The organism is Cryptosporangium minutisporangium, assembly GCF_039536245.1.
Taxonomy (GTDB): Bacteria; Actinomycetota; Actinomycetes; order Mycobacteriales; family Cryptosporangiaceae; genus Cryptosporangium; species Cryptosporangium minutisporangium.
The window spans coordinates 1-57,082 of sequence record NZ_BAAAYN010000057.1 but is presented as its reverse complement, the minus strand read 5'-3'; the positions used below and the strand labels follow the sequence as shown (position 1 = coordinate 57,082).

53 protein-coding genes and 1 pseudogene (1 of these 54 cut by a window edge) are annotated in these 57,082 nt (G+C 70.8%); 14 read left to right on the top strand and 40 right to left on the bottom strand.

Features of this window, described 5'->3' with window-relative positions; translation table 11 throughout:
* Positions 1-33: the end of a YybH family protein gene (locus tag ABEB28_RS37020; protein ID WP_345732956.1), read on the top strand. It extends 786 nt beyond the left edge of the window; only the last 33 of its 819 coding nucleotides appear in the window; its start codon lies beyond the left edge, outside the window; the stop codon is at positions 31-33.
* A gap of 23 nt (positions 34-56) precedes the next feature.
* Here the strand turns inward: ABEB28_RS37020 and ABEB28_RS37015 are convergent, their stop codons facing one another.
* A complete protein-coding gene (locus ABEB28_RS37015) occupies positions 57-632 on the bottom strand; it encodes a dihydrofolate reductase family protein (RefSeq protein ID WP_345732955.1) in 576 nt (191 codons plus the stop codon).
* 119 nt (positions 633-751) lie between these two features.
* Here ABEB28_RS37015 and ABEB28_RS37010 point away from each other — a divergent pair, with 119 nt between their 5' ends.
* Complete coding sequence (locus ABEB28_RS37010; RefSeq protein ID WP_345732954.1) at positions 752-1,711, top strand: RNA polymerase subunit sigma-70; 960 nt, start codon at positions 752-754, stop codon at positions 1,709-1,711.
* An 8-nt stretch (positions 1,712-1,719) separates the two neighbouring features.
* Here ABEB28_RS37010 and ABEB28_RS37005 read toward each other — a convergent pair whose 3' ends face one another.
* The gene (locus tag ABEB28_RS37005) at positions 1,720-2,202 is read right to left on the bottom strand and encodes a DUF6069 family protein (protein WP_345732953.1); all 483 of its coding nucleotides are present in this window, start codon (positions 2,200-2,202) and stop codon (positions 1,720-1,722) included.
* A 107-nt stretch (positions 2,203-2,309) separates the two neighbouring features.
* Between ABEB28_RS37005 and ABEB28_RS37000 the strand changes: the two genes are divergently transcribed.
* Positions 2,310-2,762 carry a MarR family winged helix-turn-helix transcriptional regulator gene (locus ABEB28_RS37000; protein WP_345732952.1) on the top strand — a complete coding sequence of 151 codons (453 nt, stop codon included), beginning with the start codon at positions 2,310-2,312 and terminating at the stop codon, positions 2,760-2,762.
* A gap of 18 nt (positions 2,763-2,780) precedes the next feature.
* Here the strand turns inward: ABEB28_RS37000 and ABEB28_RS36995 are convergent, their stop codons facing one another.
* From ABEB28_RS36995 to ABEB28_RS36975, 5 genes are all read right to left on the bottom strand, one after another.
* Positions 2,781-4,427: a methyl-accepting chemotaxis protein gene (locus tag ABEB28_RS36995; protein ID WP_345732951.1), complete on the bottom strand. Its 1,647-nt coding sequence runs from the start codon at positions 4,425-4,427 to the stop codon at positions 2,781-2,783.
* 150 nt (positions 4,428-4,577) lie between these two features.
* A complete protein-coding gene (locus ABEB28_RS36990) occupies positions 4,578-6,002 on the bottom strand; it encodes an MFS transporter (RefSeq protein WP_345732950.1) in 1,425 nt (474 codons plus the stop codon).
* Between the two features lie 80 nt (positions 6,003-6,082).
* Positions 6,083-6,562 (bottom strand): MarR family winged helix-turn-helix transcriptional regulator, encoded by a 480-nt coding sequence (locus ABEB28_RS36985; RefSeq protein WP_345732949.1) that lies wholly within the window; start codon positions 6,560-6,562, stop codon positions 6,083-6,085.
* A gap of 42 nt (positions 6,563-6,604) precedes the next feature.
* Positions 6,605-7,039 carry a hypothetical protein gene (locus tag ABEB28_RS36980; RefSeq protein ID WP_345732948.1) on the bottom strand — a complete coding sequence of 145 codons (435 nt, stop codon included), beginning with the start codon at positions 7,037-7,039 and terminating at the stop codon, positions 6,605-6,607.
* 194 nt (positions 7,040-7,233) lie between these two features.
* Positions 7,234-8,724: an NlpC/P60 family protein gene (locus ABEB28_RS36975; protein WP_345732947.1), complete on the bottom strand. Its 1,491-nt coding sequence runs from the start codon at positions 8,722-8,724 to the stop codon at positions 7,234-7,236.
* A gap of 474 nt (positions 8,725-9,198) precedes the next feature.
* Between ABEB28_RS36975 and ABEB28_RS36970 the strand changes: the two genes are divergently transcribed.
* Positions 9,199-10,725: a DedA family protein gene (locus tag ABEB28_RS36970; protein ID WP_345732946.1), complete on the top strand. Its 1,527-nt coding sequence runs from the start codon at positions 9,199-9,201 to the stop codon at positions 10,723-10,725.
* A 69-nt stretch (positions 10,726-10,794) separates the two neighbouring features.
* Here the strand turns inward: ABEB28_RS36970 and ABEB28_RS36965 are convergent, their stop codons facing one another.
* The 7 genes from ABEB28_RS36965 to ABEB28_RS36935 form a co-directional block, all read right to left on the bottom strand.
* Positions 10,795-11,442, bottom strand: coding sequence for a response regulator (locus ABEB28_RS36965; protein WP_345732945.1), 648 nt, complete (start codon positions 11,440-11,442; stop codon positions 10,795-10,797).
* Between the two features lie 38 nt (positions 11,443-11,480).
* Entirely contained in the window at positions 11,481-14,753 is a 3,273-nt protein-coding gene (locus tag ABEB28_RS36960) for a M12 family metallopeptidase (protein ID WP_345732944.1), read from the bottom strand.
* A gap of 24 nt (positions 14,754-14,777) precedes the next feature.
* Positions 14,778-15,269: a hypothetical protein gene (locus ABEB28_RS36955; RefSeq protein ID WP_345732943.1), complete on the bottom strand. Its 492-nt coding sequence runs from the start codon at positions 15,267-15,269 to the stop codon at positions 14,778-14,780.
* 545 nt (positions 15,270-15,814) lie between these two features.
* Positions 15,815-16,819 carry a chymotrypsin family serine protease gene (locus ABEB28_RS36950; protein WP_345732942.1) on the bottom strand — a complete coding sequence of 335 codons (1,005 nt, stop codon included), beginning with the start codon at positions 16,817-16,819 and terminating at the stop codon, positions 15,815-15,817.
* 203 nt (positions 16,820-17,022) lie between these two features.
* Complete coding sequence (locus ABEB28_RS36945) at positions 17,023-17,877, bottom strand: SMP-30/gluconolactonase/LRE family protein (RefSeq protein WP_345732941.1); 855 nt, start codon at positions 17,875-17,877, stop codon at positions 17,023-17,025.
* A gap of 342 nt (positions 17,878-18,219) precedes the next feature.
* Positions 18,220-19,485 carry an MFS transporter gene (locus ABEB28_RS36940; protein ID WP_345732940.1) on the bottom strand — a complete coding sequence of 422 codons (1,266 nt, stop codon included), beginning with the start codon at positions 19,483-19,485 and terminating at the stop codon, positions 18,220-18,222.
* A complete protein-coding gene (locus ABEB28_RS36935; RefSeq protein WP_345732939.1) occupies positions 19,482-20,729 on the bottom strand; it encodes an MFS transporter in 1,248 nt (415 codons plus the stop codon). Before ABEB28_RS36935 ends, ABEB28_RS36940 begins: the two co-directional genes overlap by 4 nt.
* Before the next feature lie 146 nt (positions 20,730-20,875).
* Here ABEB28_RS36935 and ABEB28_RS36930 point away from each other — a divergent pair, with 146 nt between their 5' ends.
* Positions 20,876-21,454, top strand: coding sequence for a CGNR zinc finger domain-containing protein (locus ABEB28_RS36930; protein ID WP_345732938.1), 579 nt, complete (start codon positions 20,876-20,878; stop codon positions 21,452-21,454).
* Between the two features lie 153 nt (positions 21,455-21,607).
* On the opposite strand, the gene htpX is transcribed toward ABEB28_RS36930, so the two are convergent.
* The 11 genes and pseudogenes from htpX to ABEB28_RS36875 all read right to left on the bottom strand — a co-directional run bounded on the left by htpX (position 21,608) and on the right by ABEB28_RS36875 (position 32,843).
* Positions 21,608-22,504 carry a zinc metalloprotease HtpX gene (gene htpX / locus ABEB28_RS36925; RefSeq protein WP_345732937.1) on the bottom strand — a complete coding sequence of 299 codons (897 nt, stop codon included), beginning with the start codon at positions 22,502-22,504 and terminating at the stop codon, positions 21,608-21,610.
* 108 nt (positions 22,505-22,612) lie between these two features.
* Complete coding sequence (locus ABEB28_RS36920; RefSeq protein ID WP_345732936.1) at positions 22,613-24,262, bottom strand: NADH-quinone oxidoreductase subunit N; 1,650 nt, start codon at positions 24,260-24,262, stop codon at positions 22,613-22,615.
* Positions 24,259-25,737 carry a complex I subunit 4 family protein gene (locus ABEB28_RS36915; protein ID WP_345732935.1) on the bottom strand — a complete coding sequence of 493 codons (1,479 nt, stop codon included), beginning with the start codon at positions 25,735-25,737 and terminating at the stop codon, positions 24,259-24,261. Before ABEB28_RS36915 ends, ABEB28_RS36920 begins: the two co-directional genes overlap by 4 nt.
* Positions 25,734-27,662 carry an NADH-quinone oxidoreductase subunit 5 family protein gene (locus ABEB28_RS36910; RefSeq protein ID WP_345732934.1) on the bottom strand — a complete coding sequence of 643 codons (1,929 nt, stop codon included), beginning with the start codon at positions 27,660-27,662 and terminating at the stop codon, positions 25,734-25,736. Before ABEB28_RS36910 ends, ABEB28_RS36915 begins: the two co-directional genes overlap by 4 nt.
* The gene (gene nuoK, locus ABEB28_RS36905) at positions 27,659-28,033 is read right to left on the bottom strand and encodes an NADH-quinone oxidoreductase subunit NuoK (protein ID WP_345732933.1); all 375 of its coding nucleotides are present in this window, start codon (positions 28,031-28,033) and stop codon (positions 27,659-27,661) included. Before nuoK ends, ABEB28_RS36910 begins: the two co-directional genes overlap by 4 nt.
* Positions 28,011-28,548: pseudogene (locus tag ABEB28_RS36900) on the bottom strand (NADH-quinone oxidoreductase subunit J family protein); the annotation flags it as partial. The pseudogene ABEB28_RS36900 and the gene nuoK, both read right to left, overlap by 23 nt.
* A 147-nt stretch (positions 28,549-28,695) precedes the next feature.
* Positions 28,696-29,277, bottom strand: coding sequence for a NuoI/complex I 23 kDa subunit family protein (locus tag ABEB28_RS36895; protein ID WP_345732931.1), 582 nt, complete (start codon positions 29,275-29,277; stop codon positions 28,696-28,698).
* 122 nt (positions 29,278-29,399) lie between these two features.
* Positions 29,400-29,870, bottom strand: coding sequence for a hypothetical protein (locus ABEB28_RS36890; RefSeq protein ID WP_345732930.1), 471 nt, complete (start codon positions 29,868-29,870; stop codon positions 29,400-29,402).
* Between the two features lie 27 nt (positions 29,871-29,897).
* A complete protein-coding gene (locus ABEB28_RS36885) occupies positions 29,898-30,860 on the bottom strand; it encodes a complex I subunit 1/NuoH family protein (RefSeq protein WP_345732929.1) in 963 nt (320 codons plus the stop codon).
* 33 nt (positions 30,861-30,893) lie between these two features.
* Positions 30,894-31,820, bottom strand: a complete 927-nt coding sequence (locus tag ABEB28_RS36880) for an NADH-quinone oxidoreductase subunit C (RefSeq protein ID WP_345732928.1) — start codon at positions 31,818-31,820, stop codon at positions 30,894-30,896.
* Positions 31,821-31,889: 69 nt separating this feature from the next.
* Entirely contained in the window at positions 31,890-32,843 is a 954-nt protein-coding gene (locus ABEB28_RS36875) for an FAD-dependent oxidoreductase (protein WP_345732927.1), read from the bottom strand.
* A gap of 82 nt (positions 32,844-32,925) precedes the next feature.
* Between ABEB28_RS36875 and ABEB28_RS36870 the strand changes: the two genes are divergently transcribed.
* Entirely contained in the window at positions 32,926-33,507 is a 582-nt protein-coding gene (locus ABEB28_RS36870; protein ID WP_345732926.1) for a TetR/AcrR family transcriptional regulator, read from the top strand.
* 74 nt (positions 33,508-33,581) lie between these two features.
* Entirely contained in the window at positions 33,582-34,775 is a 1,194-nt protein-coding gene (locus ABEB28_RS36865; RefSeq protein ID WP_345732925.1) for a Cmx/CmrA family chloramphenicol efflux MFS transporter, read from the top strand.
* A gap of 31 nt (positions 34,776-34,806) precedes the next feature.
* Here the strand turns inward: ABEB28_RS36865 and ABEB28_RS36860 are convergent, their stop codons facing one another.
* Entirely contained in the window at positions 34,807-35,367 is a 561-nt protein-coding gene (locus ABEB28_RS36860; RefSeq protein WP_376981935.1) for an NADH-quinone oxidoreductase subunit B, read from the bottom strand.
* Between the two features lie 86 nt (positions 35,368-35,453).
* Positions 35,454-36,443 carry an aldo/keto reductase gene (locus tag ABEB28_RS36855; protein WP_345732924.1) on the bottom strand — a complete coding sequence of 330 codons (990 nt, stop codon included), beginning with the start codon at positions 36,441-36,443 and terminating at the stop codon, positions 35,454-35,456.
* Between the two features lie 142 nt (positions 36,444-36,585).
* Here ABEB28_RS36855 and ABEB28_RS36850 point away from each other — a divergent pair, with 142 nt between their 5' ends.
* The 3 genes from ABEB28_RS36850 to ABEB28_RS36840 all read left to right on the top strand — a co-directional run bounded on the left by ABEB28_RS36850 (position 36,586) and on the right by ABEB28_RS36840 (position 39,333).
* Positions 36,586-37,464, top strand: coding sequence for an ABC transporter permease (locus ABEB28_RS36850; protein ID WP_345732923.1), 879 nt, complete (start codon positions 36,586-36,588; stop codon positions 37,462-37,464).
* A gap of 77 nt (positions 37,465-37,541) precedes the next feature.
* Entirely contained in the window at positions 37,542-38,567 is a 1,026-nt protein-coding gene (locus ABEB28_RS36845; protein ID WP_345732922.1) for a taurine ABC transporter substrate-binding protein, read from the top strand.
* Between the two features lies 1 nt (position 38,568).
* Positions 38,569-39,333 carry an ABC transporter ATP-binding protein gene (locus ABEB28_RS36840; protein ID WP_345732921.1) on the top strand — a complete coding sequence of 255 codons (765 nt, stop codon included), beginning with the start codon at positions 38,569-38,571 and terminating at the stop codon, positions 39,331-39,333.
* Here ABEB28_RS36840 and ABEB28_RS36835 read toward each other — a convergent pair.
* The 4 genes from ABEB28_RS36835 to ABEB28_RS36820 all read right to left on the bottom strand — a co-directional run bounded on the left by ABEB28_RS36835 (position 39,330) and on the right by ABEB28_RS36820 (position 41,768).
* Positions 39,330-39,701: an NADH-quinone oxidoreductase subunit A gene (locus ABEB28_RS36835; RefSeq protein WP_345732920.1), complete on the bottom strand. Its 372-nt coding sequence runs from the start codon at positions 39,699-39,701 to the stop codon at positions 39,330-39,332. The two genes, ABEB28_RS36840 and ABEB28_RS36835, sit on opposite strands and share 4 nt — an antisense overlap.
* A gap of 85 nt (positions 39,702-39,786) precedes the next feature.
* A complete protein-coding gene (locus ABEB28_RS36830; protein ID WP_345732919.1) occupies positions 39,787-40,248 on the bottom strand; it encodes a DUF350 domain-containing protein in 462 nt (153 codons plus the stop codon).
* 8 nt (positions 40,249-40,256) lie between these two features.
* Positions 40,257-41,423 (bottom strand): glutathionylspermidine synthase family protein, encoded by a 1,167-nt coding sequence (locus ABEB28_RS36825; protein WP_345732918.1) that lies wholly within the window; start codon positions 41,421-41,423, stop codon positions 40,257-40,259.
* 6 nt (positions 41,424-41,429) lie between these two features.
* Positions 41,430-41,768, bottom strand: a complete 339-nt coding sequence (locus ABEB28_RS36820; RefSeq protein WP_345732917.1) for a hypothetical protein — start codon at positions 41,766-41,768, stop codon at positions 41,430-41,432.
* Positions 41,769-42,096: 328 nt separating this feature from the next.
* Between ABEB28_RS36820 and ABEB28_RS36815 the strand changes: the two genes are divergently transcribed.
* The 4 genes from ABEB28_RS36815 (at position 42,097) to ABEB28_RS36800 (ending at position 47,159) form a co-directional block, all read left to right on the top strand.
* Positions 42,097-44,574 (top strand): TIR domain-containing protein, encoded by a 2,478-nt coding sequence (locus ABEB28_RS36815; protein WP_345732971.1) that lies wholly within the window; start codon positions 42,097-42,099, stop codon positions 44,572-44,574.
* A gap of 109 nt (positions 44,575-44,683) precedes the next feature.
* Positions 44,684-45,568, top strand: a complete 885-nt coding sequence (locus ABEB28_RS36810) for an ABC transporter substrate-binding protein (protein WP_345732916.1) — start codon at positions 44,684-44,686, stop codon at positions 45,566-45,568.
* The gene (locus tag ABEB28_RS36805; protein ID WP_376981931.1) at positions 45,529-46,413 is read left to right on the top strand and encodes an amino acid ABC transporter permease; all 885 of its coding nucleotides are present in this window, start codon (positions 45,529-45,531) and stop codon (positions 46,411-46,413) included. Before ABEB28_RS36810 ends, ABEB28_RS36805 begins: the two co-directional genes overlap by 40 nt.
* Positions 46,410-47,159 carry an amino acid ABC transporter ATP-binding protein gene (locus tag ABEB28_RS36800; RefSeq protein ID WP_345732914.1) on the top strand — a complete coding sequence of 250 codons (750 nt, stop codon included), beginning with the start codon at positions 46,410-46,412 and terminating at the stop codon, positions 47,157-47,159. The genes ABEB28_RS36805 and ABEB28_RS36800 overlap by 4 nt, the downstream gene beginning before the upstream one ends.
* A gap of 34 nt (positions 47,160-47,193) precedes the next feature.
* Here ABEB28_RS36800 and ABEB28_RS36795 read toward each other — a convergent pair whose 3' ends face one another.
* From ABEB28_RS36795 to ABEB28_RS36755, 9 genes are all read right to left on the bottom strand, one after another.
* The gene (locus ABEB28_RS36795) at positions 47,194-48,462 is read right to left on the bottom strand and encodes an MFS transporter (RefSeq protein WP_345732913.1); all 1,269 of its coding nucleotides are present in this window, start codon (positions 48,460-48,462) and stop codon (positions 47,194-47,196) included.
* A gap of 171 nt (positions 48,463-48,633) precedes the next feature.
* Complete coding sequence (locus tag ABEB28_RS36790) at positions 48,634-50,082, bottom strand: FGGY-family carbohydrate kinase (RefSeq protein ID WP_345732912.1); 1,449 nt, start codon at positions 50,080-50,082, stop codon at positions 48,634-48,636.
* A gap of 15 nt (positions 50,083-50,097) precedes the next feature.
* Positions 50,098-51,087 (bottom strand): zinc-dependent alcohol dehydrogenase family protein, encoded by a 990-nt coding sequence (locus tag ABEB28_RS36785; protein ID WP_345732911.1) that lies wholly within the window; start codon positions 51,085-51,087, stop codon positions 50,098-50,100.
* Between the two features lie 23 nt (positions 51,088-51,110).
* Entirely contained in the window at positions 51,111-52,007 is an 897-nt protein-coding gene (locus ABEB28_RS36780) for a carbohydrate ABC transporter permease (RefSeq protein WP_345732910.1), read from the bottom strand.
* The gene (locus ABEB28_RS36775) at positions 52,004-52,954 is read right to left on the bottom strand and encodes a carbohydrate ABC transporter permease (RefSeq protein ID WP_345732909.1); all 951 of its coding nucleotides are present in this window, start codon (positions 52,952-52,954) and stop codon (positions 52,004-52,006) included. Before ABEB28_RS36775 ends, ABEB28_RS36780 begins: the two co-directional genes overlap by 4 nt.
* A 74-nt stretch (positions 52,955-53,028) precedes the next feature.
* Positions 53,029-54,378 carry an ABC transporter substrate-binding protein gene (locus tag ABEB28_RS36770; protein WP_345732908.1) on the bottom strand — a complete coding sequence of 450 codons (1,350 nt, stop codon included), beginning with the start codon at positions 54,376-54,378 and terminating at the stop codon, positions 53,029-53,031.
* 82 nt (positions 54,379-54,460) lie between these two features.
* Complete coding sequence (locus ABEB28_RS36765) at positions 54,461-55,405, bottom strand: 1-phosphofructokinase family hexose kinase (protein WP_345732907.1); 945 nt, start codon at positions 55,403-55,405, stop codon at positions 54,461-54,463.
* The gene (locus tag ABEB28_RS36760) at positions 55,402-56,163 is read right to left on the bottom strand and encodes a DeoR/GlpR family DNA-binding transcription regulator (protein WP_345732906.1); all 762 of its coding nucleotides are present in this window, start codon (positions 56,161-56,163) and stop codon (positions 55,402-55,404) included. The genes ABEB28_RS36765 and ABEB28_RS36760 overlap by 4 nt, the downstream gene beginning before the upstream one ends.
* Positions 56,164-56,430: 267 nt before the next feature.
* Positions 56,431-56,622, bottom strand: coding sequence for a hypothetical protein (locus ABEB28_RS36755; protein ID WP_345732905.1), 192 nt, complete (start codon positions 56,620-56,622; stop codon positions 56,431-56,433).
* Positions 56,623-57,082: the final 460 nt, after the last annotated feature.

The window sequence follows — 57,082 nt, the reverse complement described above, 5'->3', positions numbered from 1 at the left end:
ACCGGAGCAGCGAGAACCGATCTGCGTCCGTAGCACGCAGCGGACGACGGGCCCGCTCACCGGGGCTCCGCCGCCGGTTGGCGGCGGAGCACGGTCAGCGTCGCCATGTCGGCGGGCTCCACCAGCGTGAACCGGAAGTCGGCGGGCGCGTCCGCGGCGAACAGCTGGTCGCCTGCCCCGACGACAGTCGGGAACGTGAGCAACCGGTACTCGTCGACCAGATCGGCCGCCGCCAGCGTGTGCACCAAGCTCAGGCTGCCGATCACGACGACGTCGCGCCGGGTGCGCTCGTCGGCGGCCCAGACCACCGGGTCGCCGTCGATCGCCGCCGAGTTCGACCACGCAGCCGGGTCGACGCCGGTGCGGGTGGCGACGCGTTTGGGCACGGCGTTCATCAGCTGGGCGTAGCTGCCGTCGCGACTCGGCCAGAGCCGGGCGAAGTGCTCCCACGTCCGCCGCCCGTAGAGCTGGACGCCGTGCTCCATCCGCGCTCCGAGGCGGAACTTGTCGTCGCTGACCGGCCCCGGCCCGTACCGGAACGCCCAGCCGCCGTGGCCAGTCCCCCAGCGCCCGTCGGGGTCGGAGACCACACCGTCCAACGTGGTGAATTGAATGACGATGACGTCGCCCATCGCTCTTCCCTCCTGCCGCGGCGGCTCAGGTCCGGCCGCCCTCATCCAGCACGTACCGAGGCCGGGCGACGAACTCATCGGTCTCGGGCAGCGAGATTTGCGGGCGTAGGCTCGCGCGGGTGGCGGCGCCGACGCAGGAGGAGCACGAGGCCTACCGCGGTGACCTGCTGGCGCACTGCTATCGGATGCTCGGATCGTTCGACGAGGCCGAGGACCTGGTCCAGGAGACGCTGGTGCGGGCCTGGCGGGCGGCCGACCGGTACGACCCGCAGCGGGCGTCGCTGCGCACCTGGCTGCACCGGATCGCCACCAACGCCTGCCTCAGCGCGTTGCAGGGCCGGGTCCGCCGTCCGTTGCCGAGCGGGTTGGGCCCGCCCGGCGACGACCCGCAGGCGGCGCTGACACCGAGCCTCGACGTCCCGTGGTTGCAACCGTTCCCGGACGCCCGGCTGGGCGACCCGGCCTGGGGCGACCCCGCGGACGTCACCGAGCAGCGCGCGGGGCTGCGGCTGGCCCTGGTCGCCGCCTTGCAACTCCTGCCCCCGCGGCAGCGCGCGGCGCTGGTGCTGCGCGATGTGCTGCAGCTACCGGCCAGCGAGGTGGCGCACGTCTTGGACAGCAGCGTGGCGTCGGTGAACAGCAGTCTGCAGCGCGCCAGGGCCACGCTGCGGGCCGCCGGCCCGGCGTTGGACGAGTGGCGCGAGCCCGCCGACCCCGACGAACGTGCCGTGGTCGAGCGGTATCTGGCCGCGTTCGAGGCCGCCGACGTGCCCGGACTGACTCGGCTGCTCGCCGACGACGTCGTGCTGGAGATGCCGCCGGTAGCGCTCTGGCTCACCGGCCGGGCGCACTACCGCGAGTTCATGGAGCGGGTGTTCGATCTGCGCGGGTCCGGCTGGCGCCTGCTGCCCGTACGCGCCAACGGGAGCCCGGCCCTGGCCGCCTACGCACCGGATCCGGCCACCGGAGGGGTCAGGGCTCACTCGCTCCAGGTGTTCACGGTGGCCGGCGGCCTGATCCAGCGCTGCGTGACGTTCGCCGACCCGTCGCTGCTCCGCCTGTTCGGAGTGCCGGCCTGAGCCGTCGGTCAGTGAACCGGGGTAGCCGGCGCGTCGGGGCGCGACGGTGCGACGGATTCTGGCGTCGCGCGGCGGGTGGACGTCCGCCAGAAGACGGGGATGAGGACGAGGCCGACGGCGAGGTGGGTGAGCGCGAGGACGGTCTTCGTCCCTGCGGACGCTTCGACCTGCAGAACCGGCATGAACGACGCCGCCAGCACCAGCACCGCGACGACGGTCCAGACGACGCGGGCGCGTCGGGTCACCCGCTCCAGCACCGCGAGCGAAGCCCAGCCCAGCAACGCGACGATCAGCGAGACGACCGCGATCGCGCCGAAGCCCAAGTCGAGCGCCTCCTCCCCCGGTTGGGTCACGACCAGATCGTGGCCGAGCAGCGGCTCCCCGATCACCCAGAGAGCGACGTTCGCCGCCACCGCACCGCCCACCGCGAGAGCGCGCGCCCGGAGCCGGGTCCGGCCGTCCGACTGACTCGCAACGGTCTCCGAAGCCATGAGATCTCCTTCAGTAGCTTGATAGTTCAGGTGCTGAACAATCGCCACCCTAACGGATTACTTCAGCACCTGAACAGTCCATGGACTGAACGACGTATTCTGGGTTCGTGAGCGCGGATCCGATCGTCGACGAGCTGACCGACTTGGCCTTTCGGATCACCGGACAGCTCAGGGCGGAGTTCAACGCGGCCGCGGCGCAGCTGGACCTTCCCCCGGCTCAGGCGCTCGTGCTGGTGAACCTGTCGGGGCCGACGCCGATGCGGCAGCTGGCGGAGTGGCTGTCCTGTGAGCCGTCGAACGTGACCGGCATCGTGGACGGCCTGGAGCGCCGAGGGCTCGTCACCCGGCAGCCTGGTGCCGCGGATCGGCGGGTCAAGCAGGTGGTGCTGACCGACGAAGGCGAACGGCGGCGCACCGAGCTGCACTCCCGGAGCCGCATGCAGGCCGAGGCTCTGTTCGCCCTGCCCGACGCCGAGCGACGACAGCTACGCGACCTGCTCGATCGAGTCGCCCAGCACTCGTCGCCCAGCTGCCCCGGTCCGTGCTCCCCACCCGACTGACCACGCGCCACCCACGCTTCAGGAGCGGAAGCGGGCGACCAGGCTCTGCAGCTGCGTCGACATCCCGGCCAGGTGTTCGGCGGAGCGCCGGGTCTCGCCGACCGTGGCACTGGTCGTCCGGGCCGCCGCCGCAACGCTCGCGATGTTGTCGGCGATGCTGGCCGAACCGGTCGAAGCCTCGGCGATCGAGCGGCTCATCTCGTTCGTCGTCGCGGTCTGCTCCTCCACCGCGCTGGCGATCGTCATCTGGTAGTCGTTGATCTTGGCGATGATCTCGGAGATCTCCTCGATGGCCACGACGGCACTGTCGGTGTCGGCCTGGATCGCCTCCACCCGATGAGAGATGTCCTCGGTCGCCTTCGCCGTCTCCTGCGCGAGGTCTTTCACCTCGTTCGCGACGACCGCGAACCCCTTACCCGCCTCGCCGGCCCTGGCCGCCTCGATCGTGGCGTTGGGCGCGAGCAGGTTGGTCTGCTCCGCGATCGACGTGATGACCTTGACGACGTTCCCGATCTCCGCCGACGATGCGCCCAGTTTCGCCACCGTCGCGTTCGTCGTCGCCGCGGCCGTCACCGCGTGGGAGGCGACACCGGCGGCGTCGTTGGCCGACTGCGAGATCTCCCGGATCGCCGCCCCCATCTCCTCGGTGCCCGCAGCGGCGGTCTGCACGTTCCGCGAGACGTCCTCGGAGGCCGTGGCGAGCACGTTCGCTTGGCTCGACGTCTCGTCGGCGGTGCTGGCGATGGCCTCGGCGGAGCTGGAGAGCTGCCGTGACGATTCCGCCAGCGTGCGGGCCGAGTCGGAGAGCGCGGCGACGGTCTGGCGGATCGAGGCGGTCGCCTCGTCGACCGCCCTGGCGGCGAGTCCGACCTCGTCGCGCCCGACCACGTCGGCCGCTTTGGTGAGGTCGCCCGCGGCGACGGCCTGCAGGACGGTGGTGACCCGTCGAAGACGGCCGACGACGGCGCTGGCCATCAGCCAGGCGACGCCGACGCCGAGCAACAGCGCAGCGATCCCGGCGACGATCAACGCGGTGCTGACCTTGTTTTTGGTGCTGTGTACCGCGTCGACGGCCTCGTCGAACCGGGCCGTGTGGGCGTCGTTGAGCGTGGCGAAGTCGGCGTCCATCTGTTTGGCGAGTTGAGTGCCCTTGTTCCAGCCGGCCCAGAACGCCGACAGATTTCCGGCGTTGGAAGCCGGGAGCATCTGCTCCTTGCGGATCGTGTGGTACTCCTCCAGCTGACTCTGCAGGCGCGTGGCCGCCGTCGCGTCGACCGCCTTCGCCGCCGGGAAGTACGCGTTGGCCAGAGTCGTCATCGACGCTTCGGTCGTCTGGAGCGAAGCCAGTTGGGTGCGGCGGAACGTCACGCTGGACATGTAGTAGTTGAGCGAGAGCAGCCGTTCGTTCAGTGCGAGCGCCCGCAGCTGCTGGAGTTGCGCCCCGAGCGATGCCGCAGCCCGCATCTCGTCGGACTTGTTCTCGACCCGCTGCAGGCCGGTGGCCGCATAGGCGACCATCGCGACCAGGCAGATCGCCATGGTCGCCACCGCCGCCAGGAACTTCACCTTGACCGAGAGGTTGGCGAGCGCCCCGCCGCCGGACCGCCCACTCTCGGAGCCGACCGGCGTGTGCACGTCACCGTGCAGCGTGTCGTTCACCGTCATCGTCGCCCTCGCTCACCGTCTTGATGCGCAGATCCGCTATGCGCATTTTGCCCAAGTTACGAGCGTTCAGAACGTCGCCCTCCCGGCGGTGCACCGGCGGAACGGTAAGCGAACCGCCGGTGCACCGCTGTGGAGGCCCCCCGTATCGGTTCAGCCGACCGGCGTCGGCGCCACCTCTGCGGACTCCGGAAGCACGCGGATCCGCGACGGCTGGCGGAGCAGGACGAACGCGGCGACGAACGCCGTGACGAGCAGCCCCGCCCCGATCGCGTACGCCAGTTGGTAGCCGTCGGTGAGCGCCTCGGGCCGGCTCCGCCCCGCGTCCAGCAGAGCCTCGGTGCGGGAGGCCGCCAACGTCGACAGCAGCGCGACGCCGAGCGCCATCCCGATCTGCTGCGTGGTGTTGAACACGCCGGACGCCAGCCCGGCGTCGTCCTGCTTCGCTCCCGACATACCGAGCGTGGTCAGCGCAGGCAGCGCGAGTCCGAACCCGGCGGCCAGCAACATCACCGGCAGCAGGTCGACGACGTAGTTCGCCTGCACCGGGACGCGGACCAGCAGTAACAGCATCGCGATCAGCAGGGTCAGGCCGCTCAGCAGGACGGCTCGCTCCCCGAAGCGGGCGTTGAGCCGGGTAGCGACACCCAAGGACACCGCACCGATCATCAACGCGGCAGGCAGCATCGCCAGGCCGGTCTCGGTGGCGCCGTACCCGAGCACCTTCTGCAGGTAGAGGGCGGTGAGGACCTGGAACGAGAACAGCGCGGCCACCATCAGGACCTGGACCAGGTTGGCCGCCGAGACGCTCCGCGACCGGAAGATGCGCAGCGGCATCAGCGGGTTGCGTGCGGCCATCTGGCGCACGACGAAGCCGACCAGCAGCACGACGGCCAGGGCGCCGAACAGCAGCGAGTTCCCGCCGTCGTTCTCGAGCGTGACGACCGCGTAGATGCCCGACATCAGGCCGGCGGTCACCAGGAACGCGCCGAGGACGTCCGCGCCGGCCCCGAGGCCGAGCCCGCGGTCGGCGGGCAGTGCCGGCACCGCGAGAGCGATCGCGGCGATGCCGATCGGGATGTTGATGAGGAAGATCCAGTGCCAGTTCAGCGCATCGGTCAGGACGCCGCCGAGCACCTGGCCGATCGAGGCGCCCGCCGCTCCGGTGAAGCTGAAGACCGCGATCGCCTTGGCGCGCTCCTTCGGCTCGGTGAAGAGCGTCACCAGGATGCCGAGGCTCACCGCCGCCCCCATCGCGCTGCCGATCCCCTGCAGGAAGCGCGCGACGATCAGCATGGTCGGCGACGTCGCGGCGCCGGCCAGCAGCGAGGCCAGCGTGAACACCGCCGAGCCGGCCAAGAACATCCGCTTGCGGCCGATCAGGTCACCGAGTCGCCCGGCCAGGAGCAGCAAGCTGCCGAACGCGATCAGGTACGCGTTCACCACCCAACTCAGCCCGGCGGGGGAGAGATCGAGGTCGTCCTGGATGGCGGGCATCGCCACGGTGACGATGCTTCCGTCCAAGACGCTCATCAGTAGTCCGGTGGCGATGACGCCGAGTGCAATCCAACGGGACATGGGGTCCTCCTGCCGCAGTGCCGACACGAAGGACCGTAACGGATAGTTCCGTTACAGACAATCTCTGAGGGACCTATTGATCATTGACGGGCTCGACGAGCCGGCCGAGCCGCCTCGACCGGCTCCGCCAGGTGCCCCTCCACCAGGTGCTGCAAGGCACGGAGCAGCACCGTTCGCTCGTCGTCGGGGAGGCTGGCCAGCGTTTCGGCGTGCACCCGGTCGACGATCTCCTGGCTCCGCTGGGCCACGCGGGCACCCTCCTCGGTGACCGCGATGATCCGTGCACGCCGGTCGGTGCTGGACGGACGACGCTCGGCGAGGCCCGCCTTCTGCAGCGCGTCGACGGTGACGACCATCGTGGTCTTGTCCATGTCGCCGAGTTCGGCCAGTTGGATCTGGGTCCGCTCCTCCTCCAACGCGTGGACGAGGACGCAGTGCATCCGTGCGGTGAGCCCGATCTCGCCCAGGCCGGCCGCCATCCGGGTTCGCAGGACGTGGCTGGTGTGGTCGAGCAGGAAAGACAGATCAGGGCTGGTGCGGTTCGGCGCCATCGCAGTCATGTCCCCAGCGTACGACTGGTTCCGTTGCAGATGATCCGCTTTCTACTTCCGGCGGTCGACGCCGCACGTGGCGGCGACCGCCTCGACGAGGAGGCCGGCGGTGCGCAGCGCCGCTTCCAGGTCGATCACCGACCGGCCGAGGCACGCCAGGACGCCGTGCGCGGCCTCGGCGAAGTCCAGCGGCGCACCGGACAGCGCCGCAGCGGCGTCCACCGCGCCTTTCTCGTTGATCAGCCAGGCACCCGCGTGGGCGTGGACCGCGTGCGCGCAGAGACCGACCACCCGGAACAGGCAGCCGGCGACGCACGTCGTGTCCCCCCGGCCGGCTCCCTCCCGCGCTACCGCCAGCGCGAAGTCGGCCTCCCACAAGCTCGTGGTGACCACCCGGTCCCGCAGCGCGGGCGGGTAGTCGCGAGCGGCTTCGCGGAGGCGGGTCAGCGCGCCGGTCGGGTCGGCCAACATCCGGCCGAGCGCCACCTCGCCGACGTAGGCGAAGTCCGGGACACCGAACGGGTGCCCGTGCCGCGGGCGCGGCCGCCGCCCAGCATCACCCCGACGACGCCGGGCACTCGCACCAACCGCGCGGCCATCTCGCGTAGTTCCCCGTCGTTCAGCACACGCTCTTTTCATCCCGGGTCGGCCGCCGCCCGCGAAGTGGACACCGCACGGGGTCAGTCGCGGCAGGGCGTCGGGCTCGGGGACGGGCTTCCCGACGGGCTCGGGCTCGGGCTCGGCGACGCGGACGCCGACGGGGTGGGTGATCCGCTGGGCGACGCATCGGGGTCGCACGGAGGCTCGCTCGGCCGCGCGGATCCCGACGGCTCGGATGCCGGCGGCTGAGTGCTCGCCGGTGGGGAGCCCGCCGACGGGGAGCCTGCACTCGGCGACGGCGAGCCGGTACCGCTCGGCCCTGGCGCCGGCGACGGCGTCCCGCTCGGCGACGTCGACGGCGAACCCGACGGCGAACCGGAGCCCGAGGGCGAGGCCGACCCCGACGGGGAATCCGACGGCGACGGGGAGCCCGGCGCGGAACGCGACGGCGACGGCGCGGGCTTCACCGGCGGCGCAACGGGCTTCTCCGGCGACGGCGCAGGCGACGGCTTCGGCGTCTTCCGGCCGGGCACGACGCGAGTCGCCGCGTAGAACTCCTCCCACCACACCGGCGCCACCCGGACGACGTCGCCGGTCGTCGGCGCGTGCAGCATCTTGCCGTTGCCGAGGTAGATCGCCACGTGGTGAATGGTGTTCCAGTCCGACTTGTTCGTCGCGAAGAACAGCAGGTCACCGGGGAGCAGCGCGGTCGTCTCGACGACCGGCGTGGCCCGGTACTGCGGACGCGCGGTCCTCGGCAGCGAGACCCCGGCCGCCGCGTAGGCGGTCTGCACCAACCCGGAGCAGTCGTAGGTGTCGGGCCCCTCTGCTCCCCACACGTACGGCTTGCCGCGCTGCGCCAGCGCGAACTCGAGCGCCTTCGTCGCCGCGTCACCGGCGGAGCCTTGCGCGTCCCGGATGTACTCGGAGGAGCGCGCCGCGTCCACCGCCTCCTGGTCGGACTGCGCGGCCGCGAGCACGTCCTCCCGCCCGGTCCGGAGTTCCCGGATCGTGGTCGCGCGGCGGGACAGGTCGGCGCCGAGCCGCTGCACGCGAGCCTGCGCCGTCTCCGCCAGCGCGGTAGCCACGGCCAGGTCGCTCGCCGCCGACCGGTCCTGGGCCTCGGCGGTGGCCAGGGTCGCTTCGGCGGTGTCCGTTTGCGGGTCGGGGTGACCGAACATCCGGCGACGCGGGTCGACCGGCAGTCCGGAGGGTTGTTCGGCCTGCGCGATGTACGAGTCGCGCGCCCAGCTGTTGACCTCCGCCCGGGCCGCGATCACCCGCTGCGCCGCGACCGTGCTGCGGGCCTCCGCGCGAGCCCGGTCGTCGCGGGCGGTGGCCAGCTCGGCCTTCGCCTCTTCCAGCCGCTCGGCGACCGCCTCCGCCGCGATCTGCTGCTGCTTCACCCGCTCCGCGACGGTCCGCGGCTTGGCCGTGGTCCCCGTCGTCGGCCGCTCGGGCGTTCCCGAATCGGGGGACGCCGATGGGCCGGCCGGTTTCTGCGCGGAGCTGCTCGGGGTCGGCGTCGGCTCGGCCTGGGCGGCACCCGCCGAACCCAGGAGCAGCCCCACCGTCAACAGACCGGCGGCCGCAGCCGAGCAGCGGCGGCTCGAGGTCGGGTCACCGAATGCCCGGGCAGGCGACCACCCGGATAACTGGGACGCGACAGATCGAGACAAACGCACATCCTCACCGGATAGACGCCTGGACCTTGTCTCACCGCTACCGACGACTCCATCGTTGCCTCAATTGACGGCCGTCGCATCTTTGAACGGCGAAAAATCCCAAAGTTTGGTCTTCGCCCGCTCTTCACCGCCACCCACTCCCGACTCGGCAGCGCTCCTCCGTCCGTCCGAACCTTGGCCCGCGTATGGCCGTGTACCAGGGACGACAGACGACGACACGGGGGGAAGGCGGTCCGCCATGCAGCACGGCTGAGCTATCTCAGGGTTGGCGCCAGGGTGCTCCCGGATGTCAGAAACGACGCGCGACGGAAGGCTGACCATCACCCGGCCGTCGGAGCCGGATCTGCCGGAGGTCGCCACGTGGAGAGCCTGCTGGACGGCGTACTCGGCCTTCCCGGCCCGCTCGTCGTGGCGCTCGCCGCGGTGATCCTCGCGGCCGAACCCGCGGTACTCGCCGGGGTCGTGCTCCCGAGCGTCTCGACCGCGCTCGGCCTGGGCTTCCTCGCCTACAGCGGGACGCTCAACCTTCCGATCGCCCTGGCCACTGCCATGGTCGCGGTGATCGCGGGCGACGGGGCCGGTTACGTCGTCGGACGACGCACGGCGGGGCGCCCGGCCGCAGGCAGCGCGCGGCGCGGCGGGTTCCTGCAGCGCCGACTGGACGGAGCCCTGACCCGCGCAGCAGCCCTCCTGGGGCGGCACGGTGGCCGGGCGGTGTTCGTCGCGCGCTGGGCGGTCGGCGCCCGGACGCTCGTGCCGCGCCTGGCCGGTGCCGGTGGGATGTCGCCCGGGGCGTTCCTGCGCTACAGCGTCCCGGCCGGGCTGCTGTGGTCGGGCCTCTACGTCGGCGCCGGGTACCTGGCGGGCAGCTCGTACCAGCAGGTGTCCGCGGTCGCGGGGCAAGCGTCGCTGGGGCTGGTCATGGTGGCGGTGGCAGTCGTCGCCGGGATCGCGGCCGGACGGTGGCTGGGGCGCCACCCGGACCTACCTGCCCGCCTGTTCGCCCGGGTCGTGGGCGTCCGCCCGTGGAGCAGCGCTGCGCTGATCGTGGCGTTGACGCTCGTGGGCGGGGTGCTCACCGCACTGGTGGCGGTCGCGGTGTGGGCCGGTGGGCTGCCGCAGCTCGACGAGCCGGTCGCGGCGGCGTTGACCTCGCAGTACGACAGCGGCCTCGCCCTCGTCGCGAAGGCACTGCTGCTCTCCACCCCGTCGTACGCCGTCGTTGCGGCCGCGGCCGTCGTGGTGCTGCTCCGGCCGGTGCACTCACCCCGACACCAGGGACCGCTCGGCGTTCTCGTCTCCGGTGGTGCGGTACTTCCGCTGGTCATCCTCGGTCTCGTGCTGAACGCCGCCGAGGGCATCGCCGGCACCGACCACCTGTTCGCGATCCAGCACGCGATCTCCACGACCGCGATCGCGCTCGCCACCTGGACGGTGGCTCGGAAGCGTCGCAGCCGGATCGCCCGCGGATCGACGTGGACGCTCGGTGCCGCGATCGTGATCCTGCTCGCCGCGGACCGGGTCTACCTGGGCTGGGGAACTGTCAGCAGTACGACCGCGGCACTGCTGATCGGCCTGATCTGGGCCGGGGTATTCGTCGCCGCCTGGGCTGCTACACCGGCGCGCAGCGGTAGCCCGATCGGTTCACGCGGCAGCGCTGCGGGGACGCCCGAAGCGTCGGCGACGGAGTTTGGCGACCGGGCTGCCACGGTGCACCAGGCTGTTGTGCAGATCGGTCAGCGTCTGGACCTCGGCCCGGTTGTCGCTCGAGGCTCCCGGGTGGGCGCAGGCTCCACAGTGCAGTTCGAACATCGCGATGACCTCCTGGCCCGACTTCCAGCGCCGACCCTCGTGCGGGATGGCCGACTCCACTTTCGCGTCGGCTGATGCCGGCCCCTGGGGCATCCCCCGTGGAACCGGAGCGGAAACGCGTGATGGCAACGTCACACCATGTCGCTAACGGACGATCCCCGCGTCGCGGGCCAATAACGCCGCCTGCACGCGGTCGCTGACGTTCAGCTTGTTGAACACGGCCGACATCTGGTTACGGATCGTCTTCTCGCTGACGTTGAGGTGGCGGGCGATCTGCGCGTTGGTGTCGCCGCACGCCAGCCGGTTGACGATGTCGAGCTCCCGCGTCGTGAGCTGGTCGAACGGAGGCGGGAGCACCGCCGGGGCCCGGCGCAGCGCGGTGAGGACGGTCGGTCCGACGCGCGGCCCGAGGACCACTCCCCCGCTGGCAACCGTTCGCAGCGCATCGATCACCATGTCCGGATCGGTGTCCTTGAGCAGGAACCCCCGGGCGCCGGCGTTGAGGGCCTTGGCCACGATGTCGTCGTCGTCGGCCATCGTGAGCATCAGGACCGCCGCGTCGGGACACGCCTCGAGGATCCGGCGGGTGGCGTCGATCCCGTCGCCGTCGGGCAGGACGACGTCCATCGCGATGACGTCGGAGTGGCAGGTGATCGCCTCGCGGACGGCCTCTTCGACGCTGGCCGCCTCGGCGACCTCGCTCACCCAGGCCTCGCCCTCCAGCATCACTTTCAGGCCGCGGCGGACCACGGGGTGGTCGTCGACGATGAGGACCCGCTTCGGCTCGTCCACCGGTGTGCCTCCCTGGAACGCCCACGCGCTCACCGGAATCACACCACGCTCGTCATCGGAACGGCGAGCTCGGTCGGCGCGCCGCCGGTCAGCACCGCGCACGCCCGGGCGGTGACCAGGTCTCCGGTCGCGATCGCGCCGTCACCTTGAACGTCCACATGCGCCTCGACGGTGTAGATCGCCGCCGGATCGACCTCCGCCACCGGCACCCGGAACGGAACGCTCCCGCCGGGCGCGAGCGGGACGTCCACCAGCACCGCCTCGCCCACGCTTCGCATCGGACCCCCCGTTGTCGTCGTGTCGCGAATGATGACCGTGACGGTGGCCGCGCGTCCGGACGGCCCGTCGGCCGGCAGCTGCAAGGTTCCGGTGACCATGCCGGCGTCGACCGGCTGTGTGAGGCGCCGCTCCACCGCCGGCGACGGCACCGAGGGCGCGGTGCGGTACATCCGCTCGATCACCCGGCAGTCGCCGTCGGAGAGGCGGCGCCGCTGGCCCACCGGGAGGCCCGGAGGCACGGCGGGCAACGGCCGGAGCGTCTCCAGCGTCCGCTCGCCGTTGATCGAGAAGGCGATCCGGGGGTAATGCATGATCGACTCGTAGTCGTACGGGCCGTCATCCGGGTCGGTGGCTTGGATCAGGAAGTTCGGCCGGGATTCCGGTGCGATGTTCGGCCACTGGATGGTGACGTACTGGTCGCGGTCGGCCCGGCAGTGCTCGTGCCAGCGGCCGAGCGTGTGGACGATCTCGTGCAGGACGCGTCCCATCTCCGCGCCGGCCAGCAGCTCGATCTGCTGCTCACCGCCGACGCAGCCGACCTGGGACGCGAACGAGTCGCCGAGCACGAAGCGGACGTAGTTCGGATGTTCGACGGCGTTCTCGGTGGTTCGCGGGACGAACCGGATGTGGGTGCGGCTCTCCAGGTGGGCGATCGCGTCGGCGACGTGCTCGTCGGGGCCGATTCCGGGCGCGATCTCGTAGGGAACGAGACCGCTGGCCCAGAGCTGCACGCGCGTGCTCGCCAGGCTGTCCGCCGAGCCGTCCTCGGCAGGACCGTCGGGGACAGCACCGTCCGCCGCGGAGCCGTCGGTGGCGGAGCCGTCGGTGGCGGAGCCGTCGGTGGCGGAGCCGTCGGTGGCGGCCGGCGTGTCTGTTGTGTTCGTGGTGAGCGCCGGCGCCGCCGTGACGTCGGCGACCGTCGTGGTCGCGCCGCTCGCGGCCGGTCCCGGCGGCGGCGCCGACCCGCCGGGCGCAGCGGGGGCGGTCGGCGCCGGGGAGAGGGCTGCGGCAACGTGGGGGGCGTTGCCGTTCGCCAGGGCGGGCGGCTCGATGACCGACGTCGACGGCGGCCGCACCAGCATCAGCGACCCGGCCGGGAAGTGGACGCGCACCGTGGTGCCGTGCGGCTGCGCCGGCAGGATCTCGCAGTCGCCACCCAGCTCACCGGCACGGTCCCGCATCGAGGCCAACCCGACCCCGGACCGCACCGGCCCGCTGATCCCCACCCCGTCGTCGCTGACCTCGATCGTCAGATCACGCCCGCGACGCACGCTGACCACGCAGGCCCGCGCGCTGGCGTGCCGCGCGACGTTGTTCAGCGCTTCCGCGACGACCCGGTACGCGGCCACCTCGACGGCGGCAGGCAACCGGTCGAGGTCGTCGTCCAGATCCAGCTGGACGGAGAGTGCCGCACTGTCGAAGCGGCGGCACTCGTCCCGCAGCGCCACCGCCAAACCGCGGTCCAACGCCGGTGGACGCAACTCGTCGACGAGCTGCCGAACCTCCGCCGTACACGCGGCCAGGTCACCGGCGAGCGCGTCCAGAATGTCGCGGACCCGCCCCGGACCCGCCAACTTCCGCGCGGCCCGCACCTGCATCGACATGCCGGTGAGGCTCGGCCCCAGCCCGTCGTGGAGGTCGCGTCGCAGTCGCCGACGCTCCTCCTCCTGCGCGCGCACCAACCGCTCCCGCGACAGCTGCAAGTCACGGGTGAGGCGGCTGGCCTCCACGGCGACCCCGGCGTGCAACGCGATGTCGGCCAGCAGCCGGGTCTCCCGCGGGGTGAAGTGCCCGCCGTCGGTCCGCGGCGAGACGAGTAGCCGTCCGATGTGCTCGCCCCGGGAGATCATGTCGAACGCCTGGACGGTGGGTCCGACCCGGCCGTACCAGGCGAGCAGGCGGGCGCCGCGCTGCTCCTCGACCTCCACGGCGACGTACGGCACCTGGAGCGAGCTGGCGATCGTGCCGGTGAGCAGCGGCAACACGGCATTCGGCTCGGCAGTCTGGCCGAGCACGTCGCCGAGGCCGGCGATGACCTTGTAAGGATCGTGCCGATCGCCGTAGAGCAGGTGGTTGACGCCCTGCTGGACGCGGCGGTGCAGCGGCGCGTACGCGATCGCGATCAGGCCGGTGGTGACCAGCGAGATCGAGTCGGCCGACGTGTTCCGCATGACGATCTCGCGGAGCACGGTGACGATCGCGACGAAGCCGACGACGACCAGCAACGTCATGACCAGCCAGACGAGCGTGCGATTGAGCACCCGGTCGAGGTCGTAGAGCCGGTACCGGACGATGGCGACGGTCATCCCCAGCGGGACCGCGACCGTCGCGATCACGTAGCCGCCCGACAGGTTGAAAAAGTCCGCGAACCAGCCCAGCAGGAATAGGGCGACCGCCGGAAGCAGGCAAGCGAGCTGTTGCCGGGTCTCCCCGTCAGCGCGACGCCAGCGGAACCACAGTGCAGCCAGGACGCCGATCGCCCCGAGAACCGTGAACAACAGCGCGACCGCGAAGATCCGGAGGAGCAAGCGCGCGAAGGGAGTCTTGTCGCCGACCTGGCTGAGAAGCGTCCGCGGTTCGTCCAACGCACCGATGGCGAGCGCGACTGCGCCGAGCATCGTCACCGCGACGAGCACGATTGCCAGCGCGCGCCAGCGACGACCGGGTAATCGACCGTCGGGGAAGACCAGGAGGGCGAGGAAAAGCAGCCCATACGCCGGCCACCAGGTCCACTGGCTGAGCCAGGCGACCGGCTCCCACCTGGTCCAGCTCACCGCGAGCGTGCCGACGGTGGCGCTGGCGCCGGCTGCCAGCAGCAGCCGGCCGACCAGGTGCCGCGGTACGGCGAGAAGGATGAGCACACCCATCGCGGTGCAGCTGAGGGCGACCGCGATGCTGATCCCCACCGGGCCTGCGTCCGGGACGTCGGTGGCCGCGACCTGTCCGATGAGGACGGCCGTCGCGACCAGGACGACGACCAGCGCCCCCGCGACACCGCGGGGCGAAAGTCCGGGCAGAGAAGGTATGCGCATCCGGATACCGTTCGTCGTCGAGCGTCAGATGTTGTGCATCAAGTTGTGGAACCAGCTCCCGGAGTCTTCCTGCGTGCCCGGCTCCGGTGCCGCGTGGGTCACGGCGCTGAGCGCGGCGATGCTCTCGGCCAGCGTCCTGCCGTCCAGCTGCGGCAACTCGCCGAGCGCCTCGTCGACGCTCAGACCGAAGTCGTCGGCGATCTGCGTCGGGTGCTCAGCGGTGTACCGGGCGAGGAACGCGAACACTGTTGCGAGGCGCGCCTGCACGGCCGCCGGGTCCGGCTTCTCGTTGGTCTTGACGAGGCCGGTCAGCTGCCATTTGTCGTCGAACGCCGGCGCGAGCCGGTGGCCGTCCTGGTCGAAGAAGTCGAGCCCTCGCGGGGGGTCCGCGTGGGTGGCCTCATGCGTGCCGAGCAGGTCTTTGACGCTGGTGAACAGGTGCGCGAACCGGTCGTTGACGTCGATGACGAACACCGTCTCCGACGTGGTGGTGACTTCAGAGCCCGAGATGGTCACGGTAAGTCCTCTGCGCTGTGGACGGGGCGAACGTCCCGTCGGGCGTGTTCCACGGAAGGAATGAGCTTCGGATCCGGCAGGACGTCGGAGCGCGGGTGCGCGACCCGGCGACCCTGTCGGGCTGGTTGTACCGCAGCCGCGCTCGCCCGTCGTGTCCGATGACGACATCCCGTCAGTTGCGGGGTGCGCGAGGCGAAGACAGGGCTGCCGCGGGGCGCGAGTGGGGGCCGGAATCCCCCTCGGATCCCGGCTCCCACCCGGAGGACAGCAGCAGCAGCGTCCGATGTCCTCACCAGCCCCCAGCTCCTCTCGGCGCCCTCGCTCGCAGGAGCGCGGGCTACTCCACACGGCCGTCGTGCCGCATCGGTTCGCGTGCGGCCTCGGGACGCGTCCGGTTCGGGCGGATGGCCCGCGCCGGCTGCTCCCGCGCGAGGAGGCGTCCCGCGGGTCGCGGGACGTCTCCTCGTGCGTGCGGCACGTCGGATCACGAGTGCGAGGTCGACCCCCCGTTACCGGACGTCGTCGTTCGACGCCGCCGGTGTGGCCTAGTCCTCGGTGACACGGACACCCAGCAGCGATTGGACGGCGGCGATGTTGTTGAGGACGCTGACCCGGCCGGAGCCGGCGAACAGCAGGCCCACGGCGCCCTCGTCGGGGTCGGTGACGAGGCTGCCGGAGTCTCCGCCGGCGGACATGCCGGTCGTCACGATCTGCTGGCCGAACCGGGCGATCCGATCACCGTCGTAGTGCACGTCGACGGTCGCGTTGATGTTCAGTACGTGTCCGGTCGTGAAGGTGGTCGTGCGCCCCCACTTCTGGACGGTGTCGTTGATGTTCGGTGCTGCGTTGAGCGTCTTCACCTCGCCGGCCCAATAGACCCGACTGTCGGCGTCGTGCACCGCCTCGGCGATCGCCGCGTCCACGAGGTTGACCGGTTTGCGGGCACCGTCGTGGAACTGGATCGGCACGAAGCGCACCAGCCCGCCGATCACGTCGGCTGGGTATCGGCCACCGTCGACCAGGGCCGGCTGCAATATCGGGTCCCCCGTCCGGCCGGCGTTGCAGTCGGCCAGGGCGTAGTTGGTGCTCAGGATGTAGTACCGGCCGGGATCGGCGGCCTGCGGGAGCACGTCGAAGCACCCGGTGCCGAGCGTGCCCGCGTTGCCTCGGTAGTGCCCGACGCTGACCCCGGCGAACGCCGGCCGCACCCGCTGTCCGAGCTGGAACGGGCCGACACCCAGCGACGCGGTGGCGCCCCGGTCGGCCCAGGGCGGCGGGCCACCGCCGGCCCGGATCAGCCCGACCTCCTGCACGTCGGTCGGAACGCCCTCGAGCTCGGTCGGCACCATCGCCTTCGGTGCGAGATACCGGGCGTCGATCTTGCGGTGGACGAGGACCGTGATCGCCCGCTCCCCGGTGTTGATACCGCCGCTGTACTTGTGGCCGAGGCCCACCCCGACCACGTTCGGGCGTCCCATTAGGGCGTCCTGGTGCGTCAGCTGTGTTTCCACCAGGGGGAGGAACTCTGTGCGGACGACCTGCGGGAGCATCGCGGTATCCCTTCAGGGGGAGAACCGAATGGCCGCGCGATGGCCGACCGGCGTCCTCGCCGACCGTCGCCATCGGCGACTTGGATGCTCCTTACCCTGGCCGTCCGGCCGACCCGACCAACAGAGGCGGCTGTCCCAGTTACTCGGGCACCCCGCCTGGCACCTCGGGACAACACTGAAACTTCAGTAACTACCCTCGAAACCTAACCGCCAAACCCGAACGGCGTCAGGCCTCGGACGCCGGGCCGGACGTGGAACAGCGCACCGGCCTGCGGCTCGGCGCCCTCCGGAAGATTCTCCCTGGTCGTCGTGATGTAGAGGTCACGATCGACGAACGCACAGGACGTCGGCTGGCTCACCGGCACCTCGACGACGAGGTCGAGCGTGCCGTGCGGGTCGTAGCGGTGGACGGTGCCGGCACCGTAGAGCGCCACCCAGACGCCGCCGTCCGCGTCGATCGTGAGGCCGTCCGGCGTGCCGTCGTCGATGCGGGCGAACGGACGCCGGTTGTGCAGCGTCCCGGTCGCCGGGTCGGCGTCGAAGACGTCGACCCGCTTGGTCGGCGAGTCGACGAAGTACGCCCGGGCGCCGTCCTGCGTCCAACTCAGGCCGTTGGAAACCGTGAGGTCGGTCAGCACCTCGTGCACGGAGCGGTCGGGATCGAGCCGGTAGAGCGTGCCGCGACCCGGCTCCTGGCTGTAGGCCATCGTCCCGCAGTAGAACCGGCCCTGTGCGTCGCAGCCACCGTCGTTCATCCGGATGGACTTGTCGGTGAACGCCTCGATCCAGGTCGGCTCGGCGTCCGGCGCGTCGAGACCGTCCCGGCCCAGCAAAGCGAAGCCGCGCTGGGTGGCGAGCACCCACCCGCCGGCCCGGCGCGGACGCAGGGCGGCGGCGACGTCGGCGACGACGCGCTTGGTCAGTTCGCCGGTCACCGGGTCGAACGTGAGGACCGCGCCCACCAGCATGTCGACGAAGCGGAGCACGCCGTTCCCGGTGTCCCAGACCGGTCCTTCGCCGTGTTCCGCGCACGCATCGGTCACCTGGTCAGCTCGCACGTCCACCTCCGGTCGACGGGGTTGTACCCCCTCAGTGTGAAGACCTGCCCCGGGGTTAACCGAAGCAGGTCTCACAATCCATCCTTACGCTCCTCATTTCCGCAGTTGCGGGCCGTAACTGCTCGGCAGAGGTAGTGGCCGGGTGGCGCGCTGATGGATGTCGTTTGCCGGGTCGATCGGGCCTGGTTGTCGCGTTTTCCGGGCTGCGCGTGCAGTGTTGGCGTGAATCCCGGACCATGGCACGGAATCCACGCCAACCATCTCGGCGGGCACCCGGAAACGGCGACAACCAGGACGCGCACCACGGCGACGCTCGGCACTCAGGCGTGGCGCCGCGGGCGATCAGGCCGTGCGCGTGGTCACCCGGCGCAGAGCGCTGCGGGGCAAGGCGGCGGCGACCGCCCCGGCTCCGGTGGTCAGTGCCGCGAGCGTGAACGCGAGCGCCACCCCCGACTCCTGCTCGACGAGCACCCCAGCCACCGCAGCCCCCGCCGCCGAGGCGGCGAACACGACGGTGGCGACCCAGGTGTAAGCCTCGTTCACCATTCCGGCCGGAGCGATCCGCGACACCAGCGCGTTTTCCACCGTCAGCGCGGGCGCCAAGGTCAGGCCGCCGACCAGCAGCGCGACCGCCATCACCCCGGCGGACGGCACCAGCGCCAGCGTGGCCAGCCCGGCCGCGACCGCACCGAGCGCCACCGCCCACTGCGTCGGCAGCGATCGGCGGAACTGCCGCGTTCCGTACCAGAGCCCACCAGTCACGCTGCCGACTCCCCAGAGACCGAGCAGCAGCCCGGCCAGCCCGTCGGCGTCCCCACCGGACCGCTCCGCGGCGAACGCCGGGATCGCGACCCCGACGACGCCGAACGCGAACGCCAGCCCCGAGGAGACGGCGAGCAGCAGCGGCATTCCGAGTGCGACCGCGGGTCCGAGCCCTCGCGCGGCGGGGCGTCCCGGGTCGGGCCGCCATCCGCGCGTCGCCCGCCCGGCCGCCACTGCCAGTGTTCCGCCGAGTGCCAGCACCGCCGCCACGACGAGGGAGACGGTCGGCTCGGTCACCACGGCCAGCGCACCGACGACCATCGGCCCGAGCACGAACACCAGCTCGAACGCGGTGGTCTCCAGCGCCAGCGCGGACTCCCGCAGCCCGCTCGTCGGGCCGGTCGTCAGCTCCGTCCAGACGCTCCGCACGGTTGCGGTAAGCGGCGGGAGGCAGGCACCGAGCAGCGCGGACGTCGCCCACAGCACCGGGGCCGGCGCGTCCGCAGTGGTCGCGGCCAGTACGCCGCCCGCGGCGATCGGCCACGCGATCGCGGTACCCAGCAGCACCGGGACGGGGTGGAACCGGTCGGCGAGACGACCGAGCACCGGCCCGACGATCGCGTTCGCCACCGCGTAAGCGGCGCTCGCGATGCCGGCGTCCGTGTACGACCCGGTCGAACCCTCGACCAGTAGGACCAGCAGCAGCGGCGCCATCCCGATCGGGAGCCGCCCGAGGACGCTGCCGATCAGCAGCGTGCGACCGCCGGGCAGCCGCCAGACGTCGGCGTACCGGCTGAAGCCTGCGTTGAAGCCTCTCCGGTCGCCGGTCGAGGAGAGATCACTCATGACGACACCTCCGAAAGCTTGTTCGCCTGCAATCCAGTGCCGGGCCACGCGACGATCGCCCACGCGGCTACCGCGGTCACCGCGGCGAGGAGGAGGGCGGCGGTGACGCCACCCGGCCGGTCGACGAGCACGCCGCCGACCGCGGTCCCGGCGGCGACGGCCGAGTAGGTGACGGTCGTCAGCCAGGTGAACGACTCGGTGAGCGTTCCGCGCGGGGCGAGCTCGGCGACGAGCGAGTTCTGGACGGTGATCGCCGGCGCGAACGCAGTACCACCGAGGAACAGCACGACGCCGATCAGCCAGGCGTTGCCCAGGAACGCCAGCGGCGCGAAGCCGAGGGCGCAGGCGGCCAGCGTCCACCGGTACTGGCGGACGATCGGCACCGCGAACCGCTGGGCGCCGAACCAGAGGCCACCGATCGCGCTCCCGACGCTCCAGACCGACAGCAGGACGCCTGAGAGCGCGGGCCTTCCCTGCCCGTCGGCGAAGCCTGCGATCGCGGCCTCGATCGCACCGGTGCCGAACAGCAGAGCGAACGCCGCGACCAGCGCGGGAGCCATGCCTCGGGCCCGCAGCGGGTTGCGCCGGACCGTGCCCGACGAGACCGGGCGCGGACGCCAGCGCCGACTCGGCCGACTGGCGGCGACGGCCAGCGAACCGACCAGCGCGGCCACCCCGGCGCCGGCGAGGGCGATCACCGGACCCCAGGTCGCCGACGTCGTGGCCACCGCAGCCGCCACGAGCACCGGACCGGTCATCCAGACGACCTCCAGCGCGATCGCGTCCAACGCGAACGCGGTCTGGCGCGTCGAGTCACCGCTGGCGGAGCCATCTGAGTCCGCCGAGGCGGTCAGGTCGGTCCAGATCGCGCGCAGCGAGGAGCTGAGCAGCGGAACCAGCGCGCCGGCCAAGGCCGCCGCGAGGAACATCAGAACGACCGGGACCTCGGCCAGCGCGGTGAAGACCAGAATGCCGACGGCCAGCGGGTACCCCAGGCCGGTGCCGACCAGGACCGCGGTGAAGCCACGCCGGTCGGCGAGCCGCCCCAGCAGTGGGGCGACGGCTGCGGTGGTCAGTCCGTAAACGCCGACCGCGACCCCACCCACTCCGTACGAGCCGGTTCGATCGGCGAGGAACAGGAGCAACGCCAACGGGGCGATGCCACCCGGTAACCGGCCGACGATCCCGGCGACGATCAGCAGCGGGGCCGACGGCAAGCGCCACAATTCCACGTACCGGCGCATGTGCGTCGATCCTCCGTTTTCTTCAATGTCGACGCACGTCAGACGTCGTCGTGAGCAAGTCCGCCTGCGCGGCTTTGTATTGGGCGTTAACGTGTTAGACCCTTACACTTGGACCGACACTACCTCTGGATGCGGTAGGTGGCCAAATGGAATACGACACTTACAACGCAGATGCTCTGCAGCTCGCGGTGGACCTCGCCAACCTCGCTGCCGCGCGCGACGCCGCGGTGGCCGGCGTCACTCCGGACGGCGACGAACTGCGGGCGGCCTGCGAAACGTTCGTGGCCACGCACACCGACTGGTTCAGTGAGCAGGCGTCCCGGACCCTCACCGCGCCGGACGTCGCCTCGATCGCGGAACTCTCTCACTGCCTGCGGAACATCGCCTCGGCCGGAACCGACACCGAGTCGGTCGACCGGCTGAACGCGCTGCTCCAGCAGTGCAAGCCGGTACCGCGCGCGACGAACCACGACGGGACACCGCACCTGCACTACTCCGACGACGACGCGCCGCTCGTCGAACAGCTCGGGGCCACCGTGTCGATGGCGATGGCGAACCTGATCGTCCGACACGGGCGCGACCGAATCGGGGTCTGTGCGGCCACCGACTGCGCGGACGTGTTCGTCGACACGTCCCGCAACCGCTCCCGCCGGTACTGCTCCGAAACGTGCGCGAGCCGCACCACCGTCTCGGCCTACCGTCGCCGCCAGAAAGCAGCCCGCTGACCTCTCGGCGCCGCCCTTGCCGGTTCGTTTTCCCGAAAAGGCACCTCACCGCCCGCCCCGAGCGGGGGCCTTCCCGAATCCGCCCTCACCGCGAGCCCGGCGGCGGGCGCGGGAGGCCCGCCCGGGGTGGCTCCGAGCGGGCGTCGGCGCGGGTTAGCGGCGGTAGTCCGTCGGGGCGCCCGGCGCGGGCATGTAGCGAGCCATGTCCTCCAGCCGCGCTACCCGCTGCTCCATCGGCGGGTGCGTACTGAACAAGCCCGCCACGCCGCTCTTCCGGAACGGGTTGTCGATCATCAGGTGACTCGCCGACAGCAGCCGCGACTCCTGCGGCAGGGGCAGCGTCTGCGTCCCCATGTGGATCTTCCGCAGCGCGCTGGCCAGTGCCAGCGGATCGTTCGACAGCTTCGCGCCGTCGGCGTCGGCCTGGAACTCACGGTTCCGGCTGATCGCCAACTGGATCAGCGCCGCCGCGATCGGCCCGACGATCAGCGTCAGCAGCACGACGAGCGGGTTCGGTGCGTCGTCGTCGTCACCGCCGCCGAGCGGGATGAAAAACGCGATGTTCGCCAGCATCGTGATCATCGTGGCGAGCGCACCCGCGACCGACGAGATCAGGATGTCGCGGTTGTAGACGTGGGACAGCTCGTGCCCGATCACGGCCCGCAGCTCGCGCGGCGTCAGGATTTGCATGATCCCGTCGGTGACCGCGACCGCCGCGTTCCGTGGGTTGCGTCCGGTCGCGAACGCGTTGGGTTGGTTGGTCGGGCTGACGTAGAGCCTCGGCATGGGCTGACCAGCGATGGTCGCGAGCTCGCGCACCATCGCGTAGAGCGCGGGCTGGTCGACCTCGCTCACCGGGTACGCGCGCATCGAGCGGAGAGCCAGCTTGTCCGAGTAGAAGTAGCTGAACCCGTTCATCCCGATCGCGACGACCGCAGCGATGACCAAGCCGGTCGAACCGAAGAGCCAGTACCCGAGGGCCAGGATCGCACCGCTGAGTACACCGAGCAGTAGCGCAGTCTTCAGCCCGTTGAAGTGGTGGTGCACCATTCCTCCAGGCGGTGAGCACGGAGCGGAATAGCTCCGGCAATCGGTAGAACGCGAGGTACGACCCCGACGTTCCCGCCGTTAACCCAGCTCACACCCGACCGCGGTCGGTCAGGTCAGGGCGTCCGCCACGGACTCGGCCACCTCGAACACCCACTGCGGCCACCCGCCGAGCACCACTCCCGCGATTGCCGTCACCCCCACCGCAACGGCCACCACCAACGATCCGGGGGCTCGGCCAGCGGCCGATTCGGCGTCGGCGACCACGGCCTCGCCCGGCTCGATATCCCCCGCCGTATCGACACTCGCCGGGGCTCCGGCGAACGCCGGCGTCCGAACCGGCACCGGCGCCGGCGTGAAGCAGGCGGCCCCCGCCCGGGCGTAGTACGCCAAGCCGACCACCGCGTTGAGGCCGATCACCACCGCCAGCCAGCCCGCCGATCCGTCCAGTGCGGCCTGCACCACCACGACCTTGGCGAACAGTCCCGCCAGGCCCGGTGGCAACCCGGCCAGCCCGGCCAGGCCGAGCACGAACGCTGCGGTGGCCCATGGCGCCCGCCTCGCGGCCCCGGCCAGGTCGTCGAGCGTGCCGCCCGCGCCGGCGCCCCGCAACGCCACCACAGCGGCGAACGTTCCGACGCTGACGACCAGGTAGAAGGCGGTGAATCCGGCGACACCGGCCACCGCGTCCCGGACATCGGCGTCGCTCCGGCCCTCCGCGGACACAAAAACCGCGAGCGGAGCCAGGAGGTAACCGGTCTGCGCCACCGCCGACCACGCCAACAGCCGCACCAGCCGGCGCTGCCGCAACGCGACCAGGTTGCCGACCGTCATCGTGACCACCGCCACGACCGCCAGCACCGGGCCGAGCACATCAACCACTGGGCGGAGTGCGGTGGTCACGGTCACAACTACCGCGACCGCGCCGCCGAGCTTCGACCCGGTGGCGAGCCAGGCCGCGACCGGCAGCGGTGCTCCGTCGTAGGTGGCGGGCGCCCAGGCGTGGAACGGCACCGCGGCGAGTTTGAACAGCAATCCGGCAAGGACGAGGACCGCCGCCACACCGACGAGCGGGAGGTCCCGCGCGTCCGGCCGCCCGGCGAGTGCCGCCGCGACCCGATCCAGGTGCACGGCCCCGACAACGCCGTAGAGCAGGCCGATGCCGAGCAGCGTCAGCGTCGTCGCGACGACCGAGGTGACGAAGAACGTCACCGCCGCCTCGGCCGATGCCGGGTCGCCCGGTTCCGTGCCCGCTCGTCGCACCAGGCCGACCAGGACGTAGACCGGCAGCGTCAGCGTCTCGATCGCGATGAGCAGCGTCAGCAGGTCGCGGGCCGAGCCGAGCACGACGAGGCCGATCAGCGAGCAGAGCAACAGGAAGACGTACTCCCCGGGCGGCACCACCGCACTCCGAACGACCGGCACGGACAGCGCCAGCACCACCAACGCCAGCGCGCACCCGAGCACGGTCACCGCCACCGACGCGGAGTCGACGACGAACGAGCACGACGGCCCGACCCGCACCCCACCCGGCAGGACACCGCTCGGGGTGCAGAACGTGCCCCGCCGGTCCGTGCCCACGGCGAGCGAGATCACCAGCGCGACCAGCGGCCCGAGTGCCCCGACGCCGAGCAGCACCGGCCCGGCCCACCGCTTGCCGTGGCCGAGGATCAGATCGACCACGAGCGCCAGCACCGCCGCCGCGGTCAGCGCGTAGACCGGCGCCAAGGCTGCATGGTCGACACTCTGGACTGCTGTCATCGCGCCACCGTGCCCACCAGCGCCTCGACCGGAGCCGCGGTCAACGACAGCAACAGATCCGGCGCCAGGCCCAGCACCAGCGCCAGCACGACCAGCGGCGCCCAGGCGGCCAGCTCGATCGCGTCCAGACGGGGTGCGTCGGCAACCACCGCGGAGCCCAGCGGGCCCACCGTCGTCCGCCGGAGCAGACGGAGGAAGTACGCGGCGGCCAGCGCGGCACCGAGCGCAGCCACGACGCCGAGAACCTTGAAGAAGGCCGAGCCTTCGAACGCCCCGACCACGGCGAACGCCTCGCCCCAGAAACCCGCAAGGCCGGGCAGCCCGAGGCTGCCGACCGCAGCGAAGCCGAGCAGGCCGGCCAGCCACGGGGAGACCGTGGCGAGACCGCCCAGCCGGTCGAGGTCACCGGTGCCGTAGCGGTCCTTCACGGCCCCGACGAGGAAGAACAACAGCCCGGTGAGGACGCCGTGCGCGACGTTGCCGAACAGTGCCGCCTGGAGCCCCGGCGTGCTGAGCGTGGCGATACCGAGCAGGACGAAGCCCATGTGACCGACGGACGAGTAGGCGATCAGCCGCTTGAGCTCGCCCATCGCCAGGCACACCAGCCCGGCGACGATGATCGCGGCCACCGCCAGCACCCCGAGCACCGGGGCAACCGCCTGCGCTCCCTCGGGTGCGGCGGTCAGCCCGACCCGGATCAGGCCGTAGGTGCCCATCTTCAGCAGGACCGCCGCCAGCACCACCGAACCGACCGTCGGCGCCTCGGTGTGGGCGTCCGGGAGCCAGCTGTGCAGCGGCCAGAGCGGGCTCTTCACCGCGAACGCGACCAGCAGGACGACGAACACCGCGATCTGGCCGCGCTCGGACATCGGAGAGGTTTCCCCGGCCCAGGCGACCAGATCGGCGGTACCTCGAGCGATCGTGGCCGCGACGACGCCGACCAGCAGTAGGACCGATCCGAACAGCGTGTACAGCAGGAACTGTCGCGCGGCCGAGCGTCGGCCCGAACCGCCCCAGATCGCGATCACCGCGAACATCGGCAGGAGCGTGACCTCGAAGAACAGGAAGAACACCAGCGCGTCCAGCGCGAGGAAAACGCCGAGGACGCCGCACTCCAGGGCCAGCAGCAGAGCCAGGAGCGTGCGTGGCTTGCCGGGCTTCGGCACGTGCCGGAGTGAGTACACGGCACAGAGCAGGAAGATCAGTCCGGTCAACGCGATCAGCGGCCAAGAGATGCCGTCCACGCCGAAGTGCAGCCGCACGTCCAGGCTGGGGACCCACCGCACGTCGAACTCGGTCCAGGGCCCGGGCCCGGTCGTTCGCCCACCCAGCAGCACCAGCGCGCCCGTGAACACCGCACCGGTCACCGCGACCGCGAACCACCGCGCCGCCCGCTCGGCGGAGGCAGGCCAGAACGCCAGCGCCACCGCACCCAGCGCCGGCACCGCCAGGAGTGCCACCAGCAGCGCGCTCACCGGAGCACCCCCACCGCCGCGAGCACCGCGAGCAGCACGCCCCCGGCCAGCGCCGTCGTCACGTAACCACCGAGGCCACGGGCGTGCGCACCGGCCAGCGTCCGGCCGATCCGCAGCGCGCTGCGTCCGGTGCCGAGGGCCGTGCCGCCGACCGCACGGGCGTCGCCGACCCGGGCCAGGCGAGCCAGCATCCGTACCGGTCGCACCACGAGCGCACGCTGCACGGCGTCGATACCGAACGCCGCCGCGAACGCGGGCCGCAGCGCGCGCGGGACGACGTCGGCGTCCCGGCGCCACCGCCACCAGGTCGCGCCCACCCCGAGCAGCGCCAGCGCGGTGGCGGCGAGCGCCAGCAACGGGTGCAACTCGAACGAGCCGAGCGGCACGATCTCGACGAGGCGCCCGGGTGACACGTAGGCGTACCAACCGACGCCGGAATCGACGTGCCAGAGCACCACCGCACCGCCGAGCGCGGCCGGCACCGCGAGCAGGAGCACGGGCCAGCGCATCAGGGCCGGTGGGTCGTGCGGTGTCGCGGTGCCCCGGTAGGTGCCGAAGAACGTCCGCAGCCACAGGCGGGCGGCGTAGGCGCCGGTGAGTGCGGTGGTCACGAGACCGGCGACGAGCACCACCCACCCGACCCAGACCTCCCCGGAGCTGTGTCCGGCGGCGGCCTCCTCGGCGGCGCCCAGCACGTACTCCTTCGTCCAGAATCCGGAGAACGGCGGGAGACCGGCCAGCGCGGCGAGGCCGATCGTCATCGTCCAGAACGTCACCGGCATGGTGCGGCGCAGACCGCCCATCGCGGCCATCGAGTTGGACGCGACCGCGTGGATCACGGCTCCGGCGCCGAGGAACAGCAGCGCCTTGAACGCGGCGTGGGTGAGCAGGTGTTGCAGAGCGGCACCGCTGTTGCCGACCGCGAGCGCGCCGGTCATGTACGCGAGTTGGCTGACGGTCGACCAGGCCAGCACCCGCTTGATGTCGTCCTGGGCCAGCGCGGCACACGCGGCGAGCAGCATCGTCACGGCCGCCACCACACCGAGCACAGCGAGTGCCCCCGGCGCGCGGATGTACAGCGGGAACAGGCGGAACACCACGTACACACCGGCCGCGACCATCGTCGCCGCATGGATCAGCGCACTGATCGGCGTCGGGCCGGCCATCGCGTCCGGCAGCCAGGTGTGCAGCGGGAACTGCGCCGACTTGCCTGCCACGCCGGCCAGCAGGAGCAGGCACGCGACGAGCAGCGTCCCGTGGCCGAGGTCCGCGGCCAGGATGTCGGCGATCCGGAACGAGCCGGCCGCCACGCCCAGGACGATCACGCCGAGCAGGAAACCCACGTCGCCGACCCGGGTGACCAGGAACGCCTTCACCGCCGCGCCGGGGGCCTCGGGCAGGCTGCGGTCGTGGCCGATCAGCAGGTAGGAGCAGAGGCCCATCACCTCCCAGCCGATCAGCAGCAGGAACAAGTCGCCGCTGACGACGACCAGCAGCATCGCGGCGGTGAACAGCGAGACCTGCGCGGCGTAGGGACCGAAGCGGTCGTCGTCGTGCAGGTACGCGACCGAGTAGACCTGCACCGCGAGCGCGACCACGCACACCATCACCGCGACGACCGCCGCCGCGACGTCGACCCGCACCGCGAGCAGCACTTCCAGCGTGCCGAAGTCGGCGAGCCGGGTCGCGGCGTCCACGTCTTGCGTGTCGCCGCCAGGCACGTAGTCGGCGTAGCGCCGCGGCATCGTGCCGGCGTCGATCATCCGGGACAGGAGCACGGCGGCGACGACCAGAGCCGCCGCTGCGGTGGTCACTCCGAGGGCGGCGGCCCACCGGCGACCCGCCGGACGCAGCAGCAGACCGGCCAACCCCGCCGCGCCGGGGAGCGCAGGCAGCGCGGCGGCGAGCGCGACGTCGGCGTTCACCGGCGTCCCTCCACCGACTGATCCGCGTCGACCCCGTCGGCTCCGGCCTCGACGTCGGCCCGGCCGGCCCCGTCTCCGATGTCGACTCGGTCGACGGCCACCGTCTGCCGCAGCCGGTAGAGCTGCAGGATCAACGCCAGTCCGACGCCGACCTCCGCGGCGGCCAGCACGATCACGAACAGCGCGAACACGGCGCCGGACCGCGGCACGCCCACGGTCGAGACGTCGGCGGTGACCAGGATCAAGTTGACAGCGTTGAGCAGAAGCTCGACCGCCATCAGCAGCAGCAGCAAGTTCCGCCGGACGAGCACGCCGTAGAGGCCGATTCCGAACAGCACCGCCGCGAGGACGTACGGCACGACCGGATGCATCAGCGTCCCCCCGCGGAGCCGGATCGCCGCGACGACACCACGATCGCTCCCACCAGCGCCGACAGCAGGAGCACCGACAGCACCTCGAACGGCAGCACCCACTGCCGGAAGATCTCCGTCCCCACCTGCTCGGCGGTGCCCTCCGGGACGTCGTCCAGATCGACGTAGGTCCAGCGGTAGGCGTGGACCAGCAGTGCGATCAGCGCGACGCCCGCACCGGCGCCGACGCCGAACGCGGGGAGCCGGGCCCGGTTCAGATCGGGGCTGGCGCCGATCGGCGCCCGGGTGAGCATGACCGCGAAGAGCAGCAGCACGACGACCGCACCGACGTAAACGAGCATCTGCACCCACGCCACGAGTTCGGCGGTGAGCACCAGGTAGACGCCGGCCAGTCCACCCAGCGCCACCACCAGCCAGAGCCCGGCCCGCACGACGTGGGCGGTCGTGACCACCGCGAGCGCCGCGCTGACGACCACCACGCCCAGGGCGGCGATCAAGACGTCGGTCACGGTCACGAGAGCGTCTCCACTGCGCTAATCGGGGACAGGGGGAGCATCGCAGGGAGCCCTAGCGACCGAGGAGCGGAGCGGAGGAGGCGCTCGGGGCACACGGTCACGCGGGCATCCTGCCAGCCCTCACCGACATCCCGAGGGTGGAAACGCTCACAACGACGCTTCGCCGGTTCCGGTCTCGTCCCGGATCTCGGCGGCATCGTCCCGTGCGGCGTCGGCGGCGCGCTGGGCGGCGAGCGCTCGATCCGCGGCGACGACCTCTTTCGCCGGTTCGCCGAGCGGGTCGTGCGCCGGCGGTGGCGGCACCGTCCACATCCACTCGCGGAGGCGGTCGGACTCGTGCAGCAGGTCCTTGATGTCGTACTCGGCGAACTCGAACTCCGGCGACCAGTAGAGGGCGTCGAACGGGCAGACCTCGATGCAGATCCCGCACCACATGCAGAGCGAGAAGTCGATCGCGAACCGGTCGAGCATGTTGCGCTGCCGCGCCCGAGCCGCGCCGGGCGTCTCGACGGTCTCCTTGTGGCTGTCGATGTAGATGCACCAGTCCGGGCACTCCCGGGCGCAGAGCATGCAGACCGTGCAGTTCTCCTCGAGCAGCGCGATCACTCCGCGGCTGCGCGGGGGCAGGTCCGGTTTGACGTCCGGGTACTGCCGGGTGTGCGCACGCCGGGACAGCGTCCGCAGCGTCACCGCCAAACCCTTCGCCAGCCCGGCACCCGGAATCCCCATGGGTGGCATCCTGCCCGCTCCGCGCCCCCCGGCATAGCGCGCCGCCCACACTCGCAGCCCGGCGCATGCGCATTTCGTGGGCTCCAGGCCACGAAATCGCACACACGCCCGGAACTGCGGCCTCAGACGAACGCGCCGGCGCCCCAGATCCGCCACGGTTCGTGCGCGCCGTTGCGCACCAGCAGATAGAACGTCGCCGTCGGCTGTTGCGGGTCGTCGTGCACCGGCCAGTAGTGCACCCGGAAGCTCATCAGAAGTCGTACGACGTCACGGTAAGCGGACAGCTCCGCGGGGTCCTCCGGCAACGGCACGTAGGCGTCCTGCTCGACGACTCGGACGCCGGTGACCGTCCGCACGTCGTCGCTGTCGATTCCCGGCGCACGGCCCGCTGCCCACAGGGCGCGCTGCGTCGCTTTGTCGTTCGCGTCCACCGCGTCGAAGTACGCACGCATGACGTCGTCCGGGCCGGCCGCCGCCGGCGGAACCGCCACGTGTCCGCGCCGGATCGGGACGCCGGCCCAGAGATAGAGCGACAGCAGCGCCACGACCGCGACGCACGCCACCGCGAACGCCGCCCACCGCCGCACCCTCACCACGCCACGATGGCACGGTTCGGCGAACTACAGGGCGACCTTCACGACGGCGGTGAGGGCGAGCTGTGCCAGCGCCAGCGGCACCAGGACGAGCCAGCAGAACCGCTGCAGCTGGTCCTCGCGCAGACGCGGGAACGACACCCGCACCCAGATCACGACGAACGCCACCGCGAACAGCTTGAGCAGCGTCCACAACCAGCCGAAGTGCGCGTCGTCGAACGGACCACGCCAGCCGCCGAGGAACAGCACCGTCGTCAGCCCGGAGATCACCACGATCCCGGCGTACTCGGCCAGCAGGAAGAACGCGAACCGCAGCCCGGTGTACTCGGTGAAGTACCCGGCGACCAGCTCGGACTCCGCGATCGGCATGTCGAACGGCGGACGCCGGATCTCGGCCAGGCCGGCCACGAAGAAGACGAATGCGGCCGGCGCTTGCCAGAGCAGCCACCACGGTTCCCAGGCCTCCACGATGCCGGGCAGGCTCAGCGTCCCGGCGGCCATCGCGACGCTCGCCGCCGACAGCACGAACGGCAACTCGTAACCGAGCAGCTGCGCGGCCCCGCGGACGCCGCCGAGCAACGCGTACTTGTTCGCCGACGCCCAGGCCGCCATCAGCACGCCGACAACCCCGACGCCGACCACCGCCAGCACCAGGAAGAGCCCGATCTCCAGCGGCTGGGCGACAAGGCCGTGCGGCCCGAGCGGCAGCACCAGGAAGACGAACAGGTACGGCAGCAGGCTCACTGCGGGCGCCAGGCGGAACACCGGACGATCGGCCTCGGCCGGCACGATCTCTTCTTTCTGGACGAACTTCACGCCGTCGGCGATCAGCTGCGCCCAGCCGTGGAACGCCCCGGCGTACATCGGACCGAGGCGGCCCTGCATGTGCGCCATCGCCTTGTGCTCCAGCTGCCCCACGAGCAGCGGCAGCGTCAGGAACGCGCCGAGCGCGGCCAGCACCCGCAGCACGACCTCCAGCCAGGTCGGCATCAGGCGCTCCCGCCGTCGTCGGCTTCCGGTTCTTCATTCGGACGCTCGACCGCGGCGCCTTTCCCCGGCGCCGGACGCTCGACACGAGCCGGCCGCTCCGCCCGCTCCGGCCGCGCTGGCCGCTCGGCGGGCGACGACGGCTCGGTAGNGCTCCGCGGGCGACGACGGCTCGGTAAGCGAGGGCCGCTCCGCGGGCGACGACGGCTCGGTAAGCGAGGGCCGCTCGGCAGGCGACGACGGCTCGGTAAGCGAGGGCCGCTCGGTGCGAGGCGCCCGCTCCGGCCGCTCCGGTCGGTCGCCACTCACCGGGCGCTCCGGGCGCGCCGCGCGGGGCGGGCGATCGGCACGCGCACCCCGAGCCGCCCGGCCGGCGGGCTCCGGCGGCAGCGTTCCCGCTTCCGGGCCCCACTCGTTGGGGTCGGGCACTCCCGGCGGCCGGTTCCGACGGCGGCCGGGCGCCCCGACGTCGCTCTCCCCCGGCTCCTTCGCGCCGGGCCACGCCTTCGCGACCCGGGCGGCGAGGATGAAGTCCTTGCGCAGCGGATGCCCCTCGAATTCGTCCGGCAGCAGCAGCGGGGCCAAATTCGGATGCCCGGCGAACACCACCCCGAACATCTCGGCGGTCTCCCGCTCCGGCCACGAGGCACCGGGGAACACGCCGGTCAGCGTCGGCAGGGTGGGCTCCGCCCGGGGCACGACGGTCCGCAGCAGCACGCCGTACCGGCCGGACAGCGACCACAGATGGACGACGACCGCGAATCCCTGGTCACCCTCGTCGACGCCGGTGAGAAAGTCGAAGTAGACCGTGCCGAGCGTGTCCCGCGCGGTCCTGGCCGCGTCCACCCACGCCTCCGGCGGCACGTCGACGCAGGCCCGGGCGTACCGTCCCCCCGCGGACACCGAGGCTTCGCCGACGCCGAGCGCCTCGGTCAGCCGCGCCCCGATCTCCTCCTCCGTCATGAGGCCCGATCGTAGGGTGTCCGCCGGGTTCGGCACTGGCAGCAGGCCCGGCTCGTCCAGAAGCCCGGCTCATCCCAGGAGATCAAGCACCACCGCGGCACAGCCCCACGAGACCGTGATGCCCGAACCGCCGTGGCCGTAGTTGTGGACGATCGTCGCGCCCCGGTGCACGACCCGCTCCAGCCGGACGGTGGGCCGGACCGGGCGCAGGCCGACGCGGTGCTCGACGATCCGGGCAGTGGCCAGCTCCGGAACGATCGCCGCGCACCGAGCCCGGATCTCGGCGCAGATCGTCGGGTCGGGATCGGTCGACTCGACTCCCGTGCGGACCGAACCGCCCAGCACCACTCGATCGTCCTGCGGCAGGACGTAGGTCGGCTGGTCGCAGCCCGGGTAGTCCGAGAAGAACTCGTCGACGCCCGGATTCTCGACGACCACGAGCTGCCCCTGAACCGGGCAGAGGCTCGGATCCGGCACGAGTTCCCGGGCGCCGAGCCCGGCGCAGTTCACGACCACGTCACCGAGCTCGGCGACGGCGTCCAGAGAGCCCAGCGCGGGAACCAGCTCGACCCGGACGCCGAGCGCGGCCAGCCGCCCGACGAGATACCGCAGGTACACCGGCATGTCGATGATCGGCGCGGTGTACCGCCACCCGGAGACGAACCCGGCCGGTAAGAGAACGCGCGGCACGTGCGCGAAGCCGTCCATCCCGCGCACCCAGTCCGGCGGTGGCTGGTAGCTGGCGGCCGCCTCGAGCCCGCGGGCCAGGCGGACACCGGAGCGGGCGTCCTCCGAAAGCGCACGGAACTCGCCCAGCGAGTGCAGGCCCCAGCTCAGCACGCGCACGTCCTCGGCGATGTAGGGGCCCCACAACGCCCCGGCCACCGCCGACGTCGTCCGCTCGGGCGGGCGGTCGGCGATCAATCGGACCGGAGTGCCCGCCTCGGCGAGACACAGCGCGGTGGTGAGACCGGCGGCGCCGGCACCGAGCACCACGACGCGAGGCGACGACCGGCTACCCATCGACCAACGGTAACGGGAGGCGGACGCGCAGCGACCGGAAATGAATTGGACCGGCCGTTCCGAAACGGGTTAGCGTGGGCGCGTGCCACGCCCGAAGGGGTTCGACCCGAGCGAAGCGATCGACGCCGCCATGCAGGCGTTCTGCGCGCGCGGCTACGAGGCGACGTCGGCGCAGGACCTCTGCGACAGCACCGGCCTCGGCCGGTCGAGCCTCTACAACGCGTTCGACAGCAAGGACGCGCTCTACTCGCAATGCCTCGACCGCTTCGCCGAGCTGCAGTCGCACGACTCCAGCGCCATTCTGGACGGTCCCGGCACCGGCTACGAGCGGATCCGCGCCCTACTGCTCGCCACGGTGGACGACGAGGCCCGGCCGAACTCCACCGGGTGCCTGGTCACCCGCACCGCGGTCGAGCGCGCTCCGCACGACGCCGCGACCACGGAGACCGTCCGCCGATTGATGGACGACTTCGTGAGCCGGATCGCGGCCACGATCGCGTGCGGCCAGGCCGACGGGTCGATCTCGTCCCGCCAGAGTGCGGCCGCACTGGCGCGGTTCGTCCACGGCGCGATCAGCGGCCTGCGGGTGCAGGGCCGGGCGGCGGCCCCGCGCGACCAGCTGACCGACGTGGTGGAGGTGACCTGCGCGGCCCTCCGCGCCTGATCTCGTCGTTGGTCCGCCGCGACGGTCGTCGGCGCAGTTTTGAACTGATCATTGCAGAATGAAGGGAATCACTGGTGCCGGTCGTCGTCTACGTGTTGGGGCTCAGCATCTTCGGGCTGGGCACCACCGAGTTCATGATCGCGGGGCTGCTCCCGTTGATCGCCGACGACCTGGACGTCAGCGTCCCGGCGGTCGGCGGTCTGATCTCCGCGTTCGCGATCGGCATGGTGATCGGCGCGCCGACGCTCACCGCAGCCTGCCTACGGCTGCCCCGCAAGACGACGCTGATCGGCGCGCTGATCCTCTTCATCGCCGGCCAGGCGCTGGGAGCGCTCGCCCCGAACTACGGCGTCCTGCTGGTCGCGCGCGTCGTGACCGCGGTCGCGACCGGCGCGTTCTGGGGCGTGGCCTCGGTGACCGCGGTCCGTGCGGTGACGCCGGACCGGACCGCACGGGCGCTCTCGGTGCTGCTCGGCGGTCTGACCGTGGCGAACGTGCTGGGCGTCCCGGCCGGAACCTGGCTCGGGCAGTGGCTGGGTTGGCGGGCGACGTTCTGGGCGGTGGGCGTCATCGCGCTGATCTCGCTGGTCGGCGTCGTGCTGTACGTGCCGGCCGGGTCACGCACCGACCAGGTGCCGCAGCTGCGCGACGAACTGCGCACGTTCCGGAACGGCAGGCTCTGGGTGTCGCTGGCGACCACCGTCCTCTACGCCGCCGCGATGTTCGGTGCGTTCAGCTACGCCGCTCCGCTGATCACCGACGTCGCCGGGCTCTCGGAGGCGGCGGTACCGGTGCTCCTGCTGATGTTCGGGATCGGGGCTTTCCTCGGCAACCTGATCGGGGGACGGTTCGCCGACCGCGGGGCGCTGACCAACCTGCACATCTCGTTCGTGGCACTGCTGGTCGTGATGGCGGCGCTGGCCACGCTCGCCGGATACGCCGTGGCGACCGTCGCGTTGTTGCTCCTGATGGGGATCACCGGGTACTCCGCCGCAGCGGCGCTGAACGCGCGAGTGTTCCTGCTGTCAGCCCAGGCCCCGACGCTGGCCAGCGCGGTGAACACCTCGGCGTTCAACGTCGGGAACACGATCGGGCCCTGGGCGGGCGGCGCCGCGATCTCGGCCGGCCTCGGATACCGGGCGCCGGTCTGGGTCGGCGTGGGGATGTTGCTGGGGGCGCTGGCCCTCACGTTCGTGTCCCGGTCCCTCGACCGGACCGTCGCCGAGGCGCGTGAGCCCGGACGCGAGGTGGCACCCCAGCCCGCCTGAGAGCCCGTCATGCGGCCGGATCTGGGGCGAATCAGGGGCGGACCGGCGGCGCGTTCAGCGCGGCGGCGGTCGGCTCCGGTCCGGGGCGCGCGCCCCCACGCAGCGACACCGACTCGTCCGCGATCTTCTGCTGCAACCGCAGGATGCCCTGCAGCAGCGCCTCCGGCCGCGGCGGGCAACCCGGCACGTAGACGTCGACCGGAATGATCTGGTCGACGCCCTTCGTGACGCAGTACGAGTCCCAGTACGGACCGCCGCAGTTCGCGCACGAACCGAACGAGATGACGTACTTCGGCTCCGGCATCTGGTCGTAGAGACGCCGGACGGCCGGCGCCATCTTGTCGGTGACCGTCCCGGAGACGACCATCAGGTCTGCCTGGCGCGGCCCGTTCGCGAACGGGATGACGCCGAACCGGATGAAGTCGTGCCGCGCCATCGAGGTCGCGATGAACTCGATGGCGCAGCACGCCAGGCCGAAGTTGAACACCCAGAGGGAGTACTTCCGACCCCAGTTCAGGACGAACTTGATCGGGTCGGGCAGCGTCGGCCCCGCGCCCCGGACGGCGGGGTCCTGGCGGGTCGGAGTCGGCAGATCGATGGCCACACCGTGAGCCTACGAGGCTTCACCGCGGGCGTTGCGAGTTCCGGCGACCGAAATGCGCAACGCCCGCAGCTGACTCACCAGCGGTCGTGGACGTGCGGCTTGATCAGCCGCTCGTAGACCTCCGCGACGGCGGCGTGGGCCTCGGCCGGCAGCGCGGGCAGCTCACCGGCGGCCGCGTTGGCCCGCGCCTGCTCGGGGTTGCGTGCGCCGGGGATGACGGTGCTGACCTGCGGCTGGTCGATGATCCAGCGCAGCGCGAGTTGCGCGGAGCTCCACCCCTCCGGTGCCACGCCGCGCAGCTCCCGCACGGCCGCCAGACCGACCTCGTACGGGACGCCCGAGAACGTCTCGCCGACGTCGAACGACTCGCCGTGCCGGTTGTAGTACCGGTGATCGTTGGCCGCGAACGTCGTCTGCTCGTCGTACTTGCCGGAGAGCAACCCGCTGGCCAGCGGCACCCGAGCGATGATCCCGACGCCTGCCTCGGCGGCAGCGGGCAGGACGCGCTCCAGCGGCTTGAGGCGGAACGCGTTCAGGATGATCTGGACGGTGGCCACTCCCGGGCGTGCGATCGCGGTGAGCGCCTCCTCCGCGGTCTCCACGCTGACGCCGTACGCGGCGATCGTCTTCTCGGCCACCAACGCGTCGAGGACCTCGAACACTCGGTCGTCGGAGTAGAGCGGCGTCGGCGGGCAGTGCAGCTGCACCAGGTCGAGCGTGTCGACACCGAGGTTCTGCCGTGACCGGTCGATCCAGGCGCGCAGGTTCGCCTCGGTGTACTGCTCCGGGACGAACGGGTCGGCCCGGCGTCCGGCCTTGGTCGCCACCGTGATGCCCGGAGCGGCGGCACCGGTCTCGAAGTAGGACCGGATCAGCCGCTCGCTCCGGCCGTCCCCGTAGACGTCAGCGGTGTCGAAGAAGGTCACGCCGGCGTCGACGGCCGCGGCGAGCACCCCGAGCGCGTCCTGCTCGTCGACCTCGCCCCAGTCGGCACCCAGCTGCCAGCAGCCCAACCCGACGACGCTGACGTTCCGACCCGTCCGTCCCAGCTTTCGGCTCTCCATACCGGCCGAGGGTAGTTGAACCGTTTCGTCCCCGCCTCCGCAGACGTCGGCCGCCCGGCGTACCGCCTGCTGGGACAGGGATTTCCCGCAGCGTCTCCGACCAGGCACTATGCCTATCGATCAGATAGGTTCGGTGGAGGCGATGGACGTGGTGCAGAGCCCTGGCGTGGTGGCGGAGATTCCCGACCCGTCGATCGGTCCCGCGCCGGCCCCGACGCGGCGACCCCGGCGTGGCGGTGCGCCGCTCCGGCGGCTGCTCTCGGTGCTGCTCTCGGTCGTCGTGCTGCTCGCCGTCTGGTGGGCTGTGGCCGCAGCCGAGATCTGGGACCCGATCTTCCTGCCGTCGCCCGGGCGAGTCTGGGACGCGTTCGTCTACTCGGTGACCTCGCACAACGGCCTGCCCGGCATCCAGGGCTACTACCTCTGGGAACACCTCTGGGCCAGCCTCTGGCGGATCCTCCGCGGGCTGTTCTGGGCGATCGTCTTCGGCGTTCCGCTGGGGGTGGTGCTCGCGACCGTGCCGCCGATCCGCGCCGTCGTCGAGCCGTACGTGGACTTCCTCCGGGCGCTGCCGCCCCTGGCCTACTTCAGCCTGCTGATCATCTGGTTCGGGATCGAAGACGACTCGAAGATCTGGCTGCTGTTCATCGCCTCGTTCCCACCGATCACGCTGGCGACGCTCGCCGGCGTGCGGCGCATCCCCGGCGAGTACCTGGAGTCCGCGCGATCGCTGGGCGCCAGCCGCCTGCAGCTCGTCCTGCACACCGTGCTGCCCGCGACGGTCCCGGACGTGCTCACCGGCGTCCGGATCGCGATGGGTTTCGCCTGGACGACGATCGTCGCCGCCGAGACGTCGAACGGCATCCCCGGCATCGGCGGATTGGCGTGGGCCACCAAGAAGGAACTGCTGACCGACGTCGCGATCGTCTGCGTGATCACGATCGGCCTCACCGCGCTGGCTCTGGACGCCGCGCTCCGCCTGATCGAACGCGCGCTCGTCCCCTGGTCCGGCCGTACCTGACGCCCCTGCTGCGCTCGCCACAGGGCGACCGCTGCGACCTGTCCGACCTCCCCCACCCCCGAATGAAGGAACCTCGCATGCGTAACCCCCTCCGCCGCGTGCTCGCGGCCGCGGCGGCCGCCGCTCTGCTCGTCACCGCCGCCGCCTGTGGCGGTGACGACGAGGACACCGCGGCCGGCGGCGCACCGAGCAAGATCGTGATCGGCTACCAGCAGATCCCGAACGGCGACCTCGTCGTCAAACACAACAAGTGGCTGGAGGAGGCGTTCGGCTCCGACACCACGATCGAGTGGAAGCTGTTCGACTCCGGCGGCTCGGTGAACGAGGCGATCCAGGCCGGTTCGGTCGACATCGGCCTGGTCGGCTCGAGCCCGGCGTCCCGCGGGATCTCGTCCGGGATCAAGTACCGGGTGCCGTGGATCTTCGACGTGATCGGCGACGCCGAGGCCCTGGTCGTCAAGGGCGGCCTCACCGACGTCAAGTCCCTCAAAGGCAAGACGATCGCGACGCCGTTCGCCTCTACGTCGCACTACAGCCTGCTCGCCGCACTCCAGAAAGCCGGCCTGGACTCGAAGTCGGTCAAGGTCATCGACTCCGAGCCGGACGCGATCCTCGCCGCCTGGACGCGCGGCGACATCGACGGCGCCTACGTCTGGAACCCGGTGCTGGCCAAGCTCCTCGCCGACGGCGGCAAGACGCTGGTCAGCAGCGCCGAGCTGGCGAAGGAGGGCAAGACGACCTACGACCTCGGCGTGGTCACCGACGAGTTCGCCGAGAAGTACCCGGACGCGGTGAAGACCTGGGTCGCCCAGCAGGACAAGGCCGTCACGCTGATCAAGGACGACCCGACGGCGGCGTCCGAGGCGATCGCGGCCGAGCTGTCGATCACTCCCGCCGAAGCGAAGGCGCAGATGGAGGACCTGATCTTCGTCAACGCCGCGGATCAGGCCGGCGACGAGTACCTGGCCGGCGGCCTGCCGGACAACCTGTTCGCGACCGCCGAGTTCAACAAGGAGCTGGGTGAGATCACGACCGTCCGCGCCGAGAAGGCGTACGACGACGCCGTGGACGAGTCCTTCGCCAAGTCCGTCCCGAAGAGTTGACGTGACGCCGCGCGTGCGACTCTCCGGGGTCGATCACACCTACCAGGGGCGCAGCGGCAGCGTGCAGGCGCTGGACCGGACCGACCTGACGATCCAGCCGGGTGAGTTCGTGTCGGTGGTCGGGGCGTCGGGCTGCGGCAAGACGACGCTGCTGCGCATCGTGGCGGGTTTCGTGCGGGCCACGAGCGGCACCGTGGAGGTGGACGGGGACCAGGTCACCGGGCCGGCGCCGGAGCGTGGCGTCGTCTTCCAGCGACCCAGCCTCTACCCGTGGCTGTCGGTCGCGGGAAACGTCGAGTTCGGCCTGAAGATGCGACGCGTGCCGCGGGCGGAGCGGCGGGAGACCGCCCGCCGGTACCTCGAGCTGGTCGGCCTCGCCGACTTCGCGGACGCCGCGCCGTACGAACTCTCCGGCGGTATGCAGCAGCGTTGCCAGATCGCCCGGGTACTGGCGACCGAGCCGTCGACCGTGCTCATGGACGAGCCGTTCGGCGCCCTGGACGCGCTGACCAGGGAGAAGCTGCAGGCCGAGCTGCGTGCGCTCTGGGCGGCGGAGGAACGAACCGTACTGTTCGTGACGCACAGCGTGGAGGAGGCCGTGCTGCTCTCCACCAGGGTGTTGGTGATGAGCCCCCGCCCCGGACGGGTGATCCTCGACCTCCCGATCGCGTCCGACCCCGCCGACGACCTGGCGACGCTCCGCACCTCACCAGACGTGCTGGCGGCCGCCGAGAAGGTCCGCGCGGCGGTCACCGCGATCCACTAAGTCCAGCGCAGGACGCCCTTGCGCCAGGCGTAGAGCAGGCCGAGCGCCAGCACTCCGAGGAAGATCCCCATCTCGACGAGCGTCACGACGCCGAACCCTGGGCGGTCGAACACGACCGCCCAGGGGAAGAGGAACACGCTCTCGACCGCGAACAGCACGTACAGGTACGCGTAGACGTAGTACCGGATCTGGGCCTGCGCCCAGTCGCCGCCGACCGGGTCGACGCCGCACTCGTACGTCGACAGCTTCGCCGGCGTGGGACGGCGCGGCGCGAGCAGGCGGTTCGCCCCGAACGACACCGCGACGAACCCGATCCCGACGACCAGCAGCAGTCCCAGAGTCGCGTACTGCCCCAGGTATCCGTCCACGCCCGCAGCCTAACCGCCCAGTTACGCCGAATCCGCCTCCACAGCCCGGGTGGAGACGGATTCGGCGTAACTCAGCGGGAGGGGCTCAGACGACCGCCATCGCGGTCACGAGGCCGATCGCGATGTTGGTGACGCCGAGCAGCACGGCGGCCGGGCTCACGCTCGGGTCGTGCACCAGACGACGCACGTCGATCCGGGCCAGGATGTTGAACACGAACGCGGCGACCACCTGCGCGATGATCCCGATCAGGCCGAAGATCGCGGTCGAGATCAGGCCCTCCACGAGGCGCCCGCCCGACGACCAGATCGCGGCGACGATGATCAGCGCGACGCTGAACACGGCGCACGAGGCGAGCACCGTCGCGTTGATGTTCCGCTCGTCCCGGATGATCACCGACAGCTTGCCCGGCGTCGCCAGGTCGATCGCGTAGTAGCCGACGAGGAGCAGCACGAGGCCCAGCGCCGCGTACGCCACGATCGAGCCGGCCCCCTCGCCGACCGCGTTCCAGTACGTGCTGTCCAGCGCCACAACTTCCTCGGTCGCCATGCTGCCTCTCACTTCGAAGTAATGATGCGGTGGGGAACAAATGAGGACGTGTCGTCCGTGATCAGGCCGGTGGTCTCCCGGATGCCCAGCCCGGCGGACTCGTCCTCGACGATCCAGGCGCCCAACACCGGACGCTGGCCGTCGAACTCGGGCAGCGCCCAGAACTCCTGGTAGACGAACCCTTCGGCACCGTACTGGCCGTACGTCGCCTGGCTTCCGGACGGCGTCACGATCTGCATGCTCGCGCCCTCGCGTCCGAGCAAGGGCTTTTGGATGTAGCTGAGCAAGGGACCCGGGGTGCGCAGGTACGCCGGCATCAAGTTGGGGTGGTTGGGATACATCTCCCAGAGCACCGCCAGCAGTGCCTTGTTCGAAAGCAGCATCTTCCAGATCGGCTCGACCCAGGTCATCGTCGGCAGCGCGTCGATGACGTTGCGGCCGAACAGGTCGTCGACCGCCCACTCCCAGGGATAGAGCTTGCAGATCGTGCTGATCACCCGCTCGTCCAGGTCGACGAAGCGGTTCAGCCCGTAGTGCCAGCCGATGTCCTCCACCGCGATCGAGAGCCCGTCCAGGCCGGCCTGCTCGGCGGTCTCCTGGAGGTACGCGATCGTCATCACTTCTTCACCGGACTCGTCCTCGTTGGTCCAGGTGAAGTGGATGGGCCCGGAGGGCGCCCTGGCGGCGATCCGCTTCCAGCCGTCGACCAGCCGCTCGTGCAGCGAGTTCCACTGGTCGTCGCCGGGGTAGACGTCCTCTTTCCAGTACCACTGGATGATCGACGTCTCGACCAGGCTGGTGGGGGTATCCGCGTTGTACTCCAGCATCTTCGCCGGGCCGGATCCGTCGTACCGGAGGTCGAAGCGCCCGAACAGGTGCGGGTCGCGGCGCCGCCACGACGCCTCGATCGACGGCACCACCCAGCCGGGGATGCCGAAATCGATGTAGCGCTGGGTCGTGATCACGTGCTCGACGGCTTCCAGGCACATCTGGTGGAGCGTCTCGACGTCCGCCTCGATGGCGAGGACCTCGTCCATCGTGAACGTGTAGTGGACGGACTCGTCCCAGTACGGACGGGTCAGGTGCTCCGGGTGCGAGGTGCGGTGGTACGCCAGGCCCTGGCTTTCGATGATCTGCTCCCACCCCGGACGCGGAGTGGACGATTCGCGGCGCACGGTCGGTCAGCCGCCGCCGCTGGAGGAGCGGCTGCCGAATCCGCCGCGCTGGATGGTCTTGCCGCTCGTCGTGGTGATGTGCGCGCCCTTGGGCTTCACCGTAGTGCCCTTGTGAATGCGCGAGCCCTTGTAGACGCCGCCGTAGTACCAGAAGTACCCGCCGTGGCTGCCGTGGTAGCCGTCGTCGTCGCAGTAGTCGTCGTCGATGACCTGGTAGGAGCCGTCGGACTGGTAGGTGTTCTGGTTCACGCAGTACGCGGTGACCTCGTCGTCATCGTCGGCGTCGCTACCGCACGCGGCGACCGTCAGCGACAGTGCTCCGATCATCCCCAGACGGACTTTCATCGAGCTCATCCGCCGTCCCGGCGGCTTCCGGGACACCCCCGGAACCGGTCGACTGATGGGGATGTCGCGCGTGTCGTCCTGCTCGGTCGGGCCCGTGCCCACTGTGCTGACTCCGTCCGTTTTCACAACCCCTGATCGGCGACCGAGTGTAGGCGCTTTCCGCCAGTAGACACGCGTATTCGTCAACCTTCCGACGCGCTTCTTCTGCAGGTCGGCGGTGGTTTCCCCGCTAACGGCACGAGCCGGACGCCGGACCGCGCGCCTTTTCGGATGACGTCACTACGCTGTCGCTCAACGCAACCGAGAGGGGGCGAGAGCGGTCGACTACCTGATCAGCGCCGCCGACGCCGACGCCGCCTGGGTCGAACGGCTGACGAGCGTGCTGGCCGAGCTCGGAGCAGGGCCGGCCCGCACCGTGACCACGGCCTCCGACGTCCCCACCGGGCAGGTGCCCCTGGTGCTCCTCGTGCTCACCCAGCACTACTTCGCCGATTCCGAGTGCGGCCAGTTCTGGCCGGCCGCCGACGACTTGGCCGCTCGTGGCCGCATCCGGCTGGTGCCGCTGCTCGTCGAACGCTTGCCGTTACCGCCGCCGCTCCGCGACTACCAGTACCTCGACCTCACCAGGACGACCCCGACGTCGGCCGTCGACCTCCTCCGCCACCACCTACGGTCGTTCCTGGTCACGGAGCCGGCCGAGGAGCGGCCGGTCAGGCCACCGCGGATTCCGCCTCGGGCGGCCGTCGTCGTGGGCCCGGACGACGCGCACCTCGCCGCACCGCTCGCCGGCGCGCTGCACACGCTCCCGGAGTCGCTGCTGGCGGCGACGAGCGTCTGGCGGGTCTACCGGCCCACCGCCGGGGAGTCGTGGGCGGCACCGATGACCGTCTCGCTGATCACGCTCCTGCAGCGACCGTCCGCGGAACCCGAACGGGAGATCCATCCCGAGGACGCCGACCTGGTGGTGGTCTGCGTCAGCCGGAATCTGATCAACCACGGCTACCTGGAGAGCCCGGAGTTCGCGCGGATCCGGGCGCGGCAGAGCGCCGGACGGACCGTCGTGATCCCGATCCTGCTCGCGCCGGTGCCCTGGGAGAGCCTGCCGCCGGGGCACGTGCCTGCGCTGCCCCGCGGCAAGCCGCTGAGCCGCTGGGAGAACCGGGACGACGGGATCCGCAGCATCGTCGACGGCGTCCGCCTGGTCTGCCAGCAGCTCTCCGAGCAGCGCCGGGCCGGATGGTCACGGCCCGTCCTCGGCGACGTCACCCGGGAGTTCGCGCCGCCGATCTCCGAGGACGAACGCACCTGGGAGCCGCCTCCGGTCGAGGTCGGCCGCTACGCGCTGGAAGAGGTGTTCAAGCGAAGCGGAACTCCCACGCTGACGTTCGTCGAGCCGCCGGACTTCGCCCGGTTCGTGTCGGCTCTCCGGGCGCCCGGTCGAGGCATCGTGCTGGAAGGGCCGTCCGGCATCGGCAAGACCACGCTGCTCGTCCGGGCGATCGAACGGCTGGACCCCCGGCTGAGCCCGACCGTGCTCTCCGGCCGTCGCCGAGCCGACCTGCCCCGGATCGCCCGGCTCCCGGACGGCCACCAGGGCACGATCGCCGTCGACGACGTGCACCGTCTGCCGCACGCGCTCCGGACCGAGCTCGTCGACTACCTCAAGGTGCTGGCCGACGAGGAGTCCGACAGCAAGCTGATCCTGATCGGCATCCCCGGCACCGGCGACAGCCTGGTCCAACTCGGCCACGACGTCGCCACCCGCATCGACGTCTTCCGGCTCCCCGCGGTGAGCGACGCGACGATCGACGAGATGATTCGTAAGGGCGAGCAGGCGCTCAACATCGCGTTCGCCGATCGCTCGCAGATCGTCCTGGCCGCCGCCGGAAGCCTCCTCACCGCCCAGATGCTCTGCTGGGAGCTGGCGGCCGGTTACCGGATCGAGCGGACGCGGGCCGACCGGACGCCGATCGCCACCGACATCGGCCTCGCGCTGACCGAGGTGCTCAAGGCCTGCGAGCGTAAGTACGGCCCGGCGCTGCGGCGGTTCGCCGCACTGGACGGCGCCGACGCGACCGGATGCGTCGCTCTGCTGGCCGCACTGCGCGACGCCGGCCGGACCGGCGCCGACGGCATCGTTCGGGTCGAGCAGGCCGACCGGGAACTCTGGCCGGGCTTCGCCACGCTGGCGGAGAAGTGCCCCGACGGGCTGGGCGACGTGGACGCCGAGGCCGCTACCCACCTGCACTACGACCCCAGCCCAGGGCACCTCGTCGTCGAGGATCCGCAGTTGCTGTTCTACCTGCGTCGACTCTCGGTCGATCGGCTCTACGAACTGGTCGGGAAACGCCGGCCGCGCGTCCGCGACCAGGTCTTCGTCAGCTACAGCCACCGGGACCAGGCGTGGCTGGAGCGCCTCGACAGGCACCTGCGGCCGCTCGTCCGGGATCGCACGATCGACCTGTGGTCGGACCGGCGGGTGGTGGCCGGCGACGACTGGCGCGCGGAGATCGCGACCGCGCTGGACCGGGCGCAGGTCGCGATCGTGCTGGTCAGCACGGATTTCCTGATCTCGGAGTTCATCAGCGAGATCGAGCTGCCCCAGCTGTTGCAGGCGGCGGCCGCCGGTGGCTGCCGGATCATCCCGATCGTCGTCAACCCGTGCCTGTTCGACCACCAGCCGGACCTGGCCCGGTTCCACGCGGCCAACTCGGTGAAGCGACCGTTGACCGCGTTGAGCGCTCACGAGCAGGACGAAATCTTCCTGAATGTGGCGCTCGCCTTGAAAGCGGAATTGAGTCGGTGACCAGGCTCATTACGGTTCTGCTGCAACGCGCCCCCGGTGGGGTGTCGCGTCCCGGTCAGCGACGTACGCTGGCGCAGCGTTATTTCCTACCGTTCGAGTCGGAGATTCGATGACCCGCGCCTCTCTCCCTGTGGCCGCCGTTCGCGCCTTGGCCCTCACTCTGCTCGTCGCACTGGGGACCGCCGGCTGCGCGCCGGCCGACGAAGACACCGAGACCACGGCGAGCGCCTCCGCGTCGTCCGAGTGCGCGCCCGGATCGCTCCCCACGCAGAAGTCGGGCACGCTGACGATCGGGACCGACAAGCCGGCGTACGGACCCTGGTACGTCGACGACGACCCGACGAACGGCAAGGGCTTCGAGTCCGCGGTGGCTTACGCCGTGGCCGACCAGCTCGGTTACCCCAAGGACAAGGTGACCTGGGTGACCGTGCCGTTCAACAACGCGATCGCGCCGGGCAAGAAGACGTTCGACTTCGACATCAACCAGGTCAGCATCTCGGACGAGCGGAAGAACGCGGTCGACTTCTCGTCCGGCTACTACGACGTCCGGCAGGCGGTCATCGCGCTGAAGAGCTCGCCGGCCGCGAAGGCGAAGAGCATCGCAGACCTGAAGCAGTACCGGCTCGGGGCGCAGGTCGGCACCACGTCGCTGGGCGTGATCGAGGACGTCATCAAGCCGACCGGTAAGCCCTCGATCTACCAGAAGAACGACCTGGCCAAGACCGCGCTGAAGAACGGTCAGGTGGACGCGATCGTCGTCGACCTGCCGACCGCGTTCTACATCACCGGCGCCGAGATCACCGACGCGGCGGTCGTCGGCCAGTTCGAGAACACCGTCGGGACGCCGGAGCAGTTCGGCCTCGTGCTCGACAAGGGCTCGAAGCTCACCACCTGCGTCTCCGGTGCCGTCGACGCCCTGCGCAAGGACGGCAAGCTCGCGAGCATCGAGCAGGAGTGGCTGTCGAAGGCCACGAACGCGCCCGTCCTGAAGTGAGTTATGTAAAAAGCGAACGGCAAGTCGCCCGGGAGCGGTACCGCCGCTCCCGGACGCTGCGCTCGGCCGGCATCGCGGGCGGCAGCTCGCTGATCGTCGTCGTCGCGCTGGTCGTCGGCATCGTCAGCTCGCCCGGCTGGCAGCGCGTCCGGGAGACGTTCTTCAGCTGGGAGTACGCGAAGGAGTCGTTCCCCTCGATCCTCGAGGGTCTCTGGCTCAACATCCGCCTGCTGATCTTCTGCGGGGCGGTCATCCTCGCGTTCGGCCTGCTGCTCGCCCTGCTGCGGACGCTACGCGGGCCGGTGTTCTTCCCGCTGCGCGCACTGGCGACGATCTACACCGACTTGTTCCGTGGCCTGCCGGTGATCATCACGCTGCTGCTGATGGTCTACGGGGTGCCCGCTCTGCGGCTGACCGGGGTGACGAACAATCCGATCTACCTGGGTGGCGCCGCGCTGGTGCTGACGTACTCGGCCTACGTCGCCGAGGTGTTCCGGGCCGGGATCGAGTCGGTGCACCCCTCGCAGCGGGCGGCAGCCCGGTCGCTGGGGCTGAACTGGCGGCTGACGATGCGGTACGTCGTGTTGCCGCAGGCCGTCCGGCGAGTCGTTCCGCCGTTGCTCAACGACCTGGTATCGCTGCAGAAGGACACCGGGCTGGTGTCGATCGCCGGGGCGGTGGACGCGGTCTACGCCGCGCAGATCTTCACCGGCCAGACTTTCAACTACACGTCGTACGTCGTGGCCGGGCTGGTGTTCGTGGCGCTGACGATCCCGATGACCCGGCTCACCGACTGGGTCACCGCGCGGATGAACCGTCGGCAATCGCAGGGTGGTGTGGTGTGAGTTCGCCGGTGCTGCGCTTGGAGAGCGTCCGGAAGGTGTTCGGGACGCACGTCGTGCTGGACGACGTCGACCTGGACGTGGCGCCGCACACGGTCACGGTGCTGATCGGGGCGTCCGGCTCGGGCAAGTCGACGCTGCTGCGGTGCGCGAACCTGCTGGAGACCGTGGACGACGGCGCGATCTGGCTGGACGGGCAGGAGATCACGGACCCCCGGGTGGACGCCGACGACGTCCGCAAACAGATCGGCGTCGTGTTCCAGGCGTACAACCTGTTCCCGCACCTGTCCGTCCTGGACAACATCACGCTGGCGCCGCGCCGGGTACACGGGGTCTCCCGGCGGGTGGCCGAGGACCGCGCTCGCGCCTTGCTCGATCGGCTCGGGCTCGCCGGCAAGGCGGACGACTACCCCGATCGACTCTCCGGTGGGCAGCAGCAGCGGGTCGCGATCGTGCGGGCGCTCGCCACCGACCCGAAGCTCCTGCTGCTGGACGAGATCACCGCGGCGCTCGACCCGGAGCTGGTCGGGGAGGTGCTGGAGGTCGTCCGCGGGTTGAAGGACGACGGAATGACGATGGTGATCGCGACGCACGAGATGGGGTTCGCGCGGGAGGTGGCCGACCAGGTCTGCTTCCTCGCCGACGGCCGCGTCCACGAGCGCGGTACCTCCGCCGAGGTCTTCGGGAGTCCGCAGCAGGAGCGCACCAAGACGTTCCTCCGCCGCATCACCGAGGCGCACCGCCTCTAGCTCCGCCCCGCCCCCACCACACGGCGCGGAGCGGCTAGCGGACGCTCTTGATCGGCTGGACGGTGAGCGCGGCGAGGAGTGCGGTGATCAGGGACAGGGCGTACAGCACCGGGTAGCCCCAGTCATCGCGCCCGAAGAACGTCAGTACCGCCCCTCCCATGACGCCGGCGAAGACGTACGGCAGGTTGTTCGCGATGTTGATGACGCCGAGGTCCTTGCCCCGGTCCTGCGCACTCGGCAGCACCTGGGTGATCAGCGCCTGGTCGACCGCGGCGTAACACCCGAACCCGATGCCGAGCAGCAACGACCCGACGATCGCCGCCCAGGTCGTGGGCCACGCCATGTAGAAGATCGCGGCGATACCCTGCAGCACCGACGACACCACGACCAGCATCTTGCGACGTCCGGTGCGGTCGGAGATGCGCCCGGCCGGGATCGCGGCCGCGACCGCGCCGCCGGTGTAGAGCAGCGCCAAGTAGAGCGTCCAGAGGTCTGGGTCGACGCCGACCCGGTCCCGCAGGAAGAACCAGAGGTACACCTGGGCCAGCGCGTTCGAGAGCTGGATGAAGAACCGGCCGGTCCATGCCCAGGCGAAGTCGGCGTGCTTCAACGGCGCGATCGTGCCCGCCACCATCGTCCGGAACGACGTGGTCGGGCGCTCCGCGGGGGTCAGCGGCACCCCGCGCGTCCAGAGCGCGAACGGGAACGCGAACAACACGGTGAACACGGCCAGCACGAGATACGCCGAGACGATCCCGGTCGCGACGGTGCTGACCAGCGCGATCCCGATCAGCGGCCCGGCCGCCGACGCGATGCCCCAGAGCGACGACACCCGCGCTCGTTCGGTGACCGGTACCTCGTCGGGTAGCGCAGCGGTGAGCGCTGCGCTGATCGACGAGAGGCCGACCTGCACCAGGGCCCAGATCGCCACCATGCCGACCACCGTCTGCTGGTGACCCTGGATCAGCAGACCGGCAATCGTGATCACCGCACCGACGAGCACCCAGATCTGCCGCCGTCCCCGCCGGGCCAGCGTCCGGTCGGAGTACGCGCCGACAACGATGTTCGCCACGATCGTGCAGAGCGCGGCGACCAGCGTGACGACGCTGACCACGGCCTCTTTGTGGTCGGGTGAGATGGCCTCGGCCTGCCGCGGCAGCACCACCTGGGCGGCCGCGAACATGACCATGAAGAACGCGAAGTGGCCGAGGGTCCAGGACGTCAGCCAGCGGCCGCCGGGAGAACGCGTCGGCTCGTCCAGCGCGGACCGTTGGGCGACCTGGTCGGGAGGGTTAACGGCCATCGACCGTCCTTACGGCGCGGAGAAGCGGCAGTCGGCGACGACGCCAGGAACGTGAGTGCGACTCATATTCGGAGCACGCGGGATCCGTGTCAGGCGAATCCACAAAATGATCGCCCGATTCCCCGGGCCCCGCGGGCACCGCCGCGCCGCTCTGCCGTAGGAAGACCGCTGTCAGGCCAGCGCTTCGGCTACCGCCAGGTACCTGGCGTACCGCTCGTCCAGGTTCCGCTCCGGCTCGTGGCGACGCACCACCCGGACGCAGGCCTCCACCGCCTCGCCGAGGTCCGCGTACGCCCCGACGCCGACGCCGGCGAGCATCGCGGCGCCCCGCGCACCGGCCTCGGACGCGTCGGTGACCTCCACCGGGAGCCCGAGGGCGTCGGCCAGCAGCTGGGACCAGGCTTCGCTCCGCGCCCCGCCGCCGCACAGCCGGGCCGCTCCGACCAGCGGGAACGACGAACCCAGTGCGGACACGTGCCAGCGGTGGTTGAACACGACGCCCTCCAGCACGGCCCGGTAGACGTCGCCGATGCCGTGCCAGCCGCGGAGCCCGACCAGCCCGGCTCCAGTCGACGGCACCGGCGCCCCGTAGAGGAACGGCAGGTAGATCGGGTCGTCGGCACGGGGCACCAACCCCCGGTCCCGATCCGAGGCCGCCGCGATGGCCTCCTCGTACGAGTGCGACCCGAACTGCCGAACCGCCCACTCCAGGTTCGACGCCCCGCTCGGCGACGTCGACATGTGCAGCCACCGCGCGGCCCCGCCGTCGGGGAAGAACGTGCGCGCCTGCCAGCGGGGATCGGCGACCGGCGCGTTGCCGACGACCTGGTTGATGCTGAACGTGCCGAGCACCAGGCTGACCGCCCCGGTGCCCGTCGCGCCGATGCCCAGCGCATTGGCGTCGACGTCGTGGGCGCCGGTCACGACCGGGGTGCCGACCCGGAGGCCGGTGCGTGCCGAGGCCTCCGCCGTGACCCCTCCGACCACGGCGGCGGAACCTCGCATCGGTGGTAACAACCGGGCGAGGTCGTCGAGCCCGTACAGCTCCAGCACGGCCGTCGACCACTCCTGCGTCCACAGGTCGGTCGCGAACGCGCTGGCGTCGGTGGGGTCGGTGCCCACCTCGCCGACCAGGTTCAGACGCAACCAGTCCTTGCAGTACAGCAGCGCGTCGGCGGCCCCCAGCGCCGCCGGCTCGTTCGCGCGTAACCAGGTGAGCAACCCGGCGGGGTTCCACGGCCAGGGCACCTGGCCGGTCAGCGTCAACGCCCGGTCCCCGGCCGCCTTCCGGAGCGCCTCGGCCTCCGACGTCGCCCGGCTGTCCGTCGCCAGGATCGCCGGGCGCACCGGCCGCCCGTCGGCGTCGACGAGGTGCGCCCCGTCGTTGTGGCCGCAGAGCCCCACCGCCAGTACCGCCGTGGGATCGACGTCAGCGGCGTGCAGCGCGCGCCGCACCGCATCGGCGGTGGCTTCCCAGGCGGCGTCCATGTCCCGCTCTTGCCAGCCCGGGTGCGGCGACGACACCGCCGTGGTCCCACGCGCGACCGCGACTTCCCGCCCGGACAGGTCGAACAGCGCCGCCTTGATCACGGTCTGCCCGGCGTCGATACCCAGTAACAACGTCTCACCACCCCATCACGGAAGGACCTCGATCTTTCGCCCCTTCCCCGCCGCGAACTGTTCCAGGGCAGCCCCGTACTGGTCGAGCGGCAGCCGATCGGAGATGAAGACGTCCGGGTCGAGGACGCCGGTCGCGAACAGCTCGGCGGCCCGCTCGAAGCTGTTCAGCACGGCCATCGAGCCGGTGATCGTGATCTCCTGGTTGTAGATCTTGTACGGCTCGATCGTGGCCCTGGCCGCGTAGTCCGAGACTCCGAACTGCAGGAACGTGCCGCCCTTGCCGACCCTGCCGAGTCCGTCCTGAATGGCCTTCGCGTTGCCGGTCGCGTCGATCACCAGCTCCCAGCCGCGCGGGCGGTCGAACTCGTCCGGGGTCGCGGCGACCCCGGAGACCCCGAGCAACGACGCGGTCTTCAGCCGCTCCGGGTTGAGGTCGACGATCTCCACGCTGGCCGCACCGACGCGCTTGGCCAGTTGAAGCATCATCAGGCCCATCGTCCCCGAGCCGTAGATCAGCACGTGGGCACCGAGCTGCGACTTCAGGACGTCGTACCCGCGCACCGCACAGGACAGCGGCTCGATCAGCGCCGCGTCCTCGGTGCGGACGTGGTCGGGGAGCTTGACGCAGTTCGCGACCGGCGCGACCGCGTACTCGGCGGCACCACCGGCTGCGGTGACGCCGATCGCCGCCCACCGCTCGCACATGTTGTTCTTGCCGAGGCGGCAGTAGTGACACTCGTAGCAGTAGAGCGACGGATCCACCGCCACCCGGTCACCGACCGCCAGCTCGGTGACGTCGGCACCCACCTCGGCGATCACGCCGGCGAACTCGTGCCCGGGCACGACCGGCAGCGTAGGCGCGAACTCGCCCTGCAAGATGTGCAGGTCGGTCCCGCAGAGGCCGCAGGCGGCGACGTCGACGACGACTTCGCGGCGGCCGGGCGTCGGGTCGTCGACCGTCGTCACCTCGATGGTGCCGATTCCGCTGATGACGGCAGCTTTCATGGTGCAGCTCCAAGGAGAAAGGGCTATTTCACGGCGCCGAGCGATAGCCCTTGGACCAACTTGTCCTGGGCGGCGAATCCGGCGGCCAGCACCGGAAGCGAGATCGCCGTGGCGGCGGCGCACACCTTGGCCAGGAACAGGCCTTGGCTGGTGACGAAGCTGGTCAGGAACACCGGAGCGGTCTGCGCGACGACGCCGGTGAGGACCCGGGCGAACAGCATCTCGTTCCAGCTGAAGATAAAGCAGATCAATGCGGTGGCCGCGATGCCCGGCATCGCCACCGGCACGATCACCCTCCGGAGCACGGTGAGCAGCCCGGCGCCGTCGATCGCGGCGGCCTCCAGGATCTCGATCGGCACTTCGGCGAGGAACGACCGCATCATCCAGACCGCGATCGGCAGGTTCATCGAGGTGTAGAGGATGACCAGCGTCCAGACGTTGTCGAGCATCCCGACCTGCTGCGCGATCAGGTATACCGGCAGCAGACCGGCGACGACCGGCAGCATCTTCGTCGAGAGGAAGAAGAACAGCACGTCGGTCCACTTGCGCACCGGGCGGATCGACAGCGCGTAGGCCGCCGGAATCGCGAGCGCCAGCACGAGCAGCGTCGAGACGATCGACGCGGTCGCCGAGTTGATCAACGGCGGCCACGGGGAGGCGCCGCTGGTGGCGCCGAAGAACTCGCGGAAGCCCTGGAGCGTCAGGTCGGCAGCGACCGACGGTGGGTTGGTGGCGGCGTCCTGTTCACTGTGGAACGCGGTGAGCACCATCCACGCCACCGGCAGGAAGAACAGGATGCCGACGATCCAGGCCAGCAGCCCCAGTAGCGGCGCGCCTCTGCCGCGTGCTGCGCCCGGCCTCGTCGCCTTTGCCTTGTGCGGTGCCGCAGTCTCCGGCTTGGTCGCGATGACGGTGCTCATGCCCGACCCTCCTCTTCGCGGAACAAGGAAGAGACGACCCGCAGCGCGAAGGTGGCGATCGCGATCGTCCCGGCCACCACGACGACGCCCGCGGCGGATGCGCGCCCGTAGTCGTGTGCCTGGTAGAACGTGGTGTAGATCGTGTAGGGCAGGTTCGCCGTGCCCAGGCCACCGGACGTCAGCGTGAACACCGCGTCGAAGTTCTGGACGATGTAGATCGAGCCGAGTAACGCGCCCAGCTCCAGGTACCGCCGCATGTGCGGCAGCGTGAGGTACCGGAACGTCTGGAGCGCCGAAGCACCGTCGACCTTCGCGGCCTCCAGGGCGTCCAGCGGCTGGCTCTGCAACCCGGCCAGCAGGATCAGCATCATGAACGGCGTCCACTGCCAGACCAGCGACGCGATGACCGCCGCGAGCGGCGCTTCGGTGATCCAGTCCGGCTGTGGTGCGTCCGACCCGGAGATCCAGGTCAGGACGCCGTTCAGCAGGCCGTACTCGGGGTTGAACAATGCGTGCTTCCAGAGCAGCGCCGCGGCCACCGGGACCACCAGGAACGGCGCGATCATCAGCGTCCGCACCGCACCCCGGCCGCGGAACGACCGGTTGAGCAAGAGCGCGATGCCAAGCCCGAGCAGCAGGCTGATCAGCACGACGGAGACCGTGAGGACGATCGTGGTGATCACCGAGTCGCGCAGCGTCGCGTCGGTGAAGACGTCGACGTAGTTGCCGACGCCGGCGAAGCCCCGCTGATCGGGGTAGAGCGAGTTCCAGTCCATGAACGAGATCACCAGCGTCGCGACGAACGGCAGCTGGGTGATGACGATCAGGAAGACCAGCGCCGGCAGCAGCGGCGCCCGGCGGGACCAGTCCCCGGCCCGGCGCATCGCCGTCGGCGTGCGGTCGGGTCGCGCAGGCGTGGTCTGGGCGGTCGGAGCGATGGCCGTCATGCGTACCCCCTTCGAGGCGCCATCGGGAGGTGGGGCCCGGCCGGGCGGGGTCAGCGCCCGGCCGAGCGGGGCCGTTACTTGTACTTGTCGGCGACCTTCTGGGCCAGGTCCTGGCCCTTGTCCAGGGCTTCCTTCACCGATTGGCGACCGGCGATCGCCGCGCTCACTTCCTGGGAGACCTGCGTCCCCAGGTCGGTGAATTCGGGGATGCCGACGAACTGGATGCCGGGCGCCGGGCGCGGCTGGACACCGGGGTTCTCCGGGTCGGCGTTCGTGATCGCGAGGTCGGTGACCTCGTAGAACGCTGCGGCGGCGTCCTGGTACTTCGGGTTGTCGTAGAGCGACTGCCGCTTGCCGGCCGGGACGCGCGCCCAGCCGAGCTCGTTACCCACCAGTTCCTCGTACTTCTTGCTGGACGCCCAGGAGATGAACTTCCAGGCGTTGTCCTGGCGCTTGCTGGCCTTCTGGATCGCCCACGCCCAGGTGTAGAGCCAACCGGAGCTCTTCGTCTTGACGACCGGCGCCTCGACGTAGCCGACCTTGCCGGCGATCGGCGAGTCGCTGGACTCCAGCGAGCCGGCGGCGGACGTGGCGTCGTACCACATCGCGACCTTGCCCTGCTGCATGTTGTTCAGGCACTCGGTGAAGCCGGCCTGCGGGGCACCGGACTCGCCGTGCGAGCGGACCAGGTTCACGTAGAAGTTCGTGGCCTCGACGAACTCCGGCGCGTTGACCTTGGGCGTCCAGTCCTTCTCGAACCAGGTGCCGCCGAAGGTGTTGACCACGGTGGTCAGCGGCGCGAACACCTCACCCCAGCCGGGCAGGCCGCGGAGGCAGATGCCACGCATGCCTGGCTGCGCGTTGTCGGCCTTGGCCGCCAGGTCGGCGACCTGCTGCCAGGTCGGCTTCTCCGGCATCGTCAGACCCTTGGCCTGGAAGACGTCCTTGCGATACATGAGGAACGACGACTCACCGTAGAACGGCTCGGCGTAGAGCTTGCCGTCCTCGGCGGTAAGCGACTTCGTCATCGAGCCGAGGACGTCGTCCTGGTCGAACGCGGTGTCCTCGGCCACGTAGTCGTCGAGCGGGGCGAGCCAGTTGTTCTTCGCGTACGACGGCACCTCGAAGTTCGAGATCGTCGCGACGTCGTACTGACCGGCCTGGCTGGAGAACTCCTGGCTGATTTTGTCCCGGACGTCGTTCTCCGGCAGCACCGTGTAGTTGACCTTGATGCCGGTCTCTTTGGTGAAGTTCTCGGCGGTCAGCTTCTGGATGTCGAGCATCTGCGGGTTGTTGACCATCAGGACGTTGACGGTCTTGCCGTCGCTCGACGTCCCACCGCCGCCCGCGCCGCTACAGGCGCTCAGCGCCGTCGACGCAATAACCACACACGATAGTGATGCAACTACTCTGCGTAATGGCATGGAGCCAACGCGAGCCACGAGCGCCTCCGCGGGTCGAAAAGGGGGGTTGGGTACTACGGGCTGTTACTCGGCGTGAAGCAGGTCAGGGTCCAGCTGCGGGGACCCCGAGGTCATGGATCTGGACGCGGCGCAGGTCGGCCGTCGCGGCGACGTCCCCCGCGGTCGAGGGCAGCAGGCAGGCGGCGGTACCCCAGGCCACGGCGGTCCGGAGCCGCCCAGCCGAATCAGGGCCCCCGGCGAGCCACCCGGCCAGCAGCGCGTCCCCAGCGCCAGCCGTGTTCACCGGGGTCACCGGTGGGCTCGACCCGTGCAGCGCGGACTCCGGGTCGACCCAGAGCGCCCCGTCCGGCCCGAGGCTGACCAGGACCGCACCTCCGGTGTCGTCGGCCAGCGTGTGCGCAGCGTCGAGCGCGGCGCGGACGAGCGGACGACCACCCGGCGGAAAGGCTCGGCCGGTCAACTCCGCAAGCTCCTCGGCGTTCGGTGCCAGCAGGTCGGGTCCGGCTTCGGCCGCCGCGCGCAGCGCCGGGCCGGAGGCGTCCACCGCGGTCCGGGCGCCGGCCCGCCGGCCCGCCTCGACGATGCGGCCGATCAACGCGGGCGGCGTCTCCGGCGGCAGGGAGCCGCAGCAGACCACCCAGTCCGCGCCGAGCGCGAGGTCCTCGACCGCAGCGACCAGCGTGTCGGCGTCCGCCTCGGTGAGCGGGCTGCCCGACGCGTTGATCTTCGTGGTGCGGCCGGGTTCGAGCAGCGTGATGTTCGTTCGGACCGACGCGTCGGTGACCACGACCCGGTGGAGGAGGCCTTCGGCCTCCAGCAGTGATCCGAGTTGGGCGCCTTCCGGCCCACCGGCCGGCAGTACAACGGCGGTGCGGACGCCGACCGCGTGCAGAGCCCGTGCGACGTTGACACCCTTGCCGCTGGCTTCGACGGTGTCGACGGCGGCCCGATTGAGCTCACCGAGCCGCACGCCGGTCAGCGTGTACGTGCGGTCGAGGCTGGGGTTGGGGGTAACGGTGAGGATCATGCGCGGATCACCTGGGGCCCCAGCACGGAGTAGCGCTGCGCCTCCACGGCGGACAAACCGGTGTCGGTGACGATCGCTTCGAAGTCGGCCACCGAGGCGAACCGGCAGAAGCTGTTCACACCGAACTTCGTGTGGACGCCGGCGAAGACCCTCCGCCTGGACGCCCGGACGACCTGCGCTTTGACGTTGGCGACCGCGGGGTCCGGGGTGGTCAAGCCGTACCGACGGGAGATGCCGTTGGCGCCGAGGAACGCGAGGTCGATGACGAAGCCGGCGAGCATCTGGGTCGCCCAGTGGTCGACGGTGGCCAGCGTCCGGCCGCGGACCCGGCCGCCGAGTAGGTAGACCGTGGTGTCGGGCTTCGTGGCCAGATGGCTGGCGACCGGGATGCTCGCGGTGATCACGGTGAGCGGACGTCCGGGCGGCAAGGCCTCGGCGACGAGCTGCGGGCCGAAGCCCTCGTCGATGTAGATGGTCTCGGCGTCGCCGAGTAGCTCGACGGCGGCGGCAGCGATCCGCCGCTTCTCCGGTACTCGGAGCGTGGCGCGGTTGGCGAGGTTCGTCTCGAAGCCTGCGCTCTCCACCGGGTAGGCGCCGCCATGCGTCCGGCGCACCAGCCCGTGTTGTTCGAGTAGCCGCAGGTCGCGGCGGACGGTCTCGGGGGCCACGGCGAGGTCGGCGGCGATGCCGCTGACCTCGACCCTGCCGTCGCTCCGGGCCCGGGCGAGGATGCGGTGTTGGCGTTCCTCGGCGCGCATCCGGGCCTCCTTCGGCGACGGTCCGAGTCGACGGCGACTCGGGCTCTTCTCGGTTCTGTGACTTGTTTAACACCTCCCTTTAACGGCTCCAACAGGTTGTGTGGGCGGAATGGTGCCCGACCGCGCCCGGTTAGCGAATGGTTATCAGCGCTGGTCAGCGGCGGATGATGCGCACAGGCGACCGGTCGTCCTGCCCGAACTCGGGCTCGGCCCTGCCCGTATGACGCCCGTCCGGCTCAATCGGGCACGGCGCGCGGCCGGGCACTCTCACTCCTCGGTGATCGTTCCCTCGGCCGGCTGAAGGTCGGGCTGCTCTCCTCGGCCGGTGTCGGTCGGCCGGGTGGCGGTGGCCTCGCTGGCTTGCGTGGACTCCGCGGGGCCGGTGGGGTCCGCACCGGATTCCAGGTCACCGTCGATCCAGCGCCGCTCCTGGTCCGCGTTGCCGGTGGGCTCGGTCATGGCTCCTCCTCGTTCGGTCTGCGGGGTCACCGCAGGACTACCCGCCGAGATCGCCTACCCACCTCCGTCCCGGCGATGCGAGGCACCGGATCGGGATTGGACCTAACGTTCGGTCCGCACCATTCCGACACTGGGTGACATTTTTCTGTCGGTCACTCACAGTCGTTGAAGTGACACCCGCGCTCCCTTCACCCGTTCGCCGTGAAAGCCACGACGACCGGCCAAAAGACGTCCGTCCGAGCGCATCAATCCGGACGGACGAGAGAGCGTGGGCCGGTACGAGGAGTAACCTTCGGCAGCGCCCGTAAGGGCTGCCTATGTGACGGCGGTAACAAGGGTCTCGGCGTCGAACCGAAAGCCGAGAAGACTGACATACCGACGTAGCATCGGGAACAAAGTCCGGCAACAGGCCGCGCCCCAACCCGAGGTGTGGCAGAGGAGGACAGCCGAGTGAGCAAGC

What these genes read in the sequence shown, in the direction of transcription:
- ABEB28_RS37015 (WP_345732955.1), bottom strand. Translation starts at nt 632, where the DNA reads ATGGGCGACGTCATCGTCATTCAATTCACCACGTTGGACGGTGTGGTC.
- ABEB28_RS37005 (WP_345732953.1), bottom strand. Translation starts at nt 2,202, where the DNA reads ATGGCTTCGGAGACCGTTGCGAGTCAGTCGGACGGCCGGACCCGGCTC.
- ABEB28_RS36995 (WP_345732951.1), bottom strand. Translation starts at nt 4,427, where the DNA reads ATGACGGTGAACGACACGCTGCACGGTGACGTGCACACGCCGGTCGGC.
- ABEB28_RS36990 (WP_345732950.1), bottom strand. Translation starts at nt 6,002, where the DNA reads ATGTCCCGTTGGATTGCACTCGGCGTCATCGCCACCGGACTACTGATG.
- ABEB28_RS36985 (WP_345732949.1), bottom strand. Translation starts at nt 6,562, where the DNA reads ATGACTGCGATGGCGCCGAACCGCACCAGCCCTGATCTGTCTTTCCTG.
- ABEB28_RS36960 (WP_345732944.1), bottom strand. Translation starts at nt 14,753, where the DNA reads ATGCGCATACCTTCTCTGCCCGGACTTTCGCCCCGCGGTGTCGCGGGG.
- ABEB28_RS36950 (WP_345732942.1), bottom strand. Translation starts at nt 16,819, where the DNA reads ATGCTCCCGCAGGTCGTCCGCACAGAGTTCCTCCCCCTGGTGGAAACA.
- ABEB28_RS36940 (WP_345732940.1), bottom strand. Translation starts at nt 19,485, where the DNA reads ATGAGTGATCTCTCCTCGACCGGCGACCGGAGAGGCTTCAACGCAGGC.
- ABEB28_RS36935 (WP_345732939.1), bottom strand. Translation starts at nt 20,729, where the DNA reads ATGCGCCGGTACGTGGAATTGTGGCGCTTGCCGTCGGCCCCGCTGCTG.
- ABEB28_RS36930 (WP_345732938.1), top strand. Translation starts at nt 20,876, where the DNA reads ATGGAATACGACACTTACAACGCAGATGCTCTGCAGCTCGCGGTGGAC.
- htpX (WP_345732937.1), bottom strand. Translation starts at nt 22,504, where the DNA reads ATGGTGCACCACCACTTCAACGGGCTGAAGACTGCGCTACTGCTCGGT.
- ABEB28_RS36920 (WP_345732936.1), bottom strand. Translation starts at nt 24,262, where the DNA reads ATGACAGCAGTCCAGAGTGTCGACCATGCAGCCTTGGCGCCGGTCTAC.
- nuoK (WP_345732933.1), bottom strand. Translation starts at nt 28,033, where the DNA reads ATGCATCCGGTCGTGCCGTACGTCCTCGCGGCGGTGCTGTTCGGAATC.
- ABEB28_RS36895 (WP_345732931.1), bottom strand. Translation starts at nt 29,277, where the DNA reads ATGGGGATTCCGGGTGCCGGGCTGGCGAAGGGTTTGGCGGTGACGCTG.
- ABEB28_RS36885 (WP_345732929.1), bottom strand. Translation starts at nt 30,860, where the DNA reads ATGCCGACCTGGCTGGAGGTCGTGCTGCGGGTGCTGGCCGCGCTCGGC.
- ABEB28_RS36875 (WP_345732927.1), bottom strand. Translation starts at nt 32,843, where the DNA reads ATGGGTAGCCGGTCGTCGCCTCGCGTCGTGGTGCTCGGTGCCGGCGCC.
- ABEB28_RS36855 (WP_345732924.1), bottom strand. Translation starts at nt 36,443, where the DNA reads ATGGAGAGCCGAAAGCTGGGACGGACGGGTCGGAACGTCAGCGTCGTC.
- ABEB28_RS36850 (WP_345732923.1), top strand. Translation starts at nt 36,586, where the DNA reads ATGGACGTGGTGCAGAGCCCTGGCGTGGTGGCGGAGATTCCCGACCCG.
- ABEB28_RS36845 (WP_345732922.1), top strand. Translation starts at nt 37,542, where the DNA reads ATGCGTAACCCCCTCCGCCGCGTGCTCGCGGCCGCGGCGGCCGCCGCT.
- ABEB28_RS36830 (WP_345732919.1), bottom strand. Translation starts at nt 40,248, where the DNA reads ATGGCGACCGAGGAAGTTGTGGCGCTGGACAGCACGTACTGGAACGCG.
- ABEB28_RS36820 (WP_345732917.1), bottom strand. Translation starts at nt 41,768, where the DNA reads ATGAAAGTCCGTCTGGGGATGATCGGAGCACTGTCGCTGACGGTCGCC.
- ABEB28_RS36810 (WP_345732916.1), top strand. Translation starts at nt 44,684, where the DNA reads ATGACCCGCGCCTCTCTCCCTGTGGCCGCCGTTCGCGCCTTGGCCCTC.
- ABEB28_RS36795 (WP_345732913.1), bottom strand. Translation starts at nt 48,462, where the DNA reads ATGGCCGTTAACCCTCCCGACCAGGTCGCCCAACGGTCCGCGCTGGAC.
- ABEB28_RS36785 (WP_345732911.1), bottom strand. Translation starts at nt 51,087, where the DNA reads ATGAAAGCTGCCGTCATCAGCGGAATCGGCACCATCGAGGTGACGACG.
- ABEB28_RS36780 (WP_345732910.1), bottom strand. Translation starts at nt 52,007, where the DNA reads ATGAGCACCGTCATCGCGACCAAGCCGGAGACTGCGGCACCGCACAAG.
- ABEB28_RS36775 (WP_345732909.1), bottom strand. Translation starts at nt 52,954, where the DNA reads ATGACGGCCATCGCTCCGACCGCCCAGACCACGCCTGCGCGACCCGAC.
- ABEB28_RS36770 (WP_345732908.1), bottom strand. Translation starts at nt 54,378, where the DNA reads ATGCCATTACGCAGAGTAGTTGCATCACTATCGTGTGTGGTTATTGCG.
- ABEB28_RS36765 (WP_345732907.1), bottom strand. Translation starts at nt 55,405, where the DNA reads ATGATCCTCACCGTTACCCCCAACCCCAGCCTCGACCGCACGTACACG.
- ABEB28_RS36760 (WP_345732906.1), bottom strand. Translation starts at nt 56,163, where the DNA reads ATGCGCGCCGAGGAACGCCAACACCGCATCCTCGCCCGGGCCCGGAGC.
- ABEB28_RS36755 (WP_345732905.1), bottom strand. Translation starts at nt 56,622, where the DNA reads ATGACCGAGCCCACCGGCAACGCGGACCAGGAGCGGCGCTGGATCGAC.